Source organism: Acinetobacter sp. ANC 3882, assembly GCF_022549545.1.
GTDB lineage: Bacteria > Pseudomonadota > Gammaproteobacteria > Pseudomonadales > Moraxellaceae > Acinetobacter.
In genome coordinates this window covers 115,343-168,208 of the sequence record NZ_JAKZGB010000009.1, presented here as the reverse complement: position 1 = coordinate 168,208, position 52,866 = coordinate 115,343, and the positions used below count along the sequence as shown (strand labels likewise).

Sequence of the window (52,866 nt, the reverse complement as noted above, 5' to 3'; positions counted from 1 at the left end):
TTATGCGCGGAAGAAAAGGAAATATAAGTCAATATTTAAAGAGTTGTGCTATTTTATCCTGATTAAATGTAAATAAGAAATAATATTAGGACTGATATAATTATGCTACATTTGTTTTTTATTATGTGTATATCTAAGTATAGAGAATAAATAATGATTGACTTTAAGAAGGATTGGGGGAAGTTACTAGCTTTTGTGGTTCTATTATTAGCATCAATAGGTCTAGTATTAGTTCAAGTATTTAATCTCTCGACTCCAACTAAACTTGAAATTGCTTTAGTTAGCGCTCTCCAATATATTTGTTCAATTGGTTTTACATGGTTATTATCCATTATTGTATTTAATAACAGTTATAAGGATAAACAAAAGAAATTTGCTATAGGCGCATTTCGTAGAGTAAAAGAGATTGAAAGGAATATTAAGAGAACTCAAGCCCATATTGATCATTCACTGAAGAATGGAAATGATTTAAAAAGTTGTTTGGCTGTAGCAAAGTTTAGTCTCATAAATGCTCAGGATACTATTAACTCATCAATTTCAGATTGGGCTGATATTATTGAAGATGAGCTAGAAATTTCTGCACAAATTGAAAAGCTGGAGTCTTCTTCTACGAAGAATATTAAAGATGAGGCTGAAAATGATAGTGCGAAACAGGAGATAGAATCTTTAACTAAAAAGCTTCCTCCAGAACTTAGACATAAAATATCAGCAGAAAGGAGTAAACAAGATCAAATAGAAGAGGCTGTTATATATCTTGGTAAGAAGATCATAAAGGATGAGTTCATTGAATTAAGAGGGTTTTGGGAGCCAAGAAACGGATTCATGACGGATTTAACGGGAATAATTGTCGGTAGTAAAATTTATATTGCAAGAGGGATTACAGATACAAGGACAGGGGCTATATTAATGTATAATGAAGCTGGTGAAAGTTTGGCTGTGGTTACTAATTGTTGTAGTGAATTAAGAGCTCCGTATGATGTTTTCGCAGAGGCAATCGATAATGTTTTTGGTAGAACTTTAAGGCCAAAAATGTTTGGTGGGCATCCTGTTCAGGCAGAAGTTATAAAAATTGAGGATTTTGACCCTAAGCTAGAACGGCAATATTTATATGTGAGAGTATTTAAAGGCTTGGATGATTCTATTAGATATAAATACAAAGAACTAAAATTGTATAACAAATCTTCCATCGAAGTGCTGACGTGATATGAATTTAAGCAACGTTAAGGATAAATATGCATATTTATTAAATAAAAAAAGAAGCCCCATCATCCTGATGGGGCTTCTTCATATTCAGTTTATGTCGTTGATATCCTATTAACGACCACGTCCTGTGTGTTTTATTATTCTCAATGAGACTTCCTGTCTCTCTATGATTGATATATTAGCGATTAACTCGGAAGTGGAACAGACGTCAATCTCCCTGATCAATGTACGCTTAGACGTACAATTAGACGAGATTATATTTCTGTAGTTTGCCAATCAGCGCTGCTAATCCTTTCACTTCAAACTCATTGGCGTCAAAATTCTCATCTTTGTTGCGTTTAAAAATATCTCGAATTTCAATGACGGCATTTGGATCAACAAGGCCCAAGCTAGAGGTCACTTGGCGAATTTGGCTAATTGAACGTGAACCATTGGTGGAGCCGTAGCCGATAAAGGCCGCGGGTTTGCCTTGCCATTCTTTACCGACATAATCCAAGGCATTCTTCAGCGCTGGACTATAGCCATGGTTATATTCAGGGCTAATGAAGATAAATGCTTCGGCAACCGCAATTTTATCTGCCCACTGCTGTTGTTTAGGTTGATCATAGATGCCTGTCGCAGGTGGGTGAGAACCTGCAAATAAAGGTAAGTCCCACTCTTTAAGGTCGACGATTTCGGTTTGAATATCTTTTAATGCGAGTTCAGTCGTTGCTTGTTGTACCCAATTGGCCACTTTAATTGCCGTTCGGCCTTCGCGAACACTACCAACAATAATATAAATCAGCATAGTAAAATTCCTGTGTTATTGCTTTGATTTTAAAAATGAATAGTTATTCATGATCTTATACTTTTCTTCAGCGTAAAAAAAAGCTCTCATTTGAGAGCTTTTTTGTTACATCAATTTGATGCCTTGCTGACCCGCAGGGGTGACTTTGAAGATTTCCACTTCAAAGGTAATATTTTTTCCTGCAAGTGGATGGTTAAAATCGATTTCTGTGGTGTCATCATTGACCGATTTTACAATCCCAAATAAGGTTGCTTTAGCTTTATCTTCGAACTCAATCATATGACCCACGATTGGACGTTGTTCAAATTTAACCGTATCGAAGATTTGGATATTCTCAGCGTTCCAAGGTCCAAACGCATCTTCAGGTGGTAAATGTACAGTACGACGATCGCCTGCACGTAAACCAAATAAAGCCTTTTCAAACCCAGGTAACAGGTTACCATCACCAATCACAAGACTGACGGGTTCTTCACGACCACGGGTATTGTCGATTTCAACACCATTTTCAACCGATACAGAAAAATGTAAGTCGACTTTTGAGCCTTCTTGAATACGGATTTCTTCGTTTGGTTGGATAATTTCGTTCATCTTATGCATCCGCATTTTGGTTGCGTTTCTTCTCTAAGAAGAAAGTATCGATCAGCAGCAAAATAGTCCCTAAGGTGATGGCACTATCCGCAAGATTGAAGGCTGGAAAATGGCTGTTTTGATAATAAACATGAATAAAATCGACTACATAGCCTAAACTAACACGGTCAATCAAATTGCCAATTGCTCCGCCAAGAATCAACGCAATTGCCATCGGTAATACAATCATTTTCTTAGGCATGCGCATGAGCCAGAAAACAAAAATCACCGAAACAAAACCTGCTAATGAGGTGAAAAAGTAGCGTTGCCAGCCGCCTGCATCAGACAAAAAGCTGAATGCTGCGCCATAATTATGCAGCAGTGTCCAATTTAAAAAAGGCAGCACCGGAACGGGGTCCGCATAGTTTAAATGCGAACTTGCTATCCATTTGGTCCATTGATCCAATACAATGGCAAGGACAGAAAGTCCCAGCCAGAGCAGGTTGTGCGGGTAAAACTGGAATAAGCCTTTTTTTGCTGGGCTTGTTTGCACAGAATTATGCATATTTTCTCACTTCGCCACTGCCAGTGACATTGATAATACAACGAGCGCATAAACCAGCATGACCAACGTGTGTATTTACGTCAGGCAATACATGCCAGCAACGTACACATTTTTCACCGTCTGCCGCTGAAACTTGGACACGCAGACCTTCGAGGTCTGTGCTTTCGCCTTGTTCTGCATATGGGTGAACGATGACTTGAGAAGTAATCAAGACAAAACGTAATTCATCAGCCAATTGGTTTAACAATGTTTGTAATGCTTCATCTGCCCAAAGTTCAACTTTAGCAGACAGGTTACTACCAATCAGTTTAGCGTTACGTGCTGCTTCAATCTGTTTATTTACTGCTGATTTTACGCTAATCAATGTTTGCCAATCTGCTTCAGACAACAAGTTTGCTGTTGATGCAGTTGGAATGTCATACCATTCAGCGGTAAATACATATTTTCCAGTTTGTTCTGGAATCAATGGCCAAGCTTCCTGTGCTGTAAAGCTGAGGATTGGTGACATCCAACGAACAAAAGCTTGTACGATATGATACAACGCAGTTTGTGCAGAATGACGTGCTTGTGAGTCTGCTTTGGTGGTGTACTGACGATCTTTGATGATGTCGAGATAGAAGCCACCTAAGTCATTGATACAGAAGCTGGTCAATGCATTGGTCACAATATGGAAGTTCATCTCTTCATAGGCTTGCTGGATGGTTTTTTGAACCTCAGCAGCACGTTGCAAGATGTATTGATCCAATGCAATCAGTTGGTCGACTGGTAACGCATCTGTTGATGGTTTGAAGCCATTCAAGTTGGCCAACAAGAAACGCAAAGTGTTACGGATACGACGATAACCATCTGATGCGCGGCTAAAGATTTCTTTACCAGCCGTCATTTCATAGCGATAGTCCGCTGATGCGATCCAGAAACGTAAGCCATCAGCACCCATATCTTTGATAATGTCTTGTGGGGTAATGATGTTGCCTAACGATTTAGACATCTTACGACCTTTCTCATCGACCACAAAACCGTGGGTGAGTAGGCCTTTATATGGCGCACGTTCATTGATTGCAATTGAGGTTAACAATGAAGATTGGAACCAACCACGGTGTTGATCTGAACCTTCAAGATATAAGTCTGCTGGATCTTGTAGATCATCACGTTCACGCAGTACTGCATAGTGCGTAGTGCCTGAGTCAAACCAAACGTCCAAGGTATCACGTACTGCATTGTACTGCTCTGCATCAGCACCGATGAATTCACTTGCTTCACGATTGTACCAACCGTCAATGCCTTCTTGCTCGATCAGTTTAGCGACTTCTTCGATCAATTCAGGCGTACGAGGATGCAATGCATTGGTATCTTTGTGCACAAAAAATGGAATTGGCACGCCCCAAGTTCGTTGGCGTGAAATACACCAGTCAGGACGTCCTTCAATCATGGATTGAATACGGTTTTTACCCCAATCTGGCACGAAGTCGATGTCATTTTCAATCGCATTTAGTGCGGTTTGACGTAGGCCTTTTGCATCCATGCTGATAAACCATTGTGGTGTCGCACGGAAGATAATTGGAGTTTTGTGACGCCAGCAGTGTGGATAGCTATGTTTAATTGGTTGATGTGCCCATAATCGACCCACTGCACCTAAAGCCTCAATGATTTTTGGATTGGCTTTATAGATGTGCTCACCCGCAAAAATCGGAGAAGTTGGTAAATAAACACCATTACCACCGACTGGGTTTTCAACTTTTAAGTTGTATTGTAAGCCGACCTTATAGTCATCCACACCATGGCCTGGAGCGGTATGAACAGCACCCGTACCACTGGTGGCAATGACGTGCTCGCCTAAAATTACAGGGACTTGGCGGTCTGTGAGCAGTGGATGTTGCAATAATAGATTTTCGATTGCTGAGCCTGTGAAGTCAGCAAGTACCACTGGATTTTCAAGCTTATAGCGTTCAACTGCGGATGCAACTAAGTCTTTTGCAAGGATAAAGTTTTGCGTACCACGTTCAGTCGTAACTTGTACTAGCTGATATTCAATATCAGCATGTAAGGCAACGGCTTGGTTGGCAGGCAGTGTCCATGGTGTCGTTGTCCAGATTACAATATCAGTCACATCTTGGACATCAACACCAAGACGAGCACTTAAATCTTTGAGATCTACAACGGTAAAGCCAACGTCAATCGCGTCAGATTTTTTATCTTCGTATTCAACTTCCGCTTCTGCGAGTGCAGAACCACAATCCAAACACCAGTTCACAGGTTTTAAACCTGGTTCAATATGACCTGCTTTCGCAATGGCACCCAGTGAACGCACGATGTCTGCTTCTTGTTTGAAATTCATGGTGAGATAAGGACGATCCCAATCCCCAAACACGCCCATACGCACGAAGTCTTTCTTCTGTAACTCAACCTGCGTGTATGCGTATTCACGGCATGCTTTACGGAAGGTCGATGCGTCAACTTTAACACCAACTTTACCGACTTTTTCTTCAACTTTGAGTTCAATTGGTAAGCCATGACAGTCCCAGCCTGGCACATATGGTGCGTCAAAACCATCCATGACACGGCTTTTAACAATGATGTCTTTTAATACTTTATTGACAGCATGGCCTAAATGGATTTGACCATTGGCATATGGAGGGCCGTCATGCAGTACATATTTTTTCTTGCCAATACGCGCTTCACGAATCTGCTGATAAATGTTGTCGGCATACCACTCTTCTAACCATTTGGCTTCACGCACAGCCAAGTTTGCCTTCATGGCAAAATCAGTCGCTGGCAAATTGAGTGTGGCTTTATAATCCACTGCATTTTCAGGAGTTTGCTTATCGCTCATGCAAGTTTTCTTCCAGTTTGATCAGTTTGTAAACTGACATGTATTACAAATGAAAATTAAATTTAAAAAGGAAATTCTGTTGTGTCGGTACGATAGTCTCGTAACTTCTGCACATCATCGTGAATTCCAGCTTTGAGGGCTTCAAGCGAAGGGTAATTCAGCTCACCATGTAAATAGTGAAGGAAGGTTACCCGCATCAATAAGCCATACAGATTAGCAGAAACATCAGGGAAATGTACCTCTAATCGCCATTCTGGGTGGTCTTGTTTGATGGCTGGGCGTGTCCCCACATGGCCTGCGCCAAATAAACTGTCAGCTTGGTATCCTGTGATGCCGTTGAGGGCAGGATCTGCATGTTTTACTTTTACTGTCAGTGAGGCATTTTCACAGACCACATCCACCGCATAAATCCCATTTAAACAGGGTTTATGACGATTCAAACGGACATTAATGGTTGGGAAATCAAGGGTGCGACCAATCTGATCGCCATATTGCACGCGACCTGTGATGCTATAAGGACGGCCTAATAATTTTGCCGCCAAAGCCAAATCACCTGCTTGTAAGACTTGACGAATACGGGTTGAACTGACGCGTTCATCATTTAAAGCAATAGTATTTAAATTGATGACATCAAAACCATAATCACGTAAGAATTCGCTATTACCTTGGCGGTCTTTACCAAAATGGAAATCATCACCGAGCACCAAGCTTTGTGCATTGAGTTTTAATTTGAGTAGGTCTGCAAATTCGGTGGCATTTAAGCTTCTAAAATACTGATCGAATTTCGCGACAGCAATGTAGTCCACACCCAGCTCTGTTAAATATTCTACTTTTTCTCTGAGCGAGCTAATACGCGGTGGAGCATCATAACCTTTAAAGAATTCAAGTGGTTGTGGCTCAAAAATCATCACCAATGTTTTTAAGCCTTGCGCTTCAGCCAACGTTTTGAGCTGAGCAATCATCGCTTGATGACCGAGATGGACACCATCAAAATTGCCAATCGTTACCGCAGTTGGAGGTAACTGAAAATCTGGCGATAATGCGTTGAGACGAAGCAACTTCATGGGCGTTAAATACAGTGATTTTTGCAAAGGCTATATATTGCCATATTCTCAGCGTTTCGTCTTGTTGTTGTGTTTTTACACAGAAAAATTTCAATAATTAATCGGCTTATATCAATTTAATTGATTCATTAAATAAAAATAAATCAATTTTTCTTATTTAAGGGTTCTATTAGAATAACAACATTGTCGCTTTAGATAGAAATAGAGATGAAAAAGCCATTTTACCAACTAGAACAGAGCACAGATGTGATTCGTCATTTTACCCCGAACTGGTTCACTGCAACCATGGGAACGGGTGTTGTGGCGATGATCTTAGCACAGTTGCCTTTCGCCTCATCTCTGTTATTTATGCTGGCGACCAAATTATGGCAATTTAATATTCTGCTATTTAGTACGTTTAGTGTGCTTTATCTCTTACGCTGGATTTTATTTCCAGCTGAAGCTAAGCAGATTTTTACGCACCCCAATATGAGCCTATTTCTCGGTGCGATTCCGATGGGGCTTGCTACCATTGCCAATGGTTTTCTCAGTTTTGGTATACATTTATATGGTGATATTGCCATTCAAATAGCCGAATATCTTTGGTACATCGATGTCGTTCTTGCTGTTTTGATCGCGTGGGTGGTGCCATTTTGTATGTTCAGCTGCCAAGATCACCAGTTACATCGCATGACTGCGGTTTGGTTGTTGCCGATTGTGGCATGTGAGGTTGCTGCAAGTTCAGCAGGGCTGTTATTGCAACATTTAGCGGCGAATCAACATGCACTGTATATCTTGATCACGGGTTATGTGTTGTGGGGCATTTCAGTTTTACCTGCTTTTGCGATCTTAACCATTTTGATGCTACGTTTGGCATTGCACCAATTGCCTGAGAAAGAGGTCGCGATTTCTAGTTGGTTATGCTTAGGGCCGATAGGAACAGGTGCGTTAGCGTTATTACTATTGGGTGAGCAAGCACCACGGATCATGCAAGCGATGGGGTTTGAAGGATTAGCAATGTTACTTCCAGCTCTAGGTATTGTGGCAAGTTTGGTACTATTGGGCTTTGGTGTCTGGTGGTTCGGTATCGCGATCTTGACTACACTACGCCACGTGCGTACAGGCATTCCATTCAACTTAGGCTGGTGGGGGCTGACTTTCCCATTCGGTGTGTTTATCTTGGCGATCTTTAATCTAGCACACCAATTAAATATGGACGCTTTACACTACATTGCGGTTGTACTCAGCCTACTCTTGGTTGCTTTATGGGTTTTGGTGATGAAAAAAACCGTAGTAGGGGCGTATAGCGGCCAATTATTTTTCTCTCCTTGTTTGATCGCCTTACAGCAGAAGATGCAATAATATCTAAGGTGTGCTTGAGCACACCTTTTTTATATATGCGTCTACTTTGATCTGAACGAGTCTTTTTTATGAATGCTGATGTTGCTCTGATTATGGCTTTGCCGAATGAATCTAAAGGTCTATTTGAGCAAGCTGGTATTGACGTTCATTACAGTGGAATCGGCAAAATTAATGCAGCATTTAAAGCCTTTGAGGTGATTCAAAAAACGGGCTGTAAGACACTAATCAACTTAGGAAGTGCAGGAAGTTCTCACTTTGATGCGCACAGTCTGGTTGAAGTCATTACTTTCGTGCAACGTGATATGGACGTGTCTCCCTTAGGTTTTGATGTGGGTGTGACACCGATGGATGATGAGATTCCTGCGGAGATTCATATCCAGCCACATTTTGAGCTTTTACCCAAAGGGATCTGTGGCACGGGTGACTCCTTCGAAACAGGCATGCCGAAAGTGAGCTGTAATTTGGTGGATATGGAGCCTATGCTTTAGCCAAAGTCTGTCAAAAGCTAGGGGTACGTTTGATTTCAGTGAAATATATTACTGATGGTGCCAATGATACGGCGCATCTGGATTGGGAAGAAAACCTGTTACTTGGGGCACAAAAGTTACTGGCGCTGTATCAAGCGCATTTTTAAATGTAAAGGTTTAATGCTGTAGTATGCATGGGTAGACTTTTTTGTTGTTATGTTTTTGAAATTAAAATATTATTTTGTGTTTGGTTCGTATAGCGCCCATTATGTTAAATGGATACTTTTTATCCTCAAATTTTGAAATGATTGTCCAGCCTATTTATATAGTTCCAATACATTATTTCCAACTAGCCTTTTTAGGCGTCATTTTATGTCGTAAAGAACTTTAACAAGCTTGATTTTTAATCATATAAGTTGAATTATTAAAGTCATAACTTATTGATGATGGAAGAAATAATTATGGCTGTTTATGGTAATGGAAAAGTTTTAAAGCATATCCCTGGTTGGGACGGGTGGGATAATATATATAAACCAAGTGATCAAGTACCACATTCTGGTATTTACAAATGTACTGGATGTAATAAGGAAATTACATCAAATAAGGGAGATAAATTTCCACCTCAAAACCATCATCAACATGGCTCTGTATTAAGCAGTATTCAATGGAAAATTATTGTTTTTACTGATACCGCAGGTGAATATACTTATTAAAAACTTTAAGTATTTCTAAAATTAACATAATACACCTTATGCGAATTTTTTGAAGTTTTCTACTTATTATCAGAATCTTAAAATAATCCGTTCTAGGGTTCAGCGCACTGGAACGGCTTTTTCATGACTATTCATGTTCCACGTATGTTTCTTAATCAATGTTCCACATTTTTGATTAGTTCAGTTGAATAATCACCTTAACCATTTGGCAAGAAAAAAGCGACTCACAAAGTCGCTTTTTAGTTTATTTCAATTGCTAAAATTAAGGCTTATGAAGAGAATTTAGCGTGGTAATACGCCGTACAACATTACATGAATGGTATGTTCGATGGTACGTTGATACATGCTACGGTTACGTAAGGTTTTACCTGTCACCATTTCCATTTGCGTCGAAAAATCAGCATAATTTTGCGTGATCGCCCAAATGTTGAGAATCAATAGTTCTGGATCGACCTCTGCCGACAATTTGCCTTGTTCTTGCCAAGTTTGAATCACTTTGGTTTTACGCTTAAATAGCTTTTTCAAAGGGCCTTTTAAGATCGGTAAAATATGCGGGGCACCTTGAATAATTTCGAGGGCAAATAAACGTGAGGCTTTTGGCTGATCACGTGAGCTTTCAATTTTTTGAATCAAATAGTGAGTGAGTGCTTCAGTTGGCTCAAGCTCAGACTCTAGGGTTTGTAAGGGTGCAAGCCACTTTTGCAACACCGTGGTAAGCACTTCGACATAAAGCGATTCTTTATTTTCATAGTAATAGAAAATATTCGATTTATGCATATTTGCAAGTTGCGCAATCTCATCGAGGCTGGCACCACTAAACCCATAGACGGAAAAAACATCTAGGGCAGCATTCAGCAGTTGATTGCGCTTTTGTGTACTTTTCTTCTGTTCCATCTGCGAGCTTGATTCAAAAAATGTCATTGACATTGTAAGATAAATTGTCCGATTTGTGCACAATTACGCAATTTTTTTATCGAAAAAAATATACTTTTTAGGCCAGTGCTAACGATGTATTTGATAATTATTGAAATCTAAAAAAATGCATACATATTTTGTAAATAATTTTTTTCTTATCAGGGGAAATGAGTGCCATATTTTTATTATTTTGGTCACATTTTAGTGCACATTAATGCGGCTTTAGGTGGCTAAAACCGCATCGAGAACTTGTTGTTCGAGTTGGGCGAACGCGATACTTTTTTTACGAGGGCGTGGTAGGTTGACCTGAAAGCTATGGGCAATATGCCCTTGATCTAACAGGATAATCCGGTCGGCAAGTTGGACTGCTTCACTGACATCATGCGTAACCAATATGGCGGTAAAACCTTGTTCTTTCCAGAGGCGCTCAATCAAGTTCTGCATTTCTAAACGAGTCAGTGCATCTAATGCACCAAGCGGTTCATCTAACAGCAAAATACGGGGTGTATGGGAAAGAGCCCGTGCAAGCGCAGCGCGTTGACGTTGTCCACCTGAAAGCTGAGCTGGCCATTGCGTGGCTTTATCTTTTAGCCCTACTTTTTCTAGCAATGCTTCTGCAAGCTGATGCTGATTTTTAGGCAAACCCAATTGTACGTTTTGTATAATACTTTTCCATGGGAGCAGGCGTGGATCTTGGAACATGACACGAATATCGTGGTTGGTAATGCCTTCACGGAAATGACGTGCTGACTGGAATTTAATTTCACCGTAGCTGGCTTTTTCCAGTTGGGCAATCAAACGGAGCAGGGTGCTTTTACCGCAACCGCTACGCCCAACGATGGCGACAAACTCACCAGCTTGGATATTTAGATCGAGGTCTTCGAGGACTTTCACTTCACCATAAAATTTATACAATTGCTCAATCAGAATATGCGCACCATTGTCTGGCGAGGTTGTGGTTTCTGGTTCAGTAACAGGCTGAATCAGGTTGTTATCGTAGAAGTTTAAATTTAAGTTACTCATCGTGATGTCCTTATTATTTTTGATAACCTGCATGCCAGCGCAGTAGATAGCGTTCCAGAACTTGAGCCAATACATCCGCTAATTTCCCGAGCAGGGCATAGAGTAAAATACCCACCAAGACGATATCCGTTTGTAAAAACTCACGTGCATTCATGGTCATATAACCAATTCCCGCTTGCGCAGAAATGGTTTCTGCCACGATTAACAGCACCCAAACCAGACCTAAAGAGAAACGTAGTCCGACCAGAATAGAGGGCATTGCACCAGGCAAAATAATGTCTTTATACAGTTGCCAACGATTGAGCCCGTAACTTTTTCCCATTTCGATCAATTGTGGGTCGACAGAGCGAATACCGTGATAGGTGTTGATATAGATTGGGAAAAATACACCGACAGCGACTAAAAAGAGTTTGGCTGTTTCATCAATCCCAAACCATAAAATCACCAGTGGAATTAGTGCTAATGCAGGGATGTTACGGATCATTTGCAAGGTGGTATCGAGTAAAGTCGAGGCAATACGAGATGAACCATTCAATAGTCCCAAGACCAAACCTAGACCACCACCAATCAATAAACCAAGCAAAGCACGGCCTGCGCTGACTTTGACATGTTGCCAAAGCTCCCCACTGATCAGTAAGTGCCAAAAGGCACTCACGACAGCAGTTGGGGCTGGCAATACTCTGCTTTGCAATAAGCCAGAGCTCGAAGCTGCTTGCCATATCAGAACCAGCAGAATTGGAAATAGCCAAGGCAGCAGCCCTTTAGCTATTTTTTTTGTTCCACGTGAAACATCATTTAAAACAACCTTTGCATTCATACAGTCTCCTTGATCAAGGTTTTTGCTTCCTTGGTCTCTGGGACATAATTATTGGCAATGATTTCCCCGAAAGGACCAGTTAAATGTGGTTGCGCTAGTTTTTCACGTGTTTTAAGCGGCAACAATGGGAACACCAGTTCCGCAAAACGGATCGATTCTTCCAGATGTGGGTAACCTGAGAAAATAAAGGTATCAATGCCTAAATCTGCATATTCTTGAATTCGTGCAGCAACGGTTTCTGGGTCACCCACCAAAGCAGTTCCTGCGCCACCCCGGACTAAGCCGATGCCCGCCCATAAGTTTGGTGATACTTCCAGCTGATCTTTACGCCCGCCATGCAATGCGGCCATACGTTGCTGACCGACTGAGTCCATTTGTGCAAATTTTTTCTGTGCTGCGGCAATGGTTGCATCATCCAGATATTGAATCAGTTCATCCGCAGCTGCCCAAGCCTGCTCATTGGTTTCGCGCACAATCACGTGTAAGCGAATGCCATAATTCAGGGTACGACCTTTGGCTGCGGCTTTGCCACGTAAATGCTCAATCTTTTCTTTCACTGCTGCTGGAGGTTCACCCCAAGTCAAATAGGTGTCGACTTGCTCAGCTGCCAGTTCAGTTGCGGCTTCTGATGAGCCACCAAACCACAGCGGTGGATAAGGTTTTTGTACGGGTGGATACAGCAGTTTGGCATCATCGACACTGAGACGTTCGCCGTGAAAGCTAAACGGTTCACCTGTATGTGAGCGAGTGAGAATTTCACGCCAGATTTTGACATACTCAGAAGCAGTTTGATAACGGGTACTATGATCTTCATAGAGTCCATCACCTTTTAATTCTTGTTCATCGCCACCTGTGACAAGGTTGAGCAGAATACGGCCGTTGGAGAGCCGATCAAAAGTTGCTGCCATGCGTGCAGCCAGTGCTGGTGTGGTCAGTCCTGGACGGAGTGCCACTAAAAATTTAAGTTGTGTAGTTGCATCAATCAAACTGGCAGCCGTGATCCAAGGGTCTTCGCAAGAACGTCCAGTGGGAATAAGTACGCCTGCATAACCCAGATTGTCTACGGCAACTGCAATTTGTTTCATATAAGCATGATCGACCTGACGCGCGCCCTTGCTGGTGCCTAAGTAGCGACTGTCACCATGAGTGGGGATAAACCAGAAAATATTCATGTCGATGTTCCTTATGAAAATGAAATCAATGTTTATTGGGCAGACCAGACACTGTGCTGAATATCAATCTGCACAGGGATGAGCTGATCTTGTTTAAATAAATCGGCGATTTGTTGCTGACTCTGTATCACCTCAGGTGTAAGGATGTGTACAGGCGATGGTTTTGGTCGTTTGTCTAAAACACGTTGCGCCACGGGCAGGCTTAAACCCGTACTTTGTGCGTAAATCTGTAGTGACTGATCTTGATGTTGCACAATCCACTGATCAGCAATGTTGATACTCTTGATCAGCTTTGATGCAGAATCAGGATGCTTTTTAATAAAGTCAGGATTACCAATATAAAAAGAATAAGTGGTTGGAAAAGCAGAGCCATCTACTAAGGTTTTGGTATGGCCTTGGAGTTCGGCTGTGCCTAAGTAGGGCTCCCAAATTGCCCATGCATCAACGGCCTGCTTGTCAAATGCTGCGCGTGCGTCGGCAGGAGGTAACCAGATGGGCTGAATGTCCTGCCAAGAAAGACCTGCTTTCTGCAAGATTTTTGCCAATAATTCGTGTGCACTTGAACCTTTTTGTACTGCAATACGTTTGCCTTTTAAATTTTGAAGGGTACTGATTTTGCCGTTGGCATGTACTAAAACAGCCTGTCCCGTTGGTGGAACCACTTCATAAGCCACGTAACTCAACGGTTTAGCCGCAGCTTGGGCAAAGATTGGAGGGGTATTGCCGACATAACCAAAATCAACTGCTCCGACGGCAAGTGCTTCGAGCATCTGTGGGCCAGCAGGGAATTCGCGCCATTCAATTTTGGCATTCGGAAATTCTTGCTCAAATAGCTTTTGTTGTTTGGCAACCAATAAATTGAGCGAGGATTTCTGGAAACCGATAGACAGCGTTTTGACCGCCGTATTTTCAGTTGCTGAAGTTGTTTTCTCCGTCTTCTGTTCGGGCTTCTGGCAAGCACTGAGTGAGAATGTGGAGATCAGCAAACCCAAAACAGAAACTTTAGATAACAACTTCATAGTGATCCTCAATTATTTAACTTGGTTCTTTAATACGGCATCTTGGATCACAAGCTGCTTCGGAATTAGTTTCTGGGCAAAGAAAGCATCAGCTACATATTGCTGCTCTTTTGCCACTTTTTCAGAAATCGGTTGAACCCCAAAACCCATGCGTGAAATTGAACTTTTTAGGACATCAAACTCAAGTGCGGTTGGCTTTTCCAATAATTTTGCTGCATCGTCAGGATGGGCTTTGACCCATTCCGTCGTTTGATTGAGTGTCGTGACCAAGGTGGTTAAAACCTGAGGATGGCTTTCAGCAAATTGGCGATCGGCCAAATAGAATTGGTGATTGCTGACCAAATGTTCACCCGTAGCGATTACACGCGCATGGATTTGATGCTCTGCTGCGGCGAAGAATGGATCCCAGATCACCCAAGCATCCACAGCACCCTTTTCAAAGGCAGCACGTGCATCTGACGGTGGTAGGTAAACAGGTTGAATATCTTTTAGGCTGAGATTGTTTGCTTCTAATAGTTTGAGCAATAGATAGTGAACATTTGAGCCTTTATTCAACGCGACCCGTTTGCCTTTGAGATCTTGGATGGATTGAATCGGAGAATCTTTTTGTACAATTAAAGCTTCTGCGGTCGGCGCAGGCGGTTGGTTGGCGACATAAACCAAGTTCGGATTGGCAGCTTGAGCAAAGATGGGTGGTGCTTCACCTGCTTCACCAAAGACCACACTGCCGACATTTAAGCCTTCTAGCAACTGTGGACCTGCAGGGAATTCGACCCATTTAACATTTACACCTTGAGCAGCAAGATTTTTTTCTAATTCACCTTTTGCTTTGAGAATCGGCAAGATGCCATACTTTTGAAAGCCGATATTTAATGTTGTGGTTTCTTGTTTTGTTGTCTCTTGCTGCTCTGGTTTTTTTGCACAACCTGCAACACCCATCAGGCTGGCAAGACTTGCTGCGATGATGGTATATGTTGCCCATGAACGATTGATTGAAATAGCCATGTTGGTTGTGCTCCCCGACAAATCAAAAGATTTAAATAAGATGAGCAACTAAACTAAAACTTTTTTTATTGCATAAAAAATAAGTAATCGGGCTTTGCTTATGATGAAAAGTGCAAAATAGAAAATTGCATAATCTTATCTATAGGTTGAATAAGTACAGAACGCTTTAATTTGAATAAGATATTGTTTTTAATTGGATTAATTTTTATTTTATCGCTTGGTTAATTTCTTCTTCACACTGACTTAAGCAGAGATCATGATGATGAGGAGATATCTTTATCAAAAATAAAAATATCTCCTGCAATGTGAGCTGTGATTAGCGTAACGCTTTTTTAAAGACCAGCGAATTACGCTGATAGTTATACAGGGCTTGGCGTGCATTAGGTAAATCATCTACGCTGGCGGGAGTAAAGCCTTGCTCTAAGAACCAATGTGCAGTTCGAGTGGTGAGCACAAACAGTCGTTGAATCCCTTGCTGTTTGGCCTTGCTTTCCAAGAATTGCAAAATTTGGCTGCCACGATTTGATTTGCGATAGCTTGAATCCACTGCGACACAGGCAATTTCAGCAGAACGAATTTCATCTGATCCTGCGGGAATTGGGTACAAGGCTGCACAAGCCAAAATCATACCGTCGCGCTCAATCACTGCAAAGTGCTCAATCTCACTTTCAAGACGTTCGCGAGAGCGATAAACCAGAATGCCTTCTTGTTCCAGCGGACGCAGAAGATTAATTAAGCCACCGACATCGTGAATATTGGCGATACGAACTTCTTCATAGTGGGCATCGGTGATCAAAGTACCAATACCATCGCGAGTGAATAGCTCTTCAATCAGTGCGCCGTCATAGGCATAAGAAATCAGATGCACGCGATGCACACCCGATAGTGATGCTTGTTGAGCTTGTTTGAGATGTAAGGCAAATTCTGGATATTGTTGTTGGTTCTGTTGAATATACGGTTCCAGCTGGTGAGGGTTTAACTCGCGCAATAACTGCTGTTGCTTGTTCATCAAACCTTGTTTTTCACCCAAGAAGATCAGTTTATCTGCTTTTAGGGCTGTCGCTGTTTTGGTGGCCACGTCTTCAGCCAGCAAATTAAAGACTTCACCTGTGGTTGAATAACCTGTTGGTCCAAGCAAAACAATATTGTGATTGTCTAAATGACGTTGAATGGCGTCTGTGTCAATAGAACGTACTTCGCCTGTCAGCTGGAAGTCGATGCCATCACGAATGCCATAAGGTTTTGCTGTGACAAAATTACCCGACACCACATCAATGCGAGCACCATACATCGGTGAATTGGCCAAACCCATGGAGAGTAGGGCTTCAATTTCTAGACGAATAGAACCCACCGCATTCATGACACCGCGTAAAGACTCGCGTGTTGTAATGCGACGACTTTGATGGAAGGGCGTTTCGATATTGCGTTCGAGCAGATTTTGATTAATTTGCGGACGTGCGCCGTAGACCAAAATTAACCGAATCCCTAAAGAATGTAATAGGGCAATATCGTGGATAATATGTTGGAAATTTTCATGTTGAACGGCTTCGCCAGAGAACATCAAAACAAAGGTTTTATCACGGTGTGCATTGATATAGGGTGCGGAGTGGCGAAACCAATGCACATAATCTTTTGTTGTACTATGTGAATTTTCAGTCATTTGCTTCGCCATGGTGATCTCAGATATGCAGCACTTGCTCTGATTCTAACGAAAAAAATCAAAATATAAATCTATTCCTAAACCAACCATTCAACTTTCATGCTGTTGAATGATCAAAAAGGACTTAGAAGCCCATGATTCGGATAATACTGTTGTCATCAGAGTTGACTAAAATATAGTCATTGTTGATTTTGTACCACTGTTCGTTACGACCAGGGCGAGGTAGGTTACTGTCTTTATAATCTACTTTATAGCCGTTGCCACGATAGTGTTGTGGCATCACATAGCCTTCCTGCCAACGGTGCTGCTTCAAACGTTCTACACCACGCTCTTCACGCATACGACGTTCACGTTGACGATTCTCACCATCTGGGCGATCAAAGTTACGACCACCTTGCCAGCCGCCACCGCGCGAATCATCGTCACGATCATGCGGGCCCGCAAAACTTCCCATACTACTAAACAGGACTGTCGAACCTAAAACCAAGATAATGAAAAAATTTTTCATGATGCACCTTATTGACTTCGGATGTCTCTCATGTGAAAACTGTACCTTAAAAATGCAGAGAAACTGTGAAGATCGATTCATTATTCCATTAAAAAAATGAAGATACACCACACATTTCTCTCAAAAAAACAGTTTTAAGGTCAGTGTCCAATGTTATTTAGAATTATTGTAATGACTAAATTAAGCTTGTGCGTCAATACTTTGTCCATTCATATCTAAACTGTCATCACCCATCAGATAAAGGTAAGCAGGCATAATACTGTCTGGCGTCGGCAAGACTTTTGGATCTTCTTGTGGATAGGCTTTGGCACGCATCGCAGTCCGGGTACCACCTGGGTTGATGCAGTTGAAGCGGATGTTTGGATAAGTATTTTCTGCCGCAAAAATTTTGCTCATCGCTTCAGTTGCAACTTTAGACACCGAATAAGCACCCCAAAGCGCACGCGCTTCACGACCCACGCTTGAACTGGTAAAGACCACGGATGCATGCTCAGATTTCTCCAGCAATGGTAACAGGGCTTGAGTCAGTGCAAATGGAGCGCGTAGATTCACGGCTAAAACATCATCCCAGACATCAACAGGATAGTGAGCCAGTTCTACACGATCACCCAACATGCCTGCATTATGCAAAATGCCATCAAGACGACCAAATTGTTGCTCCAATGTACTCACTAACAGCTCATAGTCATGGCTTGATGCTGTAGACAGCTGTAACGGTAAAATTGCAGGTTGTGGTGCGCCTAGACCTTCAATTTCATCATAAATGACTTCAAGTTTGTTTAGGGTACGACCATGCAACACCACTGTTGCACCGTGAAGGGCATAACTCATGGCAGCAGCGCGCCCAATTCCATCGCCAGCGCCTGTGATCAGAATGATACGATCTTTCAATAAATCTGGGCGAGGTTGATATTCTGAGTATTTCATTGTTATGCCTCCTATTCTTATCTTACAAATTTAATTCATCATACCCTGATTTTCTGACAATACAGTGATTTTCTGTTTGATCAGTTGATGCAGTTCAGGAATGGTTTGAATAATGGCATCGGCTTGCCAAGCAGCAAGATCATCACGTGATTCTACTGGCAAATAACCGTAAGCAGCCAAGATGGTATACATATCTGCATGACGGCCTGCGTCAATATCTCGTGGATGATCACCGACATAGATAATCTCTTTGGCATCGATATCGAGTTGCTTTGCCGCCAAATACATCGGTTCTGGATCAGGTTTGGTTTTGCTGACATCTTCTGGGCAAACCAAGACTGCACAGCGTTCAGTCAGATCCAGCTTTGCCAATAGAGATTCACTTAGACCACGAGGTTTGTTGGTGACAATTCCCCATGGAATTTGATGTGCTTCCAGCTCTTCAAGTAATGGATACATGCCGACAAACAGGTCGGTATCGACCACAATATTGTCACCATATACATCTAAAAAGCGTTGCCGATGTGCCAAAAAGACAGGGTCTGTCACTTCTAATTCAGGATAAACTAGCTTCACCATGGCGCGCGCACCTTCCGAGACTTGAGTACGGATGGTATCGGCATCGACGACAGGACGTTGTTCATCGCGACACATTTGTTGGATGATACGAATGAAGTCTGCAGCAGTGTCAATCAATGTGCCATCTAGATCAAATAAAACCGCTTTCATTAGGCACCTGTATTGGTGGTATGCACCATGTAATTCACTTCAACATTGGGTGCTAACCAATAGTGTTTGGTGATTGGATTGTAATGGAGGCCAATCATTTCTTTCAGCGTTAAACCTGCATTGCGAATATCGTGTGCCATTTCAGAAGGACGAATGAATTTATGATAATCATGGGTGCCTTTTGGCAGCAAGCGCAGGATGTATTCAGCCCCAATAATCGCAAATAGATACGATTTAGGATTACGGTTAATGGTTGAGAAAAACACATGACCGCCTGGTTTAACTAAGCTTTGGCAGGCTTTCACGATTGAAGCTGGATCTGGGACGTGTTCCATCATTTCCATACAGGTCACCACATCATATTGACCTGCTTGTTCGAGTGCCAACTGTTCAACGGGGATTTGACGATATTCAATGTTTTGTACATTGTCTTGCTCTGCATGCAAACGACCCACTGCAAGGGGTGCTTCGCCCATATCGATGCCGAGTACATCAGCTCCACGGCGTGCCATGCTTTCAGCCAAGATGCCACCTCCACAGCCGACATCAAGTACTTTTTTGCCAGCCAAGCCACCCACGCGCTCATCGACCCAGTTTAAACGTAAGGGATTGATTTGATGCAGCGGGCGGAATTCTGAATGTTGATCCCACCATTTGGCAGCCAATGCTTCAAATTTTGCGATTTCTTGTGGGTCAACATTCAATTGCGACATGGTGTCACCTCTATATTAGGATGATTATTTCGGTTTAATCTGTTGGTAGTGTAGCGATTCTGGCAAAAAAAGCGATAAATCCAATAAAAAACTTCACAGAAGCAAAACGAATTGCTCGTGTTTGTTTTATATTTAGCATATAAACTTACGAAAAATGCTTAGAGGAAAAGCAAAGCCAATGAAAAAGTTAGTATTAAGTGGTTTGAGTGTAGCTGCGTTGGCATTCTCAATGAATGCAATGGCAGCAGATTTTGTGGCGGGTAAAGACTATACCGTGATTGCCAATCCAGGTAAGACATCAGCACCTGCGGGACAACTCGAAGTGCGTGAGTTCTTCTGGTACGGTTGCCCTCACTGTTTCAAGCTTGAGCCACATATGCAAACGTGGTTAAAACAAATTCCAAAAGACGTTTATTTCCTGCGTACGCCTGCAGCAATGAATAAAGTATGGGAACAAGGTGCGCGTGGATATTATGTTTCTGAAGCACTCGGTGTGCGCAAGAAAACGCATATCCCACTCTTCCATGCCATTCATGACGGTGGTCAGCAAATCTTTGATCAAGCCTCTCAAGCAAAATTCTTTGCGCGTTATGGCGTACCTGAACAGAAATTTAACAGCATGTTTAATTCATTCCCAATCACGGCAAAAATTGCTGAGTCAAATAAATTGGCGCAGCAGTATCAGTTGACTGGTGTGCCAGCAGTTGTGGTGAATGGTAAATATGTGGTGCAGGGTGAAGATGGAAAAGTAACCCAAGTGGTTGATTATTTGCTAGAAAAAGAGCGTAAAGCGAAATAATTTACGCATTTTCAAATTGAGAATGCCATACTCTTTTAGTGGGCATTCTCTTGAAAGGTCGAGTGTAAATAAAATAATGAGGTTCGTGATTAATCCATTCCACGGAGTAGGTCCTATCATTTTGGGAAGTAGTGTCGCAAATATAAAAAAGTTATTTGGTACAGAATTGTATTATGAAGATTGGATGGGTGGAAATTTAGAAAACTTTCTCTTTTATCAAGGTTTATTGATAGGCTTTCATAATGAAGGCTCTGATAATCTTACTGATATTTCAAAAGTAAGTAGTGTAATTATCAAGCCTACCCATGAATTAATATTATGGAATGAGGATATATCTAATTTTTCTAAACAACAGATAACGAATCTCCTAAAAAAGCAGAAAATGAATTTTAAAGAGATAAATAAAAGCTTTATAGAATGTAAACAGATAAAAATAAGATTTGGTTTCAATTCAGATATGTTTTTAGAGCAGCTTGAGATTACTCAATGAAGTTTAGTATCTCACAGAGTATCTTTAGCTAACTATTTAAAAAATTTTATATGAAATTGATTTTTATAAAAAATCATTCATATCAATCTGAACTTTCTGTGTCGGTAGAGACAAGGCTTGATTGACATAGAGATTAATCAACTTCTCACGCGAACCAATCGAGCGCTGGTAATAGCTTGAGTTCAACAGTAATGCCGCACCGTAGGTCAGAGACCAGATATAAGACAGGTAGTCACGAATCGACATATCGTAATTCTGTGATTTTAAATATTTTTCAGTCATATCTTTCAATGAAACAATGCGTTGCTGGCGAATCGCATACAGCTCATCAAACAAATGCTTTAACTTCGACTCAGTCATGGTGAGGTGTTCTTCTAACTGATGCAGCAGAATGGTACGACTTGGTGAAGTTAAATGATAAAGCATATAACGCGGTGCATATTCTTTGACATCGGTGTTGTATTTGTCTGAAATTTTTAAAATTTCTTTTTCATTTTGAATAATCAGTTCCAGCAACAGTTCATTCTTGCTACGGAAATGTTTGTATAACGTACCTTTGGCAATATCCAGTTCAGCAACCAGTTCATCTAAGGTCATTTCTTGGTTGTTTTCTAATAATAGCTTTTCCGCAACCTGCAAAATTTTTTCTTTACGAATTAAGAACTGAGTATGACGATCAGGATTCATGATGCTTATAAGCTCCTCATAGTGTTCTACACTGCATTTGCATTAGTGTCTAATGCATCATAACGCTAAGCAATGCTTTTATATATCAAACTTTGGTTTGGATATGATCAAGCGTTTTGTGGTTCCCAATTGGAGATGCCACTGAATAATAAACGGACTTGAGTCGCTGCATTGTCAATGAACAGGTTTTGTTGTTCGAGTAAATGATCAATCGTAAATTGTTTGGGTAAATTGATCCACGTCATTGCCCATGTAAACGACATATTAATTAAAATCGTAGATAAGACTTGCAAGTCTTTGGCTTCTTTAATGTGTTTGAAGGTTTCGAGTTTGCACAGATCAATGGCGAGATCTTCAATCAGAAACTCAATTTCACGTGCAATCGCGATGCGTACTGTTTCTGAGCCCCCCCAGCGTTCTGCAATCATAAACTGCCATTGTTGCGGGCTATGATTCACTGCCTGTACAAACAGTTCAATACTGGTACGGGTTTTGGCACTGCCACTGTGTTTCAAATAGCTTTGTCCTAATTGATGAATCAAGCTTTTTAAATGCAAAGAGACTTGATCAACCAGTTCTTGACCCAGTGTATCCATATCTTGGAAATGACGATAAAACGCCGTTGGTACTAAACCAACTTCGCGAGCAACTTCACGCAAACTAATACTACTAAATGAGCGCCCAGCGGTGCTGAGATGAAGTGCCGCATCCAGTAGAGCCTGCCGACTCTGTTGTTTTCGTTCATCTCTAATCGACATGAATACGTTCCATTAAAACTATACGATAGAGTCTAGCAAAAAAAACAGAAGATTTTTAGTCTTTGTCCATTGCTAAATGCAAGTGTTTTAGATCTTTCATCCATTCTCACATGGATAGTGTGAGCTGAATGTATAAGACAATTTCTTAATTTTGTCCTCATTTTTAAAGGCTTATAAAAAAGTATAAAAATTATTCAAAAAATTAGTGAACAAGTGTTGACTCAGTGAACACAAATAAATATAGTGTACACATGTTCACTATACGAACATTTGTTCACTCAAAATAAATAGCCAGATACAAAACGAGGAACGTATGAACGCAGAGTTAAGTTATCAGCCACATTGGATTCGAGAAGATTTTGTTGATTTTATTTTGCAAAAAATAAAACCAACCTTTGCTTGGAAACGTATTCTTGCAGAAGTGACCGCCGTACAGCCACTCAGCTCGGATATGGTGTTATTGACTGTAAAGCCAAATCATAATTTTGATTTTAGCCAAGTCAAAGCAGGTCAGAGCGTTTTGATTACCTTGATGATCAATGGGGTATATCAACAACGTAGTTATTCAATTATCGATGTCACGCCACAGGGTGAAATCCGCTTTGGGATTAAAGTTCAGGGTGTGGTGTCTAAAGCAGCACAACACTTGCGCGTTGGGGACAGCTTCGAGATTTCACAGGCACAAGGTGACTTTGTATTACATCAAGGTCAGCAACCTGCATTACTGATTGCCTCAGGTTCAGGTATTACTGCCATTTATTCTTTATTGAAACAAGCAGTAGAACAGCAGCTTGAACAAATTCATGTGGTTTATTTTAACCGTGCAGAGGTGTTGCATCAGGACATCTTGGCCTTGGCTGAACAATATCCACAGTTAAATTATCATTTCTTTAATACGGCAGAGCAAAAACAGCATTTAGATGCCGCATTGTTAGAGAAATTAGTACCCAATTATAAAGATGTGCAGGCTTATGCCTGTGGTCACCACAGCATGATGCGCCAAGCGCAAAAGATATATACGCAACAGGATGCAGCTGGAAATTTTCATCAAGAGTTTTTCCAACCGATCCAGATTGAGCATTCAAATACAGCTCAACCGATTAGTTTCCGTCGTGCGCAACAGAATTTTATTGCAACGACCAATCTACTCAGCAGTGCAGAACAAGCAGGTCTACGTCCACAACATGGTTGTCGTATGGGCGTGTGTAACCGCTGTAGCTGTACCAAGGTCAGTGGTGTGACTCAGAACGTTATCACTGGCGAAATTGATGATCAACCGAATCGTCCAATCAAGTTATGTGTGAGCCAGGCCTTAAGCCCAGTCACGATTGACCTATAAAAACAAAGATATTTGAGGATCAACACAATGAATATGGCATTAGAATTTAAAACCGTATCAAAGTCAGCACATTTAACCCCAGAACAAGTCGAAGAGTTTGGTCGTCGTGTCGAGCAAATACGCCTAGACGTGATGCAAAACCTCGGTGAGCAGGATTCAAAATATATTTATAAAGTGCGTAATTTTGTACGTTATACCGAAATCGCATCACGTGGCATGTTGATGTTCGGTGGTTGGATTCCACCCGTATGGTTGTTGGGAACCGCGATGCTGGGTGTGTCTAAAATCGTCGAGAATATGGAGCTTGGACATAATGTCATGCATGGTCAGTTTGACTGGTTAAATGACCCAAGCTTACGTGGCGAAGACTACGATTGGGATAACACCTGTTCAGGCAATGATTGGCGCTTTACACACAATTATATGCATCACACCTATACCAATATTGTTGGTAAAGACCATGATGTCGGTTATGGCATTTTACGGGTGACAGAAGACCAAAAATGGGAAGTACGCCATTTGGCCAATATCCCGTTGGCTTTACAGTTGATGTTCTTTTTCCAATGGTATGTCGGGGTACAAAACCTGCATTTGGAAGATGCATTGGTTTATAAAACCAAAACTTGGAAACAGGTTTGGGCGGATGCGTCTGATTTCCGTAAAAAAGCGACGCGCCAGGTGTTAAAGGACTATGTATTTTTCCCTGCAATTGCAACGATTAACTTTATTCCTGTTTTAGCGGGAAATGCAGTTGCAAACATCATGCGTAATTTATGGTCGTCAGCGGTGATTTTTAATGGTCACTTTACTGAAGATGCGGAAACCTTTGAAGCAGACAATACTGAGAACGAGACCAAAGCACAGTGGTATCTGCGTCAGATTCGTGGTTCGAGTAACTTTACAGGTGGGAAGTGGATGCACTTCATGAGCGGTAATTTGAGCCATCAGATTGAGCATCATTTATTCCCAGACATGCCTGCCAATCGTTATGAACAAGTTGCACCACAAATCAGAGCCTTATGTGCCGAATATGGTGTGAATTATAACGAAGCCAACTTTATGAGGCAGTTCTGGACGGTTTGGGTTCGTTTAGCAAGATGTTCTTTGCCAAATGATATGGCAGCACAAGTGACTCAAACTTGGACGAATTTCAAATCGAAGTTTAAGTTTGCTTAAGCGATGACTAATTCTGTGAATTGTAACGAATAAGTAAAACTGGAAGCACGTGTAATTGAGATATACTATGGCGCAATGATATTTGTGCCATAGTTTTAAGGAATCGTTATGCGTATTGACCAAAGAACATTAGACCAATTACGTGAGGTCAAAATTACCCGTAACTATACCCGTTACGCAGAAGGCTCAGTTTTGGTTGAGTTTGGTCATACTAAAGTGTTGTGTACCGCAAGTATTGAGAACTCAGTACCACGGTTCTTGAAAGGTCAGGGACAAGGCTGGGTAACTGCTGAATATGGCATGTTACCGCGTTCAACCCATACTCGTAGTGATCGTGAAGCAGCACGTGGAAAGCAAACGGGACGTACGCAAGAAATTCAGCGTTTAATTGGTCGTAGCTTACGTGCCATGGTGGATTTGAAGAAATTAGGCGAAAACACCATCACGATTGACTGTGATGTGATTCAGGCAGATGGCGGTACCCGTACAGCAGCGATTACAGGTGCAGCGGTGGCTTTGGTTGATGCGATGAATGTGTTGCTCAGCAACAAGAAAATTAAACAGGATCCATTAAAAAGCTTAGTCGCAGCAATTTCAGTCGGGATGTATCAGGACGAAGTGCTACTCGATTTATGCTACGAAGAAGATTCAAATTGCCAAACCGATTTAAACGTGGTGATGACACAGGCTGGCGAATTTATTGAAATTCAAGGAACGGCAGAAGATAAACCGTTTACCCGTCAGCAGTGCAATGCCATGTTAGAGCTTGCAGAAAAAGGAATCGCGGAATTGATTCAGAAGCAACAGCAGGCACTCGGTTGGTAAGTTCCAGTTGATAGTGCGGGCGGTCTGGTTTTTTTAGACCGCCTTTTTTTTATCCATTTTTTGTCATTGAATTGCGATCAAATCATCATTCAATTGTCATTTATATTGTATTGACTATCTGCACTGATATTTAACGGATAGTAAAATGCGAAATTTCCTTTTAGCGTTGCTTAGCAGCAGTTGCTTGTTACTCAGTGCCTGTAACGACAGTGATGGCGATAACAATAATAATCCTACGCCAAATCCAAAGCCGCCAACATCTACCTGCAAAATCCACTGCGCGCCATAAACATAATAATAAGGAAATAAACCAATGAATCGTCGCGATTTTTTATTAAATTCAACCAAAACCTTGTTTGGTACAGCTGCACTGACCAGTTTCCCTATGAGTATTCAAAAAGCTCTTGCAATTGATGCCAAGGTAGAAACAGGCACCATCAAAGACGTTAAACATGTGGTGATTCTGACTCAAGAGAATCGTTCTTTTGATAATTATTTCGGGACTTTGAAGGGAGTGCGTGGTTTTGGTGACCGTTTTACTATTCCTTTAAGCCAAGGGCGTAAAGTATGGGAGCAGTATGATGCCAATAAGAATAAGGTCTATCCCTATCATTTAGACAGCAGCCGCGGCAATGCGCAGCGTGTCAGTGGTACGCCACATTCATGGACAGATGGTCAATATGCTTGGGATCATGGACGGATGGGCAGTTGGGTGCAATACAAGCAACCGCAATCGATGGGCTATTACAAGCAACAGGAAGTGGAATTCCAGTTTGCCTTAGCCAATGCTTTTACCCTGTGCGATGCTTATCACTGCGCCATGCACACGGGTACCAACTCAAACCGTATGTTTATCTGGACAGGGACCAATGGTCCAACAGGGGCGAACGTTGCCAGTGTAGTTAACGATCTGGATGCGATTGGCCCATCGACCACAGGCTATGACTGGATCACCTATCCTGAACGCTTACAACAAGCAGGCATAAGCTGGAAAGTTTATCAAAACATGCCAGATAACTTTACCGATAATCCATTAGCGGGTTTTAAAAAGTATCGCCGTGCCAATGAGTTATCAGGAAAACCCGTCAATAACAGTACCATTTGCCCAGCATATGACCCCGCTATTGATGCAACCCAGCCACTCTATAAAGGCATTGCCAATACCATGCCAGATGGTGGCTTTTTGGGAACATTTAAAGAAGACATTGCCAAAGGACAATTGCCACAAGTGAGCTGGCTGGTTGCACCTGCAACCTATAGTGAACATCCAGGGCCATCAAGCCCAGTGCAAGGGGCATGGTATATCCAAGAAGTTCTCAATGCGCTGACTGAGCGTCCAGAGCTGTGGAGCCAAACCGTTTTCTTAATCAATTTTGATGAAAATGATGGTTTCTTTGATCATGTGCCTTCACCAAGTGCACCTACAATGGATGCATCTGGCATGGTATATGGTAAATCGACGCTCAGTAAAGAACAGATGTCTTATGAATATGCAACACATGCTAAAGCTTCGAATGGACAGCCGAACTTTACCGATCCTAAAGTGAGTAATGGAGTTGGGGTCTATGGGCCAGGGATCCGTGTGCCGATGTATATTATTTCACCGTGGAGTCGCGGTGGTTGGGTTAATTCACAAGTATTCGATCATTCTTCGGTAATTCGCTTCTTGGAACAATGTTTTGGTGTACAAGAGCCAAATATCAGTCCGTATCGTCGAGCGGTGTGTGGTGATTTAACCACCGCCTTTAATTTTAAAACACCGAATGTTTTACCTTTGCAGGATTTATCTGGCAAGAAAACGAAAACAGAGGCGGATGCCATTCGTAAAGCACAGGAAGGATTGGCACAGGTCAGCCGTCCGCTCAGTCAGACTGATCCAGTTCAGGAAATGGGGATTCGTCCATCGCGTGCACTGCCTTATATCCTGCATACCAGTGCCAAAGTCGATGCCACCGCGAAAACGGTCAAATTGATGTTCTCAAATACGGGTAGTCATGCTGCGGTTTTTCATGTCTATGACAAATTGAATTTAGATGCTGTGCCGCGCCGTTATATGGTGGAAGCAGGTAAGCAACTGGATGATGTTTGGCAAAGCAAAGACAATCAATATGATTTATGGGTACTGGGGCCAAATGGTTTCCATCGCGGTTTTAAGGGAAATCTGGCTCAGACAGCACAAATTCAAGCACTGCCAGAAGTTCGTGTCTGTATGGAAGAGTGTGATCCAAAAATTTTCCTAAAAGTTCGTAATGACGCTGCACAAACAGCTAAACTGGTGGTGAAGGCCAATGCCTATTTACCGAATAAGAGCTGGCAAATTGAAACAGCAGCGACTGAAACAGAACTCAGTTGGGATATGAGTCAGTTTGGTGGTTGGTATGATTTTACCGTCACTATTGAAAATGATCCAAGTTATAGCCGCCGTTTTGCAGGTCGTATTGAGACCAATGAGGACTCCATTTCTGATCCTTATATGGGCTTTTCGGGCAGCTAACGCTTTTCATACAGAAGTTAAATTAGCAGTTTAAGTGAACGCTTAAACTGCTTTTTATGGACTGAAAATTATCGTAGTAAAAACCAGTAGATACAGAGAAAAATCAACATGAGCAGCGTGATAAAACCGACAATAAATACTTCAGTACTGTCAAAATCTACCCGCTGCCCAAGGCGATAGCCACGTACAACCGCATAGCCAATGCTACGAACCACACCTTCAATAATAATCTCAAAAATCAGGTCAATGATTAGAAAACGGAACAGCTTAAACAGCACATGAAACACGGCTTCGAATACGGTATCCATACTTATTATTTTAATAAATTGAGCTGCTTAGCATTTTAAGCTTACATAGATTGAAATGAAAGTAGACACAAACACATCATCGTCAACAAATAGCTCACTGAGCATTTGCATGTTGTAACAAAGCCCTCAGATTTGGCTCATGTTGCTTTGATAGATTGAACACAAATTGAAATTAAGCGTTTTTAGGGGATAACGATGTTACAAGTTTTTCTAGTTTTACTGACCGCAGTAACTTTTGTCTTGATGGCGGCAGATCCACGACCCACTGATTCAACCGAAGCCAAATCAGCGTGGAGTAAACAAATTGAAACGGCTCAGATGGCAACCAAAACAGAGATTCCCGCTGCACAAAAATCTCGAGGTCTGGACAATGAGTCCGATCAGACTTAGCCGTTAAAACGCATAGATAAATCAACCGCTCTCACATCTTTGGTCAACACACCCATTGAGATGTAATCCACGCCAGTGGTAGCCACTTCACGTAAATTCTCAATGGTAATGTTACCTGAGGCTTCTAATTTACAACGACCAGCCACATGTTTGACCGCATCGATCATTTGTTGTTGGCTAAAATTGTCCAGCATCACAATATCAGCACCCGCTTCAAGTGCTTGATTCAGTTCATCCCAGGTCTCTACTTCAACCTCTACAGGTTTGCCGGGTGCAATGGTATGTGCCTTGGCAATTGCTTGAGCAATTCCACCTGCTGCCATGATGTGATTTTCTTTAATCAAAAATGCATCAAATAGACCTAAGCGATGATTTTGACCGCCGCCGATAGCAACCGCGTATTTCTGTGCAATACGTAGGCCGGGCAAGGTTTTACGGGTATCGAGTAGTTTAGTATGTAAACCATCAAGCTGTTGCACATAGCTAGCCGTTTTAGTTGCGACTGCTGAGAGTGTTTGCACAAAGTTTAAAGCAGGACGCTCTACGGTGAGTAAACTACGTGCAGAGCCAGCAAGTTTTAAAAATGCTTCATTTGCTGCAACATGCTCACCTTCTTGTTTGAGCCATGTGATTTGAACAGAACTGTCATAGGCTTGAATTAAGGCATTGACCCAAGGCTGGCCCGCCAACACCATATCTTCGCGTGTAATAATGGTTGCAGTGGCTTGTTCATCTTCAAGTGTGAGCATGGCGGTAATATCGCCGTCCCCAATATCTTCTTGTAATGCTTGTTGAATATTGATTTGAATAGATTGTTCAAGCAAAGATTGAGGGATACTCATACCATTTCCAGTGTATTTTTGACTAAAAAACTTGTGCGTTATATTAGCACTCTACTCATAAAAAATAAGTATTTCATCTCGATTATTCATGATAAAGCATGTCAGAATGGGCAAGATAAATATTAAATTGCTGATTCGGGTCACCATGCAACAATCTAGATTTACTCAAGTTCAAGATGGAATCTTGGAAGGCGCAACACAAATTTCATCGCCCAACTTTAATGCGCGACCTGCCGATACTGATATTCAACTGATTGTTATTCATAATATTAGTTTGCCACCTTCACAGTTTGGTGGGGGCTATATTCAACAATTCTTTCAGAATCAGCTGGATTGGTCATTACATCCTTATTTCCAAACCATTGAGGGGATGAAGGTTTCAGCGCATCTATTGATTTTGCGTACCGGTGAAGTGATTCAGTTTGTGAATTTTAAGGATCGTTCGTGGCATGCAGGCCGTTCTAGCTATTTGGCCTTGAAAGAATGCAACGATTATTCGATTGGCATCGAACTGGAGGGAAGTGATGATCTACCTTTCGAACCTGAGCAATATCAAGCATTGGTTGAAGTTGTGAACACTTTACGCCAAGCATATCCAAAAATTCAAAATCATATTGCAGGTCATTCTGATATCGCGCCAAAACGTAAAACCGATCCAGGTGAATATTTTGATTGGCAATTGTTTCGGACCTTATTGTCTCAACGGGAATTCGCCCAAAAAACATGGTCAGATTTATAATTTCACAACGCAATCTATTTGGACTTTCATTACAATAACGCTTTTTAAAATATAAGCCGTAGGTGAATGCGATGGCATTGTGGCGATCGACTGTAATTGTCAGTGCAATGACGATGTTATCCCGGGTATTGGGTTTGGTACGTGATGTGGTACTGCTCAATGTGTTTGGTGCAGGTAAGGACTTCGATACCTTTGTTGTTGCCTTTCGTATTCCCAACTTTTTCAGACGATTGTTTGCTGAAGGGGCATTTTCTCAAGCTTTTATTCCTGTCTTAACCGAATATAAAACCAGCCGTGCACATGCCGAAGTTCAGATTCTCATTAGTCGAGTGTTTGGTTGTTTGCTGACGGCTATGTCCTTGTTGACCTTTGTGGCAATGGTGGCGGCTCCCGCAATTATATATCTGTATGCGCCTGGTTTTCATAATGACCCTGCGAAGTTTGACCTCGCTGTCGATATGTTCCGCCTCACCATTCCATACCTAATGTTTATGTCCTTGACGGCTTTTGCCAGCAGTATCCTGAACAGTTACGGTTCATTTGCATCACCTGCTTTTTCTCCAGTATTGCTGAATGTGGCAATGATTGCAGGGGCATGGTGGCTGACGCCGTATATGGCTGAGCCAATTATGGCCTTGGGTTGGGCAGTAGTTGCTGCGGGTGTTTTACAGTTGGCGATTCAGATTCCAGAATTATGGAAGAAGAACTTATTGATTCCACCTAAAGTGGATTTCAAACATGAAGGTGTGGATCGTATTTTAAAGTTGATGCTGCCTGCTTTGTTTGGGGTGTCAGTGACTCAGATTAACTTACTGCTCAATACAATCTGGGCATCATTCATGCAAGATGGCTCGGTGTCTTGGTTATATAGTGCCGAGCGTATGACTGAGTTACCATTAGGATTGATTGGTGTGGCGATTGGTACGGTAATTTTACCTTCGCTTTCCGCACGCCATGCAGAGCAAGATCAAGCCAAATTTAGAGGCATGATTGATTGGGCCGCGAAGATTATCATGCTGGTGGGGATTCCTGCGAGTATTGCGTTATTTATGTTGTCGACACCGATTATTCAAGCGCTGTTCCAACGTGGTGAATTTACCGTGGAAGATACACGAATGACGGCATTGGCACTGCGATGTATGAGTGCAGGTGTGATTTCATTTATGTTGATTAAAGTGTTTGCACCAGGCTTCTATGCACAACAAGATACCAAAACGCCTGTCCGTGTCGGTTTAATGGCAGTGGCAGCCAATGCGATTCTAAACGTCGTCTTTATTGGCTTGTTTAAGTTAATTGATTGGCATGCAGAACATATGGCGCTCGCACTGGCATCTTCAGGCTCGGCTTTGGTGAATGCGGGTATGCTGTATTTCTATTTGCATAAACGTAATATCTACCGTTTTGGTGCGCATTGGAAGAAACTTGCAGTGCAATATACGGTTGCCAATATCGCTATGATTGCTGCGCTTTGGTACGGATTAACTTGGTACCAAGGCGATATTTCGCAATGGTTACGTATTGCTGAGGTGGCTGGTTTGTGTGTGATCGGGGTGGCTGCTTATGTGATTGGATTGTTGGTTATGGGCTTCCGACCAAGACATTTGAAAGCTTAGAAAAACTTGAAAGAGTTGAATTAAGAAAATGGCCAGGAATGTAGCATTAGACATTTTAAAGCTTTGTCTATCTTTTTTTGTTGTGATACTACATTGCCATTTGTTTCTAGATATCAACAGTCTTTTATATTTTGTGATTGTAAATGGTATATGCCGAATAGCAGTCCCTATATTTCTTGTAGTTTCAGGCTATTACTTTTTCTATATCAGTAATTTAAAAAAATTAATTAAGTGGAGTAAAAGGCTCCTTACCCTTTATCTAGTTTGGATGTTGCTGTACTCATCGTTTTGGCTATCTTTTTCGTCTTTTGCTGACAATGTTACAAACTTACTTTTTGGTTATTTTGTACTTTGGTATTTAATTGGAACCTTCTTTGCAGGACTATTGGTGTATTGGTTTAAAAATCATTCATTTATATTTCAGTTGAGTTTGGTTCTCATATGCTTTCTTATTGGTTATACAATGCAGACAGTTGGAAATTTACATTTATTCTCTAGAGAAATAGACAACTATCTAAACGACTTTAAAAGTTATCGAAATTTTTTTATGATGTGTTTTCCATTCATGATGATTGGTTTTTGGATTAATAAGTATAAAATTGAACGTAAAGTAAACATTAATATATATCTGATATTGTTCTTGTTCTTATTGCTGATATTTGAATCATTTATTCATTATTATTTTATAAGTCATAAAGAGTCGCTTGATCTACTTGTGATGTTATTGCTTATTGCTCCAGCAATTTTAATCTTCACTCTTAAACAGAATGTCGAAAGCCATGGCAAAAATATTGCAACTCTTTCAACTTCGATTTATCTCATTCACCCAATGGTTATGTTCGAACTTGCGAAGAAATTCGATGCAAACAATACCATTGTTTTTACCCTGTATGTATTGTTTGCATCCATCATATTGGGATATTTATTGACACTTTTAAATAAAAGAGTCAAATATTTACTTTAATGAACTTCAAGTAATTCAATATCAAAAATCAACGTACTATTCGGGCCAATCGCATCGCCTGAACCAACATCGCCATAGGCAAGATTTGCTGGAATAAAGAAACGTGATTTACCACCTTCTTTCATGGTTTGAACACCTTCAGTCCAACCTGCAATGACTTGACTCAGTTTAAATTCAAGCGGGTGGTTACGTGCAATTGAACTATCAAATACGGTGCCATCAAGTAGACGGCCTTCATAATTCACTTTAACGGTAGAGCTTGCTTTTGGAGACTTACCTTTACCTTGTTCTAAAACTTGATACTGTAAGCCTGATTTTGTACTGACGATATCCGCTTTCTTGCTGTTCTCAGCTAAAAAGGCTTTTCCTGTTTGATCATTTTTTTGCGCTTGTTCTTGAAACTCAACCAGTTGCTTGGCTTCTAAGCGCTTTTTATATTGATTCAGAACATTGGCCATTTCTTCGTCGGTCAAGGATGCCGCTTTACCTTGAACAGCTTCTTGTAAACCCTGCACAAAGGTTTCAATATTTAAATCTTTTAAAGTTTCAGCATTGCCTCTGCCCATCAAATAACCGTAGCTATATCCGAGTTGATCTTTTTGTGGGCTTTTTTGTGTAATAGGTGCTGCTTGAACCGTTCCGATGGTTGAAGCAATTAAAATGAGACCTAATCTTTTCATTATTTCTTCCAAAAATAAAGGAGAGCACAAGCTCTCCTTAGATCATTATTTTACAGCGATTAATTCTACATCAAAAATTAATGTGCTATTCGGTGGGATCGAACCAGGTACACCTTGTTCACCGTAACCTAAGTTTGCTGGAATATAGAAAGTTGCTTTACCACCTTCCTTCATCAGCTGTAAGCCTTCAGTCCAACCTGGAATCACTTGATTCAATGGGAACTCAATTGGCTCACCACGATCATAAGAGCTGTCGAAGACTTTACCATCAGCAAGTTGGCCTTTGTAATGCACTTTCACAACAGATGTCGCGACAGGTTGCTTACCTGTACCCTCTTTGGTGATCTTGTATTGCAAGCCTGAAGCTGTGGTTTTCACGCCTTCTTTTTTCGCATTTTCTGTTAAGAAACTGTTGTTGGTTGCTTCAGTTTTTTTGGTTTCAGCGATTTGTTTCTGTTGTTGCTCTTTTTGGAACTCAACATATGCCGCTTGTAACTCTTCTTCTGTATAGGCAGCGGGTTTCTGCGCATGTGCGTCACGGAAGCCTGTAATAAATGCACTGGTTTCTAATTCGGGTGGTGTTTGTTTTGCCACTTCATAGCCTAATGCATAACTGATTTTTGCAACAGGTGCTGCATTTTTGTCAGCCTTGGCACCAAGCTCTGTGTTTGGGTTCTTGGTAGCGTAGTAAATAGGAACGAGCGCTGCACCGCCTAAAACAGCTGCGATAACGAAAGGTAAAGCTTTACTCATGAGATGTCCCAAAGCGAGATTTGAATAAAAAATATGGCATTGATCTTAGCATGTATGCATTGAAGCATTGAATAATTAACAGCAAAAATGCATGGATTTTTTGTATGAGGATTGAGTTATTTTTGAAATCAATGTGCATTCTGGCTGAAATAAAAAACCAGAGAATTTAGAGTTCTCTGGTTTTAAATACAATATCAAGAATGATTATTTGCTGGTTTGATATTGATACTGGGTAATTTGATAGCTCGGCAGCTGATCTAGAATAAGCCCATCGACTTCAAGTCCTGCATTTTCAAAATAAGATTTTGCGAGTTCAATATCTTTAAGTTGTGTTTGACCATACTGAACTAAACAGAGATTGAAACCAGTAAATTGAGCGAGGATGATACTATCAGAGGTTGCAAGTATCGGTGCTGAATTGATAATAATGTAATCATATTGAGTGCGAACTTGCTGAATCAGTTGAGCAAAAAGAACTTGATGTGAGGAGATCGAGATCTCATCGCTGCTTTGCCCACGACCAATCAGACTTAAATTTGGATAAGTCGTATTTACAATAATCTGATCTAAATTGGCTTGGCCACGTAAGTATTCTGATAAACCAGATTTTGTGGTGCTATTGAAAAGTTGATCGAGCTGGCCACGATAAAGGTCACTATCAATCACCAAGACTTTTTGTCCAGATTGGCTGAGATAAAGTGCTAAGTGTTGAGCAATCAAACCTTGATTCTGATCAGGCGTAACGCTTGTTACCAATGCAAAATTGTGCTGTTTTTGCTGTAATTTAAAACGCAACGTCGGGATAAATGTCTTGAGTGCTTGTAAATTGGAAATAGCTTTCTTTTTTACTTTAGGCAATTCGACGTAGGTTTTAATGCCGACAGCTTGTTCAATTTCATCGCGATGGCGCACACCTGTTTGTAGCATGTTACGAACTAGGGCAATTAATACACCAATGAAACCACCAACTAAAATAGAGAGGATTAAGATAATCAACTTACGAGGTTTGATTGGTTTGGTCGGTTCCACTGGATAATCTAAAACACGTAGATTTCCTGTTTCACCAGCTTTGGCTAAGCTTAATGATTGATAAGTCCCTAATAAATTAGTATACAGCTGCGTTTGTACTTGCACGTCACGATAGTATTGCAAATACTGACTTTGTGTATTCGGTAGTTTCTTTAATGCACCATTTAACTCATTAATTTTTTTATTAAATACGCCAATTTGAGCATTAATTTCTTGTATCATTGGATGCTGAGCTGTGTATTGTGCGGCTAATTCAGCTTGCTTTTGTTCCAACTGAAGCTTTTGTGTTTCAAGTTCAACACTTTGCTTTAAATAAAGTGCGGCTTCTTGTTGAATATCGATGGTGCCATGAGTTTCTCGGAAAGTATTAAACTTTTGTTCGGCTTGTTCGAGTGTATCTTTAAGTTGTGGTAACTGTTGATCCAAGAAGTTTAAGGTTTTCTCTTTTTCAGCGGACTTTGTTTCTAGATTCTGAGATAGATATGTTTGTAAAATATGATTTAGAACTTTGATAATATGTGCACGATCAGTGCCATCAAAACTGATCGTAATGATACCAGTTTGTTTAGTTAGTTCAGCAACTTTTAATTTAAGTATCAAGTTCTTAACAGAAGTAAGAGGGGATTGCTTTTGGACAATATATTGTCCTTCAAGTGATTGTTGACTTGAGATAAAAATGTCCCATCCAGATTTTAGATTATTAGGATTCACACTTTGATTAAGTATGCCTTTAAATACTTCTAAACCAGTTTTTACTGAAATAAGATTATAATTTTTCTCAGTAAAGCTTAAAATTAAATCTTGATCAAGATATTCTTTTGGAACATTAAATTTTTGGATAGAGAACTCAGCTTTTGAGTTTTTAACTTGGACTTCATCTGTACGATAATTAGTATTAAATTGGTCTGTATGAAGAAATTTTTGGAATATTGAAAGTTCTGGTTTAACTTGGATATCAAGATTTAAATCTTGAATTGTTTTAGTTAAGATAGATCGAGATTGAAGAATTTCAATTTCGGTTTGAATTGATTGTTGTCCACCACCTAAGTTGATACCTGCTAGGCTACCTAAAGAAGCTAATTGAGGGCTTAAGCTTGCTAAGCTATTTTGTTTGCTGTCAACTATTTGAATTTTTGCATCAACGGAATAGGTTTTTTGTGCAACTTTAAGATAAATTCCAGCACAAACCAAAGTAAATATTGTACAAAAAACGATAAGCTTCCACTGTGCGACGAGGGTAAAAAATAATTCTCTGAGATCAATCGCATCGTCATTCAGTTGAGTATTTTGATTCATAGGGAAACAACTATTTTAAATTTTGGAGAAACAGCTAACAGGCCAATAGATATCTAAAAATACTAGATTGACATATACATGTTTATTTACCTAACTGATCAAAACTATAAAGCGCATTAGAAAAAGGGATAATTTGATTGACCATACGTTGCCAACGTGTTAAACCAGTCGCATCAATGTAAACGATATCATTTTTTTGCATCGAGAATTGATTTGCTAGTGCTAGGTTTCCTAAACTACTTAAATTCAGTTGATAAATTGTTGAATGTCTATTATCTAAATTAGTACGCATTACATAAATACGTGCTGCGCTTGCTGTATACGGATTAATCCCTTCACTTTCACCAAGAACATCACTGAGAGTCATGCCTTGGTCACGTAATGGAAGAGCTTGATTCTTACTAGATTCACCCATAACGTATATTTTTTGGTTCTGTTTGGTATTTACAAAAACGGTATCATTAGGTTGTATTAACAATTTATGTAATGATAAACCATTTTTTTCTAATGCGACTATATTTAAGTTATAAGTAGTGCCATTACGAATGAGTTGGACTGCTGTATTATCGCCTGTCTCTGGGTTAATACCACCTGCCATACTAAGTGCCGTATATAAGCTAATGGGCTGGTCATTCAGGGTGTATTGCCCACTCTTTATCACTTGACCATTAACGAAATACCGATTTCCTTCATAAGACAATACTCGAACAATAACATCTGGATTTTTTAAATATTTTGCAAATTGGTTTTTGATATAAGAATTTGTTTCTGCTAGCGTTTTTCCTGAGGCACGAACCTGCCCTATTAATGGAAGAAAAATATTTCCATTGCTATCAATGGTATAACCATTAGTTCTGACATTATTCCCATCTTGAAGGGGAGGAGTGATTTCAGGATAGGCCCAGAGTTGAATAGATAAGATGTCACCAGTATTTAAGCGATATTGATTGTGAGGTTGGTGGAATAAAGCGGACACACTATTTTGATTGGAAGAAGACATTGGGGCGGTAAAAGAAGGTGTGTTCGCTTGAGTCAATTGCACAACGGTTATATCTGCTCCTTGATCAGTTTTGTAAGATCCTTCTGTAGGAAGATCATGGGTTTGAAGCCCTGAAGTAATTGCACAACTAACAGTACTTAAGCTGATTGTAAGAATTGAAAAAAGTTGGTAATACTTCACATGAAACCCTTAGATAATCTTATTTTTTCATTGATATCTATTGCTATGTAGTACATTACACATAGGTAATGATGAACCATAAGCAAAAAATACACTAATAGGCCTAATTTTATCTCAAAATTTTAAAAAAACATAATGATCTTTTTGCTAGAATGCAAAAACTTATTTGTGAATAAGGTCAGTTGCAAAAGGAGCCTTTAATCAAACGAGATTTTTTTTTTTAATTGTTATAGCATAATGAGATCGTTTTTTAGAGTTCTGAAGCAGCTCAAAGGAAAGCTGTAAAAGTCTGCTTTTTAAGAGAGTATTCTAAAATTTAGATGTTTTTGAACTTTAATTTTTGATTCTGGTTTTGAAAGAAATTAATATGATTTATTCAGTGTTTTTTAGTGTTTTTTCAAGACTAGGCTTGTTAGTTTTAACCTTTATCGCGGTGAAATATTTGCCTACCATCGAGTATGGTGAATTTTCATACTTTTTAAATATTTTAAATACTTTTATTTTGATAGCAACGGCTGGTTGTGGTGTGTCCACAAATATAGCATTTTCTAAAAATTATAAATCGAATGAAAGTTATTGTTATAATGTGTTAGGTTTTAATGTTCTTGTTATTCTAATACTGTCATTTTTTTTATGGTTGTTTTTTTTATTATTTTATTTTTTTGTAGAAAGTAGTATTTCTATTACGTTGATTGCTATTTTAAGTTTTTTGTTGTTTGTTTTCTCAAATATAAACTTACTTATAGAGAGTGTTTATATGGGGATTGGTGACTTTAAGCAGTTGGCATTAAATTCTATCTTGATTTTGATTTTAACAGTTTCTCTTTCTTATTTTATGATAAGTAATTATTATATTTGGGGGGCTCTAATTTCTTATTTTGGTTATAAGTTTATTTCATTTTTTTTAAATATGGCGAAAATTAGAATAAGTTGCAAAAAAATAAAATACAACTTAAATTCAGTAGAGGGTATTGTAAATTTTAAGGAAATAGGCCTGCCATCTTTAATGTCCTCATTAATGGTTGCGCCAGTAATTAGTTTATCTATTACAATCGCTCTTATGTTTACAAGCTATAAAGAAATGGCGTATTTTAATTGGGTTTATCAAATTTATTTGGTCGCTATATTTATACCAAGTACATTAGGAGGATTTTTTCTACATAAACTTTCGAATTCTATAAGTACTATTAATCAGACAGTAAAAAAGCTTGTGCTTCTAAATTTTTTCTTTTCTATAGCTGTTGTTTTTATTTTGTTTTTTTTGAAAAAATACATATTAACATATGCTGGTGAAGATTTTATAATTCATGCTTCTAGTGTTTATAATTTTATGTTGTTAGCTGTGGTGTTTTATTCATTAAACTCTGTTTTTTCAAGTGTTTGGCCAAGCTTTAAAAAAGCTTGGGTAGGTTTTTTTCTAAACTTTATTTGGGCATTTTCTATATTAATAGTAACGTTTCTTGGAAGCAAACATTGGGGGGTGGATGCTTTGGCAATTGCATTTTTTAGTTCTTATTTAATTTTATTTATTGTCCAATTTATATTATACTATTTCTTGAAAGAAAGTTTGAATAAAGGTTTAGTCTAAATGAAGAAAGAAATTGTATTCTTTTTGCCTGAAGGATCTATTAATGATGCGACTGAATATTATCTTAAAATATTATATTTAGGGTTTAAAGATTATGGTTTTAATGTTATTTATTGTTCAAATCTTAAAGATTTACCTGCATCTGATTATATTTTAACTATAGAAGCGAAGCAATTTTTTTTAGCAAAAATAAAATTCCCTAAAGCAAAAATAATTAATTGGTTTCAAGGCGTGGTGGCTGAAGAAGCATATGTGCTTACAAAGTCAATTGCACGGAAATATGTATGGCATTTTTATGAGTGGTTTACGCTAAGATTTTCTTTTTTTAATATTGTTGTTTCTAAAAAAATGCTTGAATATTTTGAAAAAAAATATAAAGTTTCGATCGAAAGAGATAGTTTTATTATGCCTTGTTTTAATAAGAAATATGATAAAGGTATCTGGAGCAGAAAAAAAATAAGCGATGCAAGTTTTGTTTATGCTGGGAGTTTAGCTGCTTGGCAATGTGTTGATGAAATGCTGGAAATATATTCTCATATTGAAAAAAATCTAGAAAATTCTAAAATTACTCTTTTAACAAAAGACCGTGATAGGGCGCTTGAGTTAATAAGTCAATATGATTTGAAAAACTATGATGTAAGATATGTGCCACTGGCTGAATTAGAGGATGAATTGATTCAATATAAGTATGGCTTTTTGATAAGAGAAGATCATATTGTAAATCAAGTTGCGACACCAACAAAAATGAACTCTTATTTGGCTGCAGGAATAATACCAATTTATTCAAATGTTATAGATGATTTTAATAGGAATTTATCTAATTATACCACTCTAGTTAGACATGAAAATCAGGTTCCAGGCTCTTTAGTAACTGACCAGATTCTAAGTATAGAAAGAATGGCAGGAGGCGATTTTTCTTTAAAATTTAGAAAAGATTTGGATGAGATTTTTAAAAACTATTATAATGAAGAAGTGTATTTGTCTAAATTCAAGTCTTTCTTAAAAAAAAGATTAGTTAATTAAATTCTAATCTTAATATTATTTTTTGTTGAGAAGTTAAAATGAAAATCCTATATGTGATTACTCAGTTAGGTGTAGGTGGTGCTGAATCTGTGTTAGTTTCTATGGCTAATACAATGATAGGACTTGGCCATGATGTTGAAGTTGTAAGTTTATTAAATATTAATAAACAAAATTTTGACGAGAAAGTTACTGTTCATTTGCTAGATTTAAGGCACAATCCTGTTTCATCATTAATACAATTTAGATCAATTTTATCTAAGTTTCAACCTGATGTTGTTCATAGTCATTGTCTGCACGCCAATATTGTGACTCGTCTTGTACGTGTTATTTACCCTATGAAAAGATTGGTCACAACTGCTCATAATACATATGAGGGGCAGGGATTAATTATGTCAATATTTAAATATACAAATTTTTTGTCAAATAAAATAACTAATGTAAGTACAGATGCAGTACAGGCTTTTGAAAATAATAAATATGTAAAACCATCGCAAATGAATGTGATGTTCAATATTATTGATATCCATAAATTCGAATATTCATCAGATATCAGAGATGAATATAGGAATATATTTGGTGTTCATGAAGATGATTTAGTTGTAATAGCGGTTGGATCAATGAAAGATTCTAAAGATTATCCAAATTTATTAAAAGCTATTCAGTTGTTGACAGAGGATGAGTTAAAAAAAATTAAAGTATTCATTGTTGGTGATGGACTACTTATGGCAGAAACCCAGCATTTAGCAACAACATTAAATATTGAATCATATATATCTTTTTTAGGTATCCGCAATGATGTCAACTCTCTATTAAATATGGCAGATATTTTTGTTTTATCCTCTAAACATGAGGGATTGCCTACCGTTTTGGTTGAAGCCGCAATGGCAAAAAATGTGATTGTAAGCACGAATTGTGGAGGCGTAAATGATATCTTGCCTAATTTTGATAATGTTGTGAATATTCAAGATGCAACGGCTTTGGCTCAGAAGCTTTCTGAAGTGATGAGGCTTTCTAAAGAGGAGCATCTACAGCAGAGCGAAGCAACTTACTCATATGTTAAAGAGAGGCTTGACCCTCAAAAAATTGCAAAAGAATGGTTAGAAATATATCAAGCGTAGAATAAAATGCTATAACCATCTTTTGATAATGCCCATTTTGTTTAGCTAGAACAGATCTCTTATGAAACGTTCTAGTTCATAATCAAAGCTAATAGCATTCATATTCAACATATCTAAATACCCTGCTGAGAAAAATAGATAAATAAAAACAATGTTCATTAAAAATAAAATGGCTAAATCTTGCAATTTATCTCTAGATACTAAATATATTAATATGAAGGGATAAAAAGAACTAAATAATCGTCCGGAAGCTGGAAAGATAAAGTAGCTAAAAATATAAAAAGTTAATCCTAGTAAAACCCATCCATATAACCTTTGGTCATATCTGTTGCCCCAGAAATAGATATAGATTAAGAGAAACAAGTGTAATAAAAATGAACCTCCTCCACGGCCTTCATTTAGTGTGTTGTAGAGATCTGCCTGTCTAAAGCCGATCATATACATTAAAGAGATAGAAAGTAGTGAAAAAATAATTGTTGTTAATGATGTAGATAGAATAATTTTTGTTTTTTCTTTATGTTGCAAATATAGTTCATAAATTATATATATAGGCGTTATGATAAAGAATACTACATGTATAAATGGCAAAATGCATGATAAAATAATTCGATTTCGTTGTCTCTTAATAAAAAAGAAAATCATCAAAAAGAAGGCTGTTGCTAAGCCTTGTCTTTGTTGAAAAAGCTGAGGAAAAATTAGGAACGTATTAAAAAATAATAAGGATGTAGCTAAAAAGAAAATAACAATATTTTTAGATTTTTTTATAACAAGTATAAAGTAAATGGAAGCAATGAATATACTCATGCAAATCGGAAAAAATTCTGGGTAATTGGAAAAAAGACCAGCGATTTGAGAAAATAATGGTTCATTAACAAGTTGTTTGAGTGGATCTTCACTTTTCAAGAAAGTATCATAGTTCTTAGCATAGATCAGATAAACATCTCTATCACGAAACCAATCGTTTGGAAGATGCCAAAGAACAAATATATAAATTAATAAAATAGAATATGAAATAATACAATATATCGCATGCTTGTTGGAGGAACGATTCATTTGTATAGAAAAACTTAAGAGATTTCGGTTATTCTATTGGGTTTTTAAGAAAAAACATAGCTTTAAGTTTTAATTTAAATCTACCTGTTTCATAGTTTGGCGGTATAATGCAATTGCCAAAATCTTATCTTGGAAAGGATTTATATCGTAAAAGCCTTAAAGGTAGGGGCATAAAGTACTTTTTTTAGTTGGTTGTATATGATTTCAATAGGTATTCCTTTTTACAATGCTGAAGCATATCTTGAAGATGCAATTAAATCAGTATTAGCTCAAACCTTTCAGGAATGGGAGCTAATATTGGTTGATGATGGATCCATAGATGGCTCACTGAACATAGCAAAAAAATTTGAGCAGCTAGATGCTAGAGTGCGTGTTCTTTCAGATGGTTTGAATAAGAAGCTCCCAGCTCGTTTGAATGAAATTATTAGTGAAGCAAAATTTAATTTGATTGCTCGAATGGATGCTGATGATTTAATGGATGTTGAGCGATTAGAAAAACAATATGATTTTTTGATTAAAAACCCTGAATATGACTTAGTTACTACAGGTATGTACTCTATAGATCAGCATAATAAGGTCTTAGGGAAAAGATTGCCAGAAAATCGAATCATGCAAGCGGATGAGATTCTTGGCGGATTAACCAATTTATTGCATGCATCTATGCTCGCAAAAAAGCAATGGTGTTTACGAAATACGTATAGAGAAAATAATGCGTTGGCTGAGGATTACGAATTATGGCTTTCTGCTGCTATAAAAAATGATTTAAAATACTATGTGTTGCAGGAGCCGCTTTACTATTATCGTGAGGTGGAAAATGTAAAAAAAGAGAAGATGATTAAAGGGTATAATACACAAATAGAAGTAATCAATAGATATTATTCTAATGTTATTTCTAATAATTTGAAAAATAAAATAATTCTTAAATTTGAGCTGAAGAAAATTATTGTGAAAATATTTAATTTCTTTAATTTAATGTTTATTCTACAGATGCGTAGAGTAAACAATATCACTGTTTCTGATCAGGTGCGTTATAAAGCAAATTTAGATAAAATTTTAAGTGTTTAACATGATAGTTGATAGTAAAAGAGTTGTTCTAATCGGAAATACAGCATCTAGTTTGCTGGGATTTCGCTTGGATATGATCAAGCAGTTAATTGGCTTGGAATACGAAGTTTATACTTTTACTAGTGAGTATTCTTTCAATGAACTTGAGCAATTAAGAGAATTAGGTTGTATCCCGATTACCTATCAAATGAGTCGAGGTGGTGTCAATCCTTTTGCTGATTTAAAAACACTTATTGAGTTAAAGTCTAAGATCGCTCAAATTCAACCGAGACTTGTTTTTTCATATTTTACTAAACCAATTATATATGGATCATTGGCGGCGAAACTAAGCCATACTCCGAAGATTATAGGAATGGTTGAAGGGCTAGGAACCCCATTTACTATTCATAAGAATGGACAAAGTTTAAAAGTTAAACTTATTCGTTTTATACAAATTTGCCTATATAGAATAGTTTTTCCTTTTTTAGATAAGATTATTTTTTTGAATCCAGACGATCCTGTAGATTTGATTCAAAAGAATAAAATTGGGCATAAAAGTAATTCAATCAAAATTTTAGGACCTATTGGTCTTAATTTAGATGAATATTCATATACAGAATGGAATGAGGCGGAGCCAATTTCATTTATTTTTATTGCCCGCTTATTAGCAGAGAAGGGAATTTATGAATATATTGAAGCTGCTAAAATTATTAAAAATAAATACCCGCAAGTAATTTTCAAGATTATTGGCGGGCTTGATAAGGAAAATCCATATGGTTTAACACAAAGCCAGCTTGATGAATTAGTGAGCTTAAATATTGTAGAATACGCTGGATTTGTAACAGATGTAGCACAACGTATAAAAAATACATCAGTTTTTGTTTTACCTTCATATTACAGGGAAGGTGTTCCGCGCAGTACTCAAGAGGCAATGGCTATTGGACGTCCTGTAATTACCACCGATGTGCCTGGTTGCAGGGAAACTGTTGTAGATGGTGTGAATGGTTTTCTTGTACCAAAGTGGAATGTTCAAGTATTAGCTGATAAAATGTGCTATTTCATCGAGCATCCTGAACAGGTCAATATTATGGGGCGACAGAGTCACAGGATTGCTCAAGAAAAGTTCGATGTAAATAAAGTAAATGAAAAACTATTTGAAATTATGGGTTTAAATGCTGAAAATGAAAAGACTCGTTGATATTGTTGTTGCATCAATAGCAATTCTACTTCTTAGTCCTGTTTTTATTTTTGTTGCTTACAAGGTTCGTAAGCATTTAGGTTCACCTATCTTTTTTTGCCAAGAACGACCTGGGAAGAATGGTAAAATCTTTAAAATGGTCAAATTTAGATCAATGAAAAATGCATTAGATGCGCAAGGTCATTTTTTACCAGACGAGCAGCGTATTACACCATTTGGCCAAAAATTGCGCGCAACAACGCTTGATGAAATGCCACAATTATTCAATGTCTTAAAAGGCGATATGAGTATTGTTGGACCTCGCCCACAAATGCCAGAATTTCTTGACTATTACACTGCGGATCAAATGCGCAGACATGAAGTCAAACCTGGTATGACAGGACTCGCCCAAGTCAGTGGACGAAATAATTTATCGTGGGAAGAAAAGTTTGATTTAGATGTTCAGTATGTGGAAAAACATAACACAATATTGGATTTTAAAATCATGTTGAAAACCGTTGATGTTATGATGAGCAGAGAAGGGATAAATGCACCTGATCAACAAGTTGGGGCAAGTCGTTTCACTGGTTCAGAATCTCAATCAAGTTCTATTGTAAAGTAAAGATTTTTAAATATGATCAAAAAAGCAATTTTACCTGTCGCAGGTTTAGGCACACGTTTTTTACCTGCAAGTAAGTCCATTCCGAAGGAAATGGTGACCGTTGTAGATCGTCCTGCGATAGAGTATGTGGTGCGTGAAGCAGTTGAAGCAGGTATTGAACAAATTATTTTGGTCACTCATTCATCTAAGGCATCAATTGAAAATTACTTTGATCGTAACTTTGAGTTAGAAACGACTTTAGAGCAAAAAAAGAAATTTGATCTGCTCAAGGAAATTACCGATATATTACCCAAGCATGTCAGTGTCGTGAGTGTTCGCCAACCACAACCACTCGGATTAGGCCATGCGGTACTCTGCGCGAAAGATATTGTGGGTGATGAAGCCTTTGCGGTGTTATTACCCGATGTGCTGGTCAAGAACCAAGCCAGTGATAACGATCTGTCATTGATGATTCAGCGTTTTGAGCAGTCGCAAGCAGCACAAATCATGGTAGAAGCAGTGCCTGACAATCTCGTTGATCAATATGGTATTGTGGATGTGGCAGTTGCACCGCATGAGGGTGAGAGTATTAAGATGCAGGGTATTGTTGAAAAGCCTGCTGTGGGTACTGCTCCTTCAAATCTATCCGTTGTTGGCCGTTATATTTTACCAGCCCAGATTATGGGGCTTTTAGAAAACACCCCTCGAGGAGCTGGAAATGAAATTCAGCTCACTGATGCCATCGCAGCATTGCAACAATCGGAAGCTGTTGAAGCGTATCGTATGAAAGGGCAAACCTTTGATTGTGGTAGTAAGCTTGGTTATCTAAAAGCTGTATTACACTATGGTATTGAGCATCCAAAATTGGGCGCAGATTTTAAGGGTTTAATTCAAGAATTGGCCCTCTAGTTCAGGGCATGTGGTTATGAAAGTTGCAATCTTTGGTAATACTTTATATGCAGGCGTGATGTCTGCATTATTGTCTGAATCTGGGCATTTTGTTTATTGGTGTTCTCATCTCAACAGACGAGCAGATGCCCAGCAATATTCATTTCATGATGAAAATGTAAGTCAATTATTAGAAAAACAATTGAATAGTGGTTTTCTTCGCTATAGTGATTTGGACGGAATTCCTTTAGATATTGATGTCTATCTATTTAGTTTTAACCAGACACAAGAAGCAGAAGTTTTCCAACTTTTACAATCTTTAAGACAACGTCCAATCATTCATCCTAAACTCATGATCAATGCTTCAACCTTTGGTTTGCATGGTACTGAGAAGTTTCAACAGATATTGTCAGATGATGACTGGGTGTATTTACCCGATACGATTCAAGAGGGCAATGCATTACAGAGTCTAACTCAAGCAAAGCAATTGATCGTTGGATGTACGCCTACTGAAGTTCAGGTCAAAATAAGAGAACTGTTAAGACCCTTTTTCCCGTTGGAACATCAGTATTTGTTTATGCCGATTTTAGACGCTGAGTTTACCAAACTGAGTATTTCTGGCATGTTGGCGACACGGATCAGCTACATCAATGATTTGGCGGTTGTGGCAGAAAAACTTGGGATTGATATTGCTTCGGTTCGTCAGGGTATGGCAGCAGATAGCCGTATCGGCTCAGCTTATTTAGCGCCAGGTGCAGGTTTTGGTGGTGAAAATTTTTCTCATGATATCTTGACCTTGTCGAACACCGTTGCAAATACTGGGGTGAAAAGCCAGCTCCTTGCTCAAGTTTGGGACATCAACGAGCAACAAAAAGAAATCCTGTTCCGTAAGTTCTGGAATTACTACCATGGTGATTTACAAGGAAAATCAGTTGCGATTTGGGGTGCCTCTTTTAAAGAAAATACATCCAGTATTCAACAGTCTCCAATTCACCAAATGCTTGCAGCACTCTGGGCGCAAGGGGTAACAGTTCATTTGCACGATCCACAAGCTTTAGATGAAATTAAACTGATGTATGGGCAGCGTGATGATCTAATTCTTTGCGAAGACCAGTATGATGCAGTGAAAAATGTGCATGGCCTCTGTGTGCTAACAGCATGGAAACAATACTGGAGTCCAGAGTTTAAACAGCTTGAGCAGCTCATGGCACATCCTTTAATTTTGGATGGTCGCAATATTTATGATCCAGACTATGTCAAAGCACAAGGTTTTGCATATATGGGAGTGGGGCGTTAAAGATGGTCAAGCAGATTCAGCCCTTTGCAGTAAAGGAGCATAGCTCGGTGGTAGAGCATCTGTCATCATTGCAACAGCAATTGAAAGATACTCATCTCAAACAATTATTTGCAGCTGATCCAGCACGTTTTAAACATTTTTCGGTTGAATATGACCAGATTGTTTTAGATTTTAGTAAGCATCGCCTTGATCAGGATGTTTTAAATAGCTTGGTTGATTTAGCTCAAGCACAAGATTTAAGACAATGGATCAAAACACTCTTTTCTTCTGAGCAGATAAATTATACCGAGCATCGTGCAGCGATGCATTGGGCACTACGTCTGCCTCAATCTCATTCCGATTTTACCGAGATTAATCAAGCAGTGCATCAGCAGCTTGACAGCATGTATAGCTTGGTTGATAAAATTCATGCGGGTCAGTACCGTGGTGCGACGGGTGAAGTCATTCAGGATGTGGTCAATATTGGTGTGGGAGGATCGGACTTAGGTCCTGTGATGGTTACCCATGCATTGTCTGATTTTAAGGTGACAACTGCAAAGCCTTTGGATGTGCATTTCGTTTCGACTATGGATGGCAGTCAACTGTCTGAATTGCTGCATCAGCTTCGACCTGAAACGACTTTATTTATTATTTCTTCAAAGTCATTTGGCACGATTGACACCTTATCGAACGCACAAACTGTGCGCCAATGGTTGGAAAAAGCCTTAGGTACAAATGCGGAAATTCTAAAAAATCATTTTATTGGTGTTTCGACCAAACCTGAAAAGATGACGGAATGGGGTATCGCAGCAGATAAACAGCTGTTGTTATGGGATTGGGTGGGTGGTCGTTATTCACTGTGGTCATGTATTGGTTTACCGATTGCACTGACCATTGGGGTTGATGGTTTTAAGCAATTATTAGCTGGTGCTTATGCCATTGACCAGCATTTCCAAACGGCACCATTTCAGCAAAATATTCCTGTCTTGATGGGCTTATTAGGTGCATGGAATAATAATTTTCTGGATATTCAAACCCATGCAGTCTTGCCTTATGATGGGCGACTCAAGTATTTTGCGGCTTATTTGCAGCAGCTAGAAATGGAATCGAATGGTAAGTCGATTCAGCGTAATGGTGAGAAGGTAAAGTCAGCAACGTGCCCAATTGTTTGGGGGGAAGTAGGACCTAATGCGCAGCATGCCTTTTATCAACTGCTGCATCAGGGGACACATTCTGTCAGTTGTGACTTTATTGCACCAGTAAAACGTTATAATGCGAATCAATTTACCTATGCGGAAAGCGCAGAAGCCTTGATCGAGCAGCATCATCTTGCTTTATCGAACTGTTTAGCTCAGTCACGTCTTCTCGCCTTTGGTAATCAGGCATTGGCCGCTGATGAACTAGAAGATTTACCCGCGTATAAACAATACGAAGGCAATCAACCGAGCTCAACCATTTTACTCAAAGAGCTCAATCCTTATAGCTTAGGGATGTTGATTGCCATGTATGAGCATAAAGTGTTTGTGCAATCGGTATTGTGGAACATCAATCCTTTTGATCAATGGGGCGTTGAAAAAGGCAAGGAGATTGCCAATCAACTGTTACCTATTTTAAACCGTGAGCAAGATGATCTATCAGCATTTGATGCATCTACTCAAGGTCTGCTTAAAATATTGCTAGGAAAGACAAATGGCTAAGATCTTAGTGACGGGTGGTGCTGGCTATATTGGCTCACACACCTGTTTAGAGTTGCTTAATGCAGATCATGACGTGGTTGTATTTGATAATTTATCAAATAGTTCTGAAGAAGCTTTGCGTCGAGTACGGAAATTGACCAATAAGGCTTTGGTCTTTGTACAAGGTGATATCCGTAATCAAGCTGAATTAGATCAAGTTTTTCAAGCGCATCAAATTGATGCCGTGATTCACTTTGCAGGTTTAAAAGCTGTTGGAGAGAGCCAGCAGATTCCATTGGCTTACTTTGACAATAATATTGCAGGTAGTGCTCAGTTAATGCAGTCGATGGAAAAAGCAGGTGTATTTAGGTTGGTGTTTAGTTCATCAGCAACGGTATATGATGAAGCCAATAGTTCTCCGTTAAATGAAGATATGCCGACTGGAATGCCAAACAATAATTATGGTTATACCAAACTGATTGTTGAGCAAATGCTGCAAAAACTTGCACAGGCAGATGCACGGTGGTCGATTGCTTTGCTTCGTTATTTTAATCCAGTCGGCGCTCATCAAAGTGGCCAAATTGGTGAAGATCCTCAAGGAATTCCAAATAATTTAATGCCTTATTTGACTCAGGTGGCTGTAGGTCGTCGTGAGAAACTGTCGATTTACGGTAATGATTATGACACGGTCGATGGCACAGGGGTCCGTGACTATATTCATGTCGTGGATTTGGCAAATGCACATTTATGTGCCTTAAATAATCGTCTTTCTGCTCAGGGCTGTCGTGCTTGGAATATTGGTAGGGGGAATGGTTCATCAGTGTTAGAGGTAAAAAATACTTTTGAGCAGATTAATGGTGTACCAATTGCTTTTGAATTTGCTCCACGTCGTGCCGGCGATGTCGCTACGTCATTTGCTGATAATACCCGTGCAGTAGCAGAGCTTGGCTGGAACCCACAATACACTTTAGAAGATATGTTGGCAGACAGCTGGAACTGGCAAAAGCAGAATCCAAATGGCTTTAACTGAATAGAATCCAAATAAAAAGGAGCTTCGTGCTCCTTTTTATTTGGAATAAATTAACCCTGAATTAAAGCGGTTAATTCATCCACATAGTGCTGCATCGGTTGCGGATTTTGATCGGCACGGCTTTCGATATTTAAGCGTAACAATGGTTCTGTATTCGAGGCACGTACATTTAAGCGCCATGCACCAAAATCGAGGCTGACACCGTCGGTGCGATCAACCTGAGGATTCTGATCTGCATAATGGTCAAAGATTTTTTGTACGGTGGCTTGCGTATCCGCCACTTTAAAGTTGATCTCGCCACTACATGGAAACTTGGCAATCATATTTTCAACTAAAGTTGAAAGCGATTGACCTGTTTCAGAAAGCAGGGTGATTGTGAGTAACCATGGAATCATGCCGCTGTCGCAATAGGCAAAATCACGGAAATAATGATGCGCACTCATTTCACCGCCATAAACCGCATTATGTTCACGCATGACATCTTTAATGAAAGCATGCCCAGATTTTGACTGTACCGCAATGCCTTGATATTGATCGACAATATCAAAGGTATTCCAGACCAAACGTGGGTCATGCACGATTTTCTCACCTGATTGTTTGATCAGGAAGGCCTGTGCCAATAAACCAACGATATAATAGCCTTCGATGAATTGACCTTTTTCATCAAACAGAAAGCAACGGTCAAAGTCACCATCCCAAGCAATCCCCATATCAGCCTGATGTTGCAGCACTGCATCACAGGTACTGTCGCGGTTTTCAATCAGAATTGGATTAGGAATACCATTTGGGAAAGTCCCATCTGCTTCATGGTGAATTTTAATGAACTCAACTGGAATACTCAGTTGCTGGAATTTTTGTTCAATTCCATCAATCACATGACCTGCTGCACCATTGCCTGCATTGACCACTAGTTTGAGTGGTTTAATTTTTTGTGGGTCAATATAAGTGAGTAGGTGATCCACGAACTCAGGCAAAATATTGTAGTTTTGCGTTGTACCTTTTTGCGCCACCTCTACAAACTGGCCTGATTCAGCTAGTGCCTGAATTTCTTTTAAGCCTGTTTCCGCACTGATGGGACGGGCATTTTCACGCACCAGTTTCATCCCGTTGTAATCCATTGGATTGTGGCTGGCAGTCACTTCAATACCACCTTGTACATCTAAATGGAAGGCAGCGAAATATACTTCCTCTGTACCGGTCATACCCAAATCAAGCACATTGATGCCTGCATCATTCAAACCACGAATGGTGGCCTGTTTTAAGCCTTCGCTACTTAAACGGATATCACAACCAATCACGACGGTTTTAGGTTGATAGATCTGTCCATAGGCACGACCAATGTTATAGGCAATCTCTTCATTGAGTTCTGTACCGAGTTTGCCACGAATATCGTAGGCTTTAAAACAAGTCAGTTGAGTCATATTGTTCAATTCATAGTGATGTGATTTGAGTTGTGAACACATTATACAGATATCGCCAAGAAGTCATATTTATAGTTCTTTATCGGGTGATCTGAGCTGAGTTTGACTCCGAATAGTTGCCATAAAAGGCCGTGAAGGCAGATGTTTTATCAGACTTTAGTCGAATGTGAAATAAGTAGAGTAACGTAACAGGTTTGATTTAGCTTAATTATTATTGGTAATACCAATTATTTTCATTTTAGTAGGGTTGATCCTGATAATTCATGTAATTAAGATGCGTAAATATTGCAGATAAGTATGATTTGCTTTTTTTATTAAATATTGGTCATACCAATATTGAGGAAATTCGTTAAACATCGAAGTGAAAACAAAATGACGCCCAGCATTTCAAGGAGATGAGAATGCTAAATGTGTGGCAACAAATTTATGACCCTTTAAATAATATTTGGTTATCCAGCGCAGTTGCGTTGATCCCGATTATTTTCTTCTTTTTGGCTTTAGCCGTATTCCGTATGAAGGGCAGTGTGGCGGGAACATGTACCGTGATTATTGCCATGTTGATTGCTTTATTCTTTTATCAAATG

51 protein-coding genes and 1 pseudogene (1 of these 52 running past the window's edge) are annotated in these 52,866 nt (G+C 39.4%); 26 read left to right on the top strand and 26 right to left on the bottom strand.

Features of this window, described 5'->3' with window-relative positions; translation table 11 throughout:
* The first annotated feature begins 153 nt into the window (after window positions 1-153).
* Window positions 154-1,203 (top strand): hypothetical protein, encoded by a 1,050-nt coding sequence (locus MMO42_RS15555; protein ID WP_241321207.1) that lies wholly within the window; start codon window positions 154-156, stop codon window positions 1,201-1,203.
* Window positions 1,204-1,447: 244 nt separating this feature from the next.
* Here the strand turns inward: MMO42_RS15555 and MMO42_RS15550 are convergent, their stop codons facing one another.
* From MMO42_RS15550 to ribF, 5 genes are all read right to left on the bottom strand, one after another.
* The gene (locus tag MMO42_RS15550) at window positions 1,448-1,990 is read right to left on the bottom strand and encodes an NAD(P)H-dependent oxidoreductase (protein WP_241321206.1); all 543 of its coding nucleotides are present in this window, start codon (window positions 1,988-1,990) and stop codon (window positions 1,448-1,450) included.
* A 105-nt stretch (window positions 1,991-2,095) separates the two neighbouring features.
* Window positions 2,096-2,578, bottom strand: coding sequence for a peptidylprolyl isomerase (locus MMO42_RS15545; protein ID WP_005290715.1), 483 nt, complete (start codon window positions 2,576-2,578; stop codon window positions 2,096-2,098).
* Between the two features lies 1 nt (window position 2,579).
* Entirely contained in the window at window positions 2,580-3,110 is a 531-nt protein-coding gene (lspA, locus tag MMO42_RS15540; RefSeq protein WP_241321216.1) for a signal peptidase II, read from the bottom strand.
* Between the two features lie 4 nt (window positions 3,111-3,114).
* Window positions 3,115-5,952 (bottom strand): isoleucine--tRNA ligase, encoded by a 2,838-nt coding sequence (gene ileS / locus MMO42_RS15535; protein ID WP_241321205.1) that lies wholly within the window; start codon window positions 5,950-5,952, stop codon window positions 3,115-3,117.
* Window positions 5,953-6,014: 62 nt separating this feature from the next.
* Window positions 6,015-7,016 carry a riboflavin biosynthesis protein RibF gene (gene ribF / locus MMO42_RS15530; RefSeq protein WP_241321204.1) on the bottom strand — a complete coding sequence of 334 codons (1,002 nt, stop codon included), beginning with the start codon at window positions 7,014-7,016 and terminating at the stop codon, window positions 6,015-6,017.
* Window positions 7,017-7,223: 207 nt separating this feature from the next.
* Here ribF and MMO42_RS15525 point away from each other — a divergent pair, with 207 nt between their 5' ends.
* From MMO42_RS15525 to MMO42_RS15515, 3 genes and pseudogenes are all read left to right on the top strand, one after another.
* Entirely contained in the window at window positions 7,224-8,357 is a 1,134-nt protein-coding gene (locus MMO42_RS15525; protein ID WP_241321203.1) for a TDT family transporter, read from the top strand.
* Between the two features lie 68 nt (window positions 8,358-8,425).
* Window positions 8,426-8,991 (top strand): annotated as a pseudogene (locus MMO42_RS15520) (5'-nucleosidase).
* A gap of 294 nt (window positions 8,992-9,285) precedes the next feature.
* Entirely contained in the window at window positions 9,286-9,537 is a 252-nt protein-coding gene (locus MMO42_RS15515; protein WP_004918478.1) for a hypothetical protein, read from the top strand.
* Between the two features lie 282 nt (window positions 9,538-9,819).
* Here the strand turns inward: MMO42_RS15515 and MMO42_RS15510 are convergent, their stop codons facing one another.
* The 11 genes from MMO42_RS15510 to ubiG all read right to left on the bottom strand — a co-directional run bounded on the left by MMO42_RS15510 (window position 9,820) and on the right by ubiG (window position 20,025).
* The gene (locus tag MMO42_RS15510) at window positions 9,820-10,431 is read right to left on the bottom strand and encodes a TetR/AcrR family transcriptional regulator (RefSeq protein WP_005154234.1); all 612 of its coding nucleotides are present in this window, start codon (window positions 10,429-10,431) and stop codon (window positions 9,820-9,822) included.
* 243 nt (window positions 10,432-10,674) lie between these two features.
* A complete protein-coding gene (locus MMO42_RS15505; protein ID WP_241321202.1) occupies window positions 10,675-11,475 on the bottom strand; it encodes an ATP-binding cassette domain-containing protein in 801 nt (266 codons plus the stop codon).
* 13 nt (window positions 11,476-11,488) lie between these two features.
* On the bottom strand, window positions 11,489-12,292 hold the full coding sequence (gene ssuC, locus MMO42_RS15500; protein ID WP_241321201.1) for an aliphatic sulfonate ABC transporter permease SsuC: 804 nt from the start codon (window positions 12,290-12,292) through the stop codon (window positions 11,489-11,491).
* Entirely contained in the window at window positions 12,289-13,464 is a 1,176-nt protein-coding gene (gene ssuD, locus MMO42_RS15495; RefSeq protein ID WP_005290739.1) for an FMNH2-dependent alkanesulfonate monooxygenase, read from the bottom strand. Before ssuD ends, ssuC begins: the two co-directional genes overlap by 4 nt.
* Before the next feature lie 32 nt (window positions 13,465-13,496).
* Complete coding sequence (locus MMO42_RS15490; protein WP_241321200.1) at window positions 13,497-14,483, bottom strand: aliphatic sulfonate ABC transporter substrate-binding protein; 987 nt, start codon at window positions 14,481-14,483, stop codon at window positions 13,497-13,499.
* A gap of 12 nt (window positions 14,484-14,495) precedes the next feature.
* Window positions 14,496-15,488, bottom strand: coding sequence for a sulfonate ABC transporter substrate-binding protein (locus MMO42_RS15485; protein WP_005290745.1), 993 nt, complete (start codon window positions 15,486-15,488; stop codon window positions 14,496-14,498).
* A 316-nt stretch (window positions 15,489-15,804) separates the two neighbouring features.
* Entirely contained in the window at window positions 15,805-17,160 is a 1,356-nt protein-coding gene (gene argA / locus MMO42_RS15480; protein WP_005290748.1) for an amino-acid N-acetyltransferase, read from the bottom strand.
* Between the two features lie 112 nt (window positions 17,161-17,272).
* Window positions 17,273-17,656 (bottom strand): RcnB family protein, encoded by a 384-nt coding sequence (locus MMO42_RS15475; protein WP_005209775.1) that lies wholly within the window; start codon window positions 17,654-17,656, stop codon window positions 17,273-17,275.
* Window positions 17,657-17,836: 180 nt separating this feature from the next.
* Window positions 17,837-18,583 (bottom strand): YciK family oxidoreductase, encoded by a 747-nt coding sequence (locus MMO42_RS15470; RefSeq protein WP_241321199.1) that lies wholly within the window; start codon window positions 18,581-18,583, stop codon window positions 17,837-17,839.
* Between the two features lie 30 nt (window positions 18,584-18,613).
* Window positions 18,614-19,312, bottom strand: coding sequence for an HAD-IA family hydrolase (locus MMO42_RS15465; RefSeq protein WP_005290753.1), 699 nt, complete (start codon window positions 19,310-19,312; stop codon window positions 18,614-18,616).
* On the bottom strand, window positions 19,312-20,025 hold the full coding sequence (ubiG, locus tag MMO42_RS15460; protein ID WP_241321198.1) for a bifunctional 2-polyprenyl-6-hydroxyphenol methylase/3-demethylubiquinol 3-O-methyltransferase UbiG: 714 nt from the start codon (window positions 20,023-20,025) through the stop codon (window positions 19,312-19,314). The genes MMO42_RS15465 and ubiG overlap by 1 nt, the downstream gene beginning before the upstream one ends.
* A gap of 178 nt (window positions 20,026-20,203) precedes the next feature.
* On the opposite strand from ubiG, the gene MMO42_RS15455 reads away from it, so the two are divergent.
* Together MMO42_RS15455 and MMO42_RS15450 are read left to right on the top strand one after the other, a co-directional pair.
* The gene (locus MMO42_RS15455; protein ID WP_241321197.1) at window positions 20,204-20,824 is read left to right on the top strand and encodes a thiol:disulfide interchange protein DsbA/DsbL; all 621 of its coding nucleotides are present in this window, start codon (window positions 20,204-20,206) and stop codon (window positions 20,822-20,824) included.
* 85 nt (window positions 20,825-20,909) lie between these two features.
* Entirely contained in the window at window positions 20,910-21,314 is a 405-nt protein-coding gene (locus MMO42_RS15450; protein ID WP_241321196.1) for a hypothetical protein, read from the top strand.
* A 63-nt stretch (window positions 21,315-21,377) separates the two neighbouring features.
* Here MMO42_RS15450 and MMO42_RS15445 read toward each other — a convergent pair whose 3' ends face one another.
* Both MMO42_RS15445 and MMO42_RS15440 read right to left on the bottom strand, forming a co-directional pair.
* Complete coding sequence (locus tag MMO42_RS15445; RefSeq protein WP_016164939.1) at window positions 21,378-22,001, bottom strand: TetR/AcrR family transcriptional regulator; 624 nt, start codon at window positions 21,999-22,001, stop codon at window positions 21,378-21,380.
* 107 nt (window positions 22,002-22,108) lie between these two features.
* Window positions 22,109-22,759, bottom strand: coding sequence for a TetR family transcriptional regulator (locus tag MMO42_RS15440; RefSeq protein ID WP_004801762.1), 651 nt, complete (start codon window positions 22,757-22,759; stop codon window positions 22,109-22,111).
* 313 nt (window positions 22,760-23,072) lie between these two features.
* Between MMO42_RS15440 and MMO42_RS15435 the strand changes: the two genes are divergently transcribed.
* The 5 genes from MMO42_RS15435 to MMO42_RS15415 all read left to right on the top strand — a co-directional run bounded on the left by MMO42_RS15435 (window position 23,073) and on the right by MMO42_RS15415 (window position 28,593).
* Complete coding sequence (locus MMO42_RS15435) at window positions 23,073-24,098, top strand: ferredoxin reductase (protein WP_241321195.1); 1,026 nt, start codon at window positions 23,073-23,075, stop codon at window positions 24,096-24,098.
* A gap of 33 nt (window positions 24,099-24,131) precedes the next feature.
* Window positions 24,132-25,274 carry an acyl-CoA desaturase gene (locus tag MMO42_RS15430; RefSeq protein ID WP_241321215.1) on the top strand — a complete coding sequence of 381 codons (1,143 nt, stop codon included), beginning with the start codon at window positions 24,132-24,134 and terminating at the stop codon, window positions 25,272-25,274.
* A 108-nt stretch (window positions 25,275-25,382) separates the two neighbouring features.
* A complete protein-coding gene (gene rph / locus MMO42_RS15425; RefSeq protein ID WP_005277792.1) occupies window positions 25,383-26,099 on the top strand; it encodes a ribonuclease PH in 717 nt (238 codons plus the stop codon).
* A 145-nt stretch (window positions 26,100-26,244) separates the two neighbouring features.
* Complete coding sequence (locus MMO42_RS15420) at window positions 26,245-26,388, top strand: hypothetical protein (RefSeq protein WP_241321194.1); 144 nt, start codon at window positions 26,245-26,247, stop codon at window positions 26,386-26,388.
* 24 nt (window positions 26,389-26,412) lie between these two features.
* The gene (locus MMO42_RS15415; protein ID WP_241321193.1) at window positions 26,413-28,593 is read left to right on the top strand and encodes a phospholipase C, phosphocholine-specific; all 2,181 of its coding nucleotides are present in this window, start codon (window positions 26,413-26,415) and stop codon (window positions 28,591-28,593) included.
* A 68-nt stretch (window positions 28,594-28,661) separates the two neighbouring features.
* Here the strand turns inward: MMO42_RS15415 and MMO42_RS15410 are convergent, their stop codons facing one another.
* Complete coding sequence (locus MMO42_RS15410; protein WP_241321192.1) at window positions 28,662-28,901, bottom strand: hypothetical protein; 240 nt, start codon at window positions 28,899-28,901, stop codon at window positions 28,662-28,664.
* 195 nt (window positions 28,902-29,096) lie between these two features.
* Between MMO42_RS15410 and MMO42_RS15405 the strand changes: the two genes are divergently transcribed.
* Window positions 29,097-29,291 (top strand): hypothetical protein, encoded by a 195-nt coding sequence (locus MMO42_RS15405; protein ID WP_241321191.1) that lies wholly within the window; start codon window positions 29,097-29,099, stop codon window positions 29,289-29,291.
* Here MMO42_RS15405 and nadC read toward each other — a convergent pair.
* Window positions 29,288-30,133, bottom strand: a complete 846-nt coding sequence (nadC, locus tag MMO42_RS15400; RefSeq protein WP_241321190.1) for a carboxylating nicotinate-nucleotide diphosphorylase — start codon at window positions 30,131-30,133, stop codon at window positions 29,288-29,290. The genes MMO42_RS15405 and nadC overlap by 4 nt on opposite strands.
* A gap of 106 nt (window positions 30,134-30,239) precedes the next feature.
* Between nadC and ampD the strand changes: the two genes are divergently transcribed.
* The 3 genes from ampD to MMO42_RS15385 all read left to right on the top strand — a co-directional run bounded on the left by ampD (window position 30,240) and on the right by MMO42_RS15385 (window position 33,449).
* Window positions 30,240-30,872: a 1,6-anhydro-N-acetylmuramyl-L-alanine amidase AmpD gene (gene ampD / locus MMO42_RS15395; RefSeq protein WP_241321189.1), complete on the top strand. Its 633-nt coding sequence runs from the start codon at window positions 30,240-30,242 to the stop codon at window positions 30,870-30,872.
* Window positions 30,873-30,934: 62 nt separating this feature from the next.
* Window positions 30,935-32,485, top strand: coding sequence for a murein biosynthesis integral membrane protein MurJ (murJ, locus tag MMO42_RS15390; RefSeq protein ID WP_241321188.1), 1,551 nt, complete (start codon window positions 30,935-30,937; stop codon window positions 32,483-32,485).
* 28 nt (window positions 32,486-32,513) lie between these two features.
* Window positions 32,514-33,449, top strand: coding sequence for an acyltransferase family protein (locus MMO42_RS15385; RefSeq protein WP_241321187.1), 936 nt, complete (start codon window positions 32,514-32,516; stop codon window positions 33,447-33,449).
* Here MMO42_RS15385 and MMO42_RS15380 read toward each other — a convergent pair.
* From MMO42_RS15380 to MMO42_RS15365, 4 genes are all read right to left on the bottom strand, one after another.
* Window positions 33,446-34,129, bottom strand: coding sequence for an FKBP-type peptidyl-prolyl cis-trans isomerase (locus MMO42_RS15380; protein ID WP_241321186.1), 684 nt, complete (start codon window positions 34,127-34,129; stop codon window positions 33,446-33,448). The genes MMO42_RS15385 and MMO42_RS15380 overlap by 4 nt on opposite strands.
* Window positions 34,130-34,174: 45 nt before the next feature.
* Window positions 34,175-34,882 (bottom strand): FKBP-type peptidyl-prolyl cis-trans isomerase, encoded by a 708-nt coding sequence (locus MMO42_RS15375; protein WP_241321185.1) that lies wholly within the window; start codon window positions 34,880-34,882, stop codon window positions 34,175-34,177.
* Between the two features lie 204 nt (window positions 34,883-35,086).
* The gene (locus MMO42_RS15370; protein WP_241321184.1) at window positions 35,087-37,207 is read right to left on the bottom strand and encodes a GNVR domain-containing protein; all 2,121 of its coding nucleotides are present in this window, start codon (window positions 37,205-37,207) and stop codon (window positions 35,087-35,089) included.
* Window positions 37,208-37,289: 82 nt separating this feature from the next.
* Window positions 37,290-38,387: a polysaccharide biosynthesis/export family protein gene (locus MMO42_RS15365; protein WP_241321183.1), complete on the bottom strand. Its 1,098-nt coding sequence runs from the start codon at window positions 38,385-38,387 to the stop codon at window positions 37,290-37,292.
* Between the two features lie 352 nt (window positions 38,388-38,739).
* Between MMO42_RS15365 and MMO42_RS15360 the strand changes: the two genes are divergently transcribed.
* Genes MMO42_RS15360 through MMO42_RS15350 form a run of 3 tightly spaced genes read left to right on the top strand, consistent with a single transcriptional unit; the run spans window position 38,740 to window position 42,116 of the window.
* Window positions 38,740-39,975: a hypothetical protein gene (locus tag MMO42_RS15360; protein WP_241321182.1), complete on the top strand. Its 1,236-nt coding sequence runs from the start codon at window positions 38,740-38,742 to the stop codon at window positions 39,973-39,975.
* Window positions 39,976-40,998, top strand: a complete 1,023-nt coding sequence (locus MMO42_RS15355; RefSeq protein ID WP_241321181.1) for a hypothetical protein — start codon at window positions 39,976-39,978, stop codon at window positions 40,996-40,998.
* Between the two features lie 38 nt (window positions 40,999-41,036).
* Window positions 41,037-42,116, top strand: a complete 1,080-nt coding sequence (locus MMO42_RS15350; RefSeq protein WP_241321180.1) for a glycosyltransferase — start codon at window positions 41,037-41,039, stop codon at window positions 42,114-42,116.
* A gap of 45 nt (window positions 42,117-42,161) precedes the next feature.
* On the opposite strand, the gene MMO42_RS15345 is transcribed toward MMO42_RS15350, so the two are convergent.
* Window positions 42,162-43,169, bottom strand: a complete 1,008-nt coding sequence (locus tag MMO42_RS15345; RefSeq protein ID WP_241321179.1) for an EpsG family protein — start codon at window positions 43,167-43,169, stop codon at window positions 42,162-42,164.
* Window positions 43,170-43,367: 198 nt separating this feature from the next.
* On the opposite strand from MMO42_RS15345, the gene MMO42_RS15340 reads away from it, so the two are divergent.
* Genes MMO42_RS15340 through galE form a run of 7 tightly spaced genes read left to right on the top strand, consistent with a single transcriptional unit; the run spans window position 43,368 to window position 50,861 of the window.
* Window positions 43,368-44,234, top strand: a complete 867-nt coding sequence (locus tag MMO42_RS15340) for a glycosyltransferase family A protein (RefSeq protein ID WP_241321178.1) — start codon at window positions 43,368-43,370, stop codon at window positions 44,232-44,234.
* A gap of 1 nt (window position 44,235) precedes the next feature.
* A complete protein-coding gene (locus MMO42_RS15335) occupies window positions 44,236-45,411 on the top strand; it encodes a glycosyltransferase family 4 protein (RefSeq protein ID WP_241321177.1) in 1,176 nt (391 codons plus the stop codon).
* On the top strand, window positions 45,395-46,012 hold the full coding sequence (locus MMO42_RS15330) for a sugar transferase (RefSeq protein WP_241321214.1): 618 nt from the start codon (window positions 45,395-45,397) through the stop codon (window positions 46,010-46,012). Before MMO42_RS15335 ends, MMO42_RS15330 begins: the two co-directional genes overlap by 17 nt.
* 12 nt (window positions 46,013-46,024) lie before the next feature.
* Window positions 46,025-46,900 carry a UTP--glucose-1-phosphate uridylyltransferase GalU gene (gene galU / locus MMO42_RS15325; RefSeq protein WP_241321176.1) on the top strand — a complete coding sequence of 292 codons (876 nt, stop codon included), beginning with the start codon at window positions 46,025-46,027 and terminating at the stop codon, window positions 46,898-46,900.
* A gap of 16 nt (window positions 46,901-46,916) precedes the next feature.
* Window positions 46,917-48,176: a nucleotide sugar dehydrogenase gene (locus MMO42_RS15320; protein WP_241321175.1), complete on the top strand. Its 1,260-nt coding sequence runs from the start codon at window positions 46,917-46,919 to the stop codon at window positions 48,174-48,176.
* Window positions 48,177-48,178: 2 nt separating this feature from the next.
* On the top strand, window positions 48,179-49,852 hold the full coding sequence (pgi, locus tag MMO42_RS15315; RefSeq protein ID WP_241321174.1) for a glucose-6-phosphate isomerase: 1,674 nt from the start codon (window positions 48,179-48,181) through the stop codon (window positions 49,850-49,852).
* The gene (galE, locus tag MMO42_RS15310; RefSeq protein ID WP_241321173.1) at window positions 49,845-50,861 is read left to right on the top strand and encodes a UDP-glucose 4-epimerase GalE; all 1,017 of its coding nucleotides are present in this window, start codon (window positions 49,845-49,847) and stop codon (window positions 50,859-50,861) included. The genes pgi and galE overlap by 8 nt, the downstream gene beginning before the upstream one ends.
* Before the next feature lie 50 nt (window positions 50,862-50,911).
* Here the strand turns inward: galE and MMO42_RS15305 are convergent, their stop codons facing one another.
* On the bottom strand, window positions 50,912-52,282 hold the full coding sequence (locus MMO42_RS15305) for a phosphomannomutase CpsG (protein WP_241321172.1): 1,371 nt from the start codon (window positions 52,280-52,282) through the stop codon (window positions 50,912-50,914).
* A gap of 395 nt (window positions 52,283-52,677) precedes the next feature.
* Between MMO42_RS15305 and lldP the strand changes: the two genes are divergently transcribed.
* On the top strand, window positions 52,678-52,866 hold the beginning of the coding sequence (lldP, locus tag MMO42_RS15300; protein WP_241321171.1) for an L-lactate permease. Its footprint extends 1,479 nt past the window's final position; 189 of the gene's 1,668 nt are visible here — the first part of the coding sequence; it begins with the start codon at window positions 52,678-52,680; its stop codon lies off the right edge, out of view.

Bases quoted from the DNA above. Each gene is read 5' to 3' on its own strand.
- MMO42_RS15555 (WP_241321207.1), top strand. From the start codon at position 154: ATGATTGACTTTAAGAAGGATTGGGGGAAGTTACTAGCTTTTGTGGTT.
- MMO42_RS15550 (WP_241321206.1), bottom strand. From the start codon at position 1,990: ATGCTGATTTATATTATTGTTGGTAGTGTTCGCGAAGGCCGAACGGCA.
- MMO42_RS15545 (WP_005290715.1), bottom strand. From the start codon at position 2,578: ATGAACGAAATTATCCAACCAAACGAAGAAATCCGTATTCAAGAAGGC.
- ileS (WP_241321205.1), bottom strand. From the start codon at position 5,952: ATGAGCGATAAGCAAACTCCTGAAAATGCAGTGGATTATAAAGCCACA.
- ribF (WP_241321204.1), bottom strand. From the start codon at position 7,016: ATGAAGTTGCTTCGTCTCAACGCATTATCGCCAGATTTTCAGTTACCT.
- MMO42_RS15525 (WP_241321203.1), top strand. From the start codon at position 7,224: ATGAAAAAGCCATTTTACCAACTAGAACAGAGCACAGATGTGATTCGT.
- MMO42_RS15515 (WP_004918478.1), top strand. From the start codon at position 9,286: ATGGCTGTTTATGGTAATGGAAAAGTTTTAAAGCATATCCCTGGTTGG.
- MMO42_RS15510 (WP_005154234.1), bottom strand. From the start codon at position 10,431: ATGGAACAGAAGAAAAGTACACAAAAGCGCAATCAACTGCTGAATGCT.
- MMO42_RS15505 (WP_241321202.1), bottom strand. From the start codon at position 11,475: ATGAGTAACTTAAATTTAAACTTCTACGATAACAACCTGATTCAGCCT.
- ssuC (WP_241321201.1), bottom strand. From the start codon at position 12,292: ATGAATGCAAAGGTTGTTTTAAATGATGTTTCACGTGGAACAAAAAAA.
- ssuD (WP_005290739.1), bottom strand. From the start codon at position 13,464: ATGAATATTTTCTGGTTTATCCCCACTCATGGTGACAGTCGCTACTTA.
- MMO42_RS15490 (WP_241321200.1), bottom strand. From the start codon at position 14,483: ATGAAGTTGTTATCTAAAGTTTCTGTTTTGGGTTTGCTGATCTCCACA.
- MMO42_RS15485 (WP_005290745.1), bottom strand. From the start codon at position 15,488: ATGGCTATTTCAATCAATCGTTCATGGGCAACATATACCATCATCGCA.
- argA (WP_005290748.1), bottom strand. From the start codon at position 17,160: ATGGCGAAGCAAATGACTGAAAATTCACATAGTACAACAAAAGATTAT.
- MMO42_RS15475 (WP_005209775.1), bottom strand. From the start codon at position 17,656: ATGAAAAATTTTTTCATTATCTTGGTTTTAGGTTCGACAGTCCTGTTT.
- MMO42_RS15470 (WP_241321199.1), bottom strand. From the start codon at position 18,583: ATGAAATACTCAGAATATCAACCTCGCCCAGATTTATTGAAAGATCGT.
- MMO42_RS15465 (WP_005290753.1), bottom strand. From the start codon at position 19,312: ATGAAAGCGGTTTTATTTGATCTAGATGGCACATTGATTGACACTGCT.
- ubiG (WP_241321198.1), bottom strand. From the start codon at position 20,025: ATGTCGCAATTGAATGTTGACCCACAAGAAATCGCAAAATTTGAAGCA.
- MMO42_RS15455 (WP_241321197.1), top strand. From the start codon at position 20,204: ATGAAAAAGTTAGTATTAAGTGGTTTGAGTGTAGCTGCGTTGGCATTC.
- MMO42_RS15445 (WP_016164939.1), bottom strand. From the start codon at position 22,001: ATGAATCCTGATCGTCATACTCAGTTCTTAATTCGTAAAGAAAAAATT.
- MMO42_RS15440 (WP_004801762.1), bottom strand. From the start codon at position 22,759: ATGTCGATTAGAGATGAACGAAAACAACAGAGTCGGCAGGCTCTACTG.
- MMO42_RS15435 (WP_241321195.1), top strand. From the start codon at position 23,073: ATGAACGCAGAGTTAAGTTATCAGCCACATTGGATTCGAGAAGATTTT.
- MMO42_RS15430 (WP_241321215.1), top strand. From the start codon at position 24,132: ATGGCATTAGAATTTAAAACCGTATCAAAGTCAGCACATTTAACCCCA.
- rph (WP_005277792.1), top strand. From the start codon at position 25,383: ATGCGTATTGACCAAAGAACATTAGACCAATTACGTGAGGTCAAAATT.
- MMO42_RS15420 (WP_241321194.1), top strand. From the start codon at position 26,245: ATGCGAAATTTCCTTTTAGCGTTGCTTAGCAGCAGTTGCTTGTTACTC.
- MMO42_RS15415 (WP_241321193.1), top strand. From the start codon at position 26,413: ATGAATCGTCGCGATTTTTTATTAAATTCAACCAAAACCTTGTTTGGT.
- MMO42_RS15410 (WP_241321192.1), bottom strand. From the start codon at position 28,901: ATGGATACCGTATTCGAAGCCGTGTTTCATGTGCTGTTTAAGCTGTTC.
- MMO42_RS15405 (WP_241321191.1), top strand. From the start codon at position 29,097: ATGTTACAAGTTTTTCTAGTTTTACTGACCGCAGTAACTTTTGTCTTG.
- nadC (WP_241321190.1), bottom strand. From the start codon at position 30,133: ATGAGTATCCCTCAATCTTTGCTTGAACAATCTATTCAAATCAATATT.
- ampD (WP_241321189.1), top strand. From the start codon at position 30,240: ATGGGCAAGATAAATATTAAATTGCTGATTCGGGTCACCATGCAACAA.
- MMO42_RS15385 (WP_241321187.1), top strand. From the start codon at position 32,514: ATGGCCAGGAATGTAGCATTAGACATTTTAAAGCTTTGTCTATCTTTT.
- MMO42_RS15380 (WP_241321186.1), bottom strand. From the start codon at position 34,129: ATGAAAAGATTAGGTCTCATTTTAATTGCTTCAACCATCGGAACGGTT.
- MMO42_RS15375 (WP_241321185.1), bottom strand. From the start codon at position 34,882: ATGAGTAAAGCTTTACCTTTCGTTATCGCAGCTGTTTTAGGCGGTGCA.
- MMO42_RS15370 (WP_241321184.1), bottom strand. From the start codon at position 37,207: ATGAATCAAAATACTCAACTGAATGACGATGCGATTGATCTCAGAGAA.
- MMO42_RS15355 (WP_241321181.1), top strand. From the start codon at position 39,976: ATGAAGAAAGAAATTGTATTCTTTTTGCCTGAAGGATCTATTAATGAT.
- MMO42_RS15350 (WP_241321180.1), top strand. From the start codon at position 41,037: ATGAAAATCCTATATGTGATTACTCAGTTAGGTGTAGGTGGTGCTGAA.
- MMO42_RS15345 (WP_241321179.1), bottom strand. From the start codon at position 43,169: ATGAATCGTTCCTCCAACAAGCATGCGATATATTGTATTATTTCATAT.
- MMO42_RS15340 (WP_241321178.1), top strand. From the start codon at position 43,368: ATGATTTCAATAGGTATTCCTTTTTACAATGCTGAAGCATATCTTGAA.
- MMO42_RS15335 (WP_241321177.1), top strand. From the start codon at position 44,236: ATGATAGTTGATAGTAAAAGAGTTGTTCTAATCGGAAATACAGCATCT.
- MMO42_RS15330 (WP_241321214.1), top strand. From the start codon at position 45,395: ATGAAAAGACTCGTTGATATTGTTGTTGCATCAATAGCAATTCTACTT.
- galU (WP_241321176.1), top strand. From the start codon at position 46,025: ATGATCAAAAAAGCAATTTTACCTGTCGCAGGTTTAGGCACACGTTTT.
- MMO42_RS15320 (WP_241321175.1), top strand. From the start codon at position 46,917: ATGAAAGTTGCAATCTTTGGTAATACTTTATATGCAGGCGTGATGTCT.
- pgi (WP_241321174.1), top strand. From the start codon at position 48,179: ATGGTCAAGCAGATTCAGCCCTTTGCAGTAAAGGAGCATAGCTCGGTG.
- galE (WP_241321173.1), top strand. From the start codon at position 49,845: ATGGCTAAGATCTTAGTGACGGGTGGTGCTGGCTATATTGGCTCACAC.
- MMO42_RS15305 (WP_241321172.1), bottom strand. From the start codon at position 52,282: ATGACTCAACTGACTTGTTTTAAAGCCTACGATATTCGTGGCAAACTC.